The sequence below is a fragment of the Sulfitobacter sp. SK025 genome (assembly GCF_003352105.1).
Lineage (GTDB): Bacteria > Pseudomonadota > Alphaproteobacteria > Rhodobacterales > Rhodobacteraceae > Sulfitobacter > Sulfitobacter pontiacus.
Genome location: NZ_CP025808.1, coordinates 1,222,184 through 1,279,369 on the forward strand (window position 1 = coordinate 1,222,184; position 57,186 = coordinate 1,279,369).

Annotated in this window: 51 protein-coding genes and 2 pseudogenes (2 of these 53 only partly in view); 26 read left to right on the forward strand and 27 right to left on the reverse strand. The window is 60.0% G+C overall.

Annotated features, from left to right (window positions below; all coding sequences use genetic code 11):
- A protein-coding gene (locus C1J04_RS05915; protein ID WP_009826344.1) for a hypothetical protein crosses the window boundary here: on the forward strand, window positions 1-244 show its 3' portion. The gene continues 479 nt to the left of window position 1, outside the view; only the last 244 of its 723 coding nucleotides appear in the window; the start codon falls outside the window, past its left edge; its stop codon occupies window positions 242-244.
- Window positions 245-344: 100 nt separating this feature from the next.
- Here C1J04_RS05915 and C1J04_RS05920 read toward each other — a convergent pair whose 3' ends face one another.
- The 9 genes from C1J04_RS05920 to C1J04_RS05960 all read right to left on the reverse strand — a co-directional run bounded on the left by C1J04_RS05920 (window position 345) and on the right by C1J04_RS05960 (window position 16,091).
- On the reverse strand, window positions 345-2,906 hold the full coding sequence (locus tag C1J04_RS05920) for a helicase-related protein (protein WP_009826345.1): 2,562 nt from the start codon (window positions 2,904-2,906) through the stop codon (window positions 345-347).
- A 1-nt stretch (window position 2,907) separates the two neighbouring features.
- Window positions 2,908-4,707 (reverse strand): hypothetical protein, encoded by a 1,800-nt coding sequence (locus tag C1J04_RS05925; RefSeq protein WP_009826346.1) that lies wholly within the window; start codon window positions 4,705-4,707, stop codon window positions 2,908-2,910.
- Entirely contained in the window at window positions 4,704-5,915 is a 1,212-nt protein-coding gene (locus C1J04_RS05930) for a hypothetical protein (protein WP_037954231.1), read from the reverse strand. The genes C1J04_RS05925 and C1J04_RS05930 overlap by 4 nt, the downstream gene beginning before the upstream one ends.
- Window positions 5,915-9,109 carry a UvrD-helicase domain-containing protein gene (locus tag C1J04_RS05935; protein ID WP_254693853.1) on the reverse strand — a complete coding sequence of 1,065 codons (3,195 nt, stop codon included), beginning with the start codon at window positions 9,107-9,109 and terminating at the stop codon, window positions 5,915-5,917. The genes C1J04_RS05930 and C1J04_RS05935 overlap by 1 nt, the downstream gene beginning before the upstream one ends.
- A gap of 2 nt (window positions 9,110-9,111) precedes the next feature.
- Window positions 9,112-11,658: a PD-(D/E)XK nuclease family protein gene (locus tag C1J04_RS05940; RefSeq protein WP_009826349.1), complete on the reverse strand. Its 2,547-nt coding sequence runs from the start codon at window positions 11,656-11,658 to the stop codon at window positions 9,112-9,114.
- 151 nt (window positions 11,659-11,809) lie between these two features.
- Window positions 11,810-12,936 (reverse strand): IS3 family transposase gene (locus tag C1J04_RS05945; protein WP_114865314.1). Its coding sequence is split into 2 segments (ribosomal slippage): window positions 11,810-12,672 and window positions 12,672-12,936, totalling 1,128 coding nucleotides; the frame shifts between segments, so codons are not numbered across the junction.
- A gap of 284 nt (window positions 12,937-13,220) precedes the next feature.
- Window positions 13,221-14,357, reverse strand: a complete 1,137-nt coding sequence (locus C1J04_RS05950) for an SAVED domain-containing protein (RefSeq protein ID WP_009826352.1) — start codon at window positions 14,355-14,357, stop codon at window positions 13,221-13,223.
- Complete coding sequence (locus C1J04_RS19530) at window positions 14,341-14,625, reverse strand: hypothetical protein (protein WP_254655152.1); 285 nt, start codon at window positions 14,623-14,625, stop codon at window positions 14,341-14,343. The genes C1J04_RS05950 and C1J04_RS19530 overlap by 17 nt, the downstream gene beginning before the upstream one ends.
- A gap of 221 nt (window positions 14,626-14,846) precedes the next feature.
- Complete coding sequence (locus tag C1J04_RS05960; protein WP_037954240.1) at window positions 14,847-16,091, reverse strand: nucleotidyltransferase domain-containing protein; 1,245 nt, start codon at window positions 16,089-16,091, stop codon at window positions 14,847-14,849.
- Between the two features lie 330 nt (window positions 16,092-16,421).
- Between C1J04_RS05960 and C1J04_RS05965 the strand changes: the two genes are divergently transcribed.
- The 5 genes and pseudogenes from C1J04_RS05965 (at window position 16,422) to istB (ending at window position 19,911) form a co-directional block, all read left to right on the forward strand.
- Window positions 16,422-16,808, forward strand: a complete 387-nt coding sequence (locus C1J04_RS05965; RefSeq protein ID WP_037954242.1) for a transposase — start codon at window positions 16,422-16,424, stop codon at window positions 16,806-16,808.
- A complete protein-coding gene (gene tnpB / locus C1J04_RS05970) occupies window positions 16,805-17,158 on the forward strand; it encodes an IS66 family insertion sequence element accessory protein TnpB (protein ID WP_009826356.1) in 354 nt (117 codons plus the stop codon). The genes C1J04_RS05965 and tnpB overlap by 4 nt, the downstream gene beginning before the upstream one ends.
- A gap of 55 nt (window positions 17,159-17,213) precedes the next feature.
- A pseudogene (locus tag C1J04_RS05975) lies at window positions 17,214-17,543 on the forward strand (transposase domain-containing protein); the annotation flags it as partial.
- Window positions 17,544-17,650: 107 nt separating this feature from the next.
- On the forward strand, window positions 17,651-19,150 hold the full coding sequence (gene istA / locus C1J04_RS05980; protein ID WP_114865400.1) for an IS21 family transposase: 1,500 nt from the start codon (window positions 17,651-17,653) through the stop codon (window positions 19,148-19,150).
- The gene (gene istB, locus C1J04_RS05985; protein ID WP_009824782.1) at window positions 19,147-19,911 is read left to right on the forward strand and encodes an IS21-like element helper ATPase IstB; all 765 of its coding nucleotides are present in this window, start codon (window positions 19,147-19,149) and stop codon (window positions 19,909-19,911) included. Before istA ends, istB begins: the two co-directional genes overlap by 4 nt.
- A gap of 47 nt (window positions 19,912-19,958) precedes the next feature.
- Here istB and C1J04_RS05990 read toward each other — a convergent pair whose 3' ends face one another.
- Window positions 19,959-20,483, reverse strand: a complete 525-nt coding sequence (locus C1J04_RS05990) for an ABC transporter substrate-binding protein (protein ID WP_009826360.1) — start codon at window positions 20,481-20,483, stop codon at window positions 19,959-19,961.
- Window positions 20,484-20,647: 164 nt separating this feature from the next.
- Here C1J04_RS05990 and C1J04_RS05995 point away from each other — a divergent pair, with 164 nt between their 5' ends.
- From C1J04_RS05995 to C1J04_RS06010, 3 genes are all read left to right on the forward strand, one after another.
- A complete protein-coding gene (locus tag C1J04_RS05995) occupies window positions 20,648-21,337 on the forward strand; it encodes a GntR family transcriptional regulator (RefSeq protein WP_009826361.1) in 690 nt (229 codons plus the stop codon).
- A complete protein-coding gene (locus C1J04_RS06000) occupies window positions 21,334-22,008 on the forward strand; it encodes a flavin reductase family protein (protein WP_009826362.1) in 675 nt (224 codons plus the stop codon). The genes C1J04_RS05995 and C1J04_RS06000 overlap by 4 nt, the downstream gene beginning before the upstream one ends.
- A gap of 863 nt (window positions 22,009-22,871) precedes the next feature.
- Window positions 22,872-23,504 (forward strand): tyrosine-type recombinase/integrase, encoded by a 633-nt coding sequence (locus C1J04_RS06010; RefSeq protein ID WP_037954244.1) that lies wholly within the window; start codon window positions 22,872-22,874, stop codon window positions 23,502-23,504.
- 366 nt (window positions 23,505-23,870) lie between these two features.
- On the opposite strand, the gene fba is transcribed toward C1J04_RS06010, so the two are convergent.
- From fba to C1J04_RS06050, 9 genes and pseudogenes are all read right to left on the reverse strand, one after another.
- Window positions 23,871-24,938, reverse strand: coding sequence for a class II fructose-bisphosphate aldolase (gene fba / locus C1J04_RS06015; protein ID WP_009826365.1), 1,068 nt, complete (start codon window positions 24,936-24,938; stop codon window positions 23,871-23,873).
- Window positions 24,939-24,997: 59 nt separating this feature from the next.
- Window positions 24,998-26,005, reverse strand: coding sequence for a class 1 fructose-bisphosphatase (locus tag C1J04_RS06020; RefSeq protein ID WP_009826366.1), 1,008 nt, complete (start codon window positions 26,003-26,005; stop codon window positions 24,998-25,000).
- Window positions 26,006-26,037: 32 nt separating this feature from the next.
- Entirely contained in the window at window positions 26,038-26,811 is a 774-nt protein-coding gene (locus C1J04_RS06025; RefSeq protein WP_009826367.1) for a hydroxypyruvate isomerase family protein, read from the reverse strand.
- Complete coding sequence (gene otnC / locus C1J04_RS06030; protein ID WP_009826368.1) at window positions 26,808-27,458, reverse strand: 3-oxo-tetronate 4-phosphate decarboxylase; 651 nt, start codon at window positions 27,456-27,458, stop codon at window positions 26,808-26,810. Before otnC ends, C1J04_RS06025 begins: the two co-directional genes overlap by 4 nt.
- Complete coding sequence (gene otnK / locus C1J04_RS06035; RefSeq protein WP_009826369.1) at window positions 27,455-28,723, reverse strand: 3-oxo-tetronate kinase; 1,269 nt, start codon at window positions 28,721-28,723, stop codon at window positions 27,455-27,457. The genes otnC and otnK overlap by 4 nt, the downstream gene beginning before the upstream one ends.
- Complete coding sequence (gene ltnD, locus C1J04_RS06040; protein WP_254693854.1) at window positions 28,720-29,649, reverse strand: L-threonate dehydrogenase; 930 nt, start codon at window positions 29,647-29,649, stop codon at window positions 28,720-28,722. The genes otnK and ltnD overlap by 4 nt, the downstream gene beginning before the upstream one ends.
- Window positions 29,631-30,908, reverse strand: coding sequence for a TRAP transporter large permease (locus C1J04_RS19535; protein WP_254655187.1), 1,278 nt, complete (start codon window positions 30,906-30,908; stop codon window positions 29,631-29,633). The genes ltnD and C1J04_RS19535 overlap by 19 nt, the downstream gene beginning before the upstream one ends.
- A 222-nt stretch (window positions 30,909-31,130) precedes the next feature.
- Window positions 31,131-31,646, reverse strand: a pseudogene (locus tag C1J04_RS19765) (TRAP transporter small permease subunit); the annotation flags it as partial.
- An 83-nt stretch (window positions 31,647-31,729) separates the two neighbouring features.
- Entirely contained in the window at window positions 31,730-32,761 is a 1,032-nt protein-coding gene (locus C1J04_RS06050) for a TRAP transporter substrate-binding protein (RefSeq protein ID WP_009826372.1), read from the reverse strand.
- Window positions 32,762-33,004: 243 nt separating this feature from the next.
- Here C1J04_RS06050 and C1J04_RS06055 point away from each other — a divergent pair, with 243 nt between their 5' ends.
- Entirely contained in the window at window positions 33,005-34,042 is a 1,038-nt protein-coding gene (locus C1J04_RS06055; RefSeq protein WP_009826373.1) for a LacI family DNA-binding transcriptional regulator, read from the forward strand.
- A gap of 9 nt (window positions 34,043-34,051) precedes the next feature.
- Here the strand turns inward: C1J04_RS06055 and C1J04_RS06060 are convergent, their stop codons facing one another.
- Window positions 34,052-34,999 carry an FGGY family carbohydrate kinase gene (locus C1J04_RS06060; protein ID WP_254655155.1) on the reverse strand — a complete coding sequence of 316 codons (948 nt, stop codon included), beginning with the start codon at window positions 34,997-34,999 and terminating at the stop codon, window positions 34,052-34,054.
- Between the two features lie 180 nt (window positions 35,000-35,179).
- On the opposite strand from C1J04_RS06060, the gene C1J04_RS06065 reads away from it, so the two are divergent.
- Window positions 35,180-35,731: a 3'-5' exonuclease gene (locus tag C1J04_RS06065; RefSeq protein ID WP_037954247.1), complete on the forward strand. Its 552-nt coding sequence runs from the start codon at window positions 35,180-35,182 to the stop codon at window positions 35,729-35,731.
- A gap of 3 nt (window positions 35,732-35,734) precedes the next feature.
- Here the strand turns inward: C1J04_RS06065 and C1J04_RS06070 are convergent, their stop codons facing one another.
- Entirely contained in the window at window positions 35,735-36,514 is a 780-nt protein-coding gene (locus tag C1J04_RS06070; RefSeq protein ID WP_037954249.1) for a 3-keto-5-aminohexanoate cleavage protein, read from the reverse strand.
- Window positions 36,511-37,839, reverse strand: coding sequence for an aspartate aminotransferase family protein (locus tag C1J04_RS06075; protein ID WP_009826377.1), 1,329 nt, complete (start codon window positions 37,837-37,839; stop codon window positions 36,511-36,513). The genes C1J04_RS06070 and C1J04_RS06075 overlap by 4 nt, the downstream gene beginning before the upstream one ends.
- Window positions 37,840-38,013: 174 nt before the next feature.
- On the opposite strand from C1J04_RS06075, the gene C1J04_RS06080 reads away from it, so the two are divergent.
- On the forward strand, window positions 38,014-38,868 hold the full coding sequence (locus C1J04_RS06080) for a MurR/RpiR family transcriptional regulator (protein ID WP_009826378.1): 855 nt from the start codon (window positions 38,014-38,016) through the stop codon (window positions 38,866-38,868).
- A gap of 191 nt (window positions 38,869-39,059) precedes the next feature.
- Here the strand turns inward: C1J04_RS06080 and C1J04_RS06085 are convergent, their stop codons facing one another.
- Entirely contained in the window at window positions 39,060-39,965 is a 906-nt protein-coding gene (locus tag C1J04_RS06085) for a LysR family transcriptional regulator (protein ID WP_009826379.1), read from the reverse strand.
- A 101-nt stretch (window positions 39,966-40,066) separates the two neighbouring features.
- Here C1J04_RS06085 and C1J04_RS19545 point away from each other — a divergent pair, with 101 nt between their 5' ends.
- From C1J04_RS19545 to rlmF, 8 genes are all read left to right on the forward strand, one after another.
- Window positions 40,067-40,435 carry an alcohol dehydrogenase catalytic domain-containing protein gene (locus tag C1J04_RS19545; RefSeq protein WP_009826380.1) on the forward strand — a complete coding sequence of 123 codons (369 nt, stop codon included), beginning with the start codon at window positions 40,067-40,069 and terminating at the stop codon, window positions 40,433-40,435.
- The gene (locus C1J04_RS06090) at window positions 40,378-41,061 is read left to right on the forward strand and encodes a zinc-binding alcohol dehydrogenase family protein (protein WP_254655188.1); all 684 of its coding nucleotides are present in this window, start codon (window positions 40,378-40,380) and stop codon (window positions 41,059-41,061) included. The genes C1J04_RS19545 and C1J04_RS06090 overlap by 58 nt, the downstream gene beginning before the upstream one ends.
- A gap of 161 nt (window positions 41,062-41,222) precedes the next feature.
- A complete protein-coding gene (locus C1J04_RS06095) occupies window positions 41,223-41,555 on the forward strand; it encodes an ArsR/SmtB family transcription factor (RefSeq protein WP_005852102.1) in 333 nt (110 codons plus the stop codon).
- A 103-nt stretch (window positions 41,556-41,658) separates the two neighbouring features.
- Window positions 41,659-42,726 carry an ACR3 family arsenite efflux transporter gene (gene arsB / locus C1J04_RS06100; RefSeq protein ID WP_074635383.1) on the forward strand — a complete coding sequence of 356 codons (1,068 nt, stop codon included), beginning with the start codon at window positions 41,659-41,661 and terminating at the stop codon, window positions 42,724-42,726.
- Window positions 42,723-43,145 (forward strand): arsenate reductase (glutaredoxin), encoded by a 423-nt coding sequence (gene arsC / locus C1J04_RS06105; protein WP_009826383.1) that lies wholly within the window; start codon window positions 42,723-42,725, stop codon window positions 43,143-43,145. Before arsB ends, arsC begins: the two co-directional genes overlap by 4 nt.
- A complete protein-coding gene (gene arsH / locus C1J04_RS06110) occupies window positions 43,138-43,848 on the forward strand; it encodes an arsenical resistance protein ArsH (RefSeq protein WP_009826384.1) in 711 nt (236 codons plus the stop codon). Before arsC ends, arsH begins: the two co-directional genes overlap by 8 nt.
- Window positions 43,849-44,030: 182 nt before the next feature.
- Window positions 44,031-44,573, forward strand: coding sequence for a cytochrome b (locus C1J04_RS06115; protein ID WP_083779634.1), 543 nt, complete (start codon window positions 44,031-44,033; stop codon window positions 44,571-44,573).
- Window positions 44,574-44,706: 133 nt separating this feature from the next.
- Window positions 44,707-45,633, forward strand: coding sequence for a 23S rRNA (adenine(1618)-N(6))-methyltransferase RlmF (gene rlmF, locus C1J04_RS06120; protein ID WP_009826386.1), 927 nt, complete (start codon window positions 44,707-44,709; stop codon window positions 45,631-45,633).
- Window positions 45,634-45,666: 33 nt separating this feature from the next.
- On the opposite strand, the gene C1J04_RS06125 is transcribed toward rlmF, so the two are convergent.
- The 4 genes from C1J04_RS06125 to C1J04_RS06140 form a co-directional block, all read right to left on the reverse strand.
- The gene (locus C1J04_RS06125) at window positions 45,667-46,446 is read right to left on the reverse strand and encodes an ion channel (protein WP_037954251.1); all 780 of its coding nucleotides are present in this window, start codon (window positions 46,444-46,446) and stop codon (window positions 45,667-45,669) included.
- 105 nt (window positions 46,447-46,551) lie between these two features.
- Complete coding sequence (locus C1J04_RS06130; protein ID WP_009826388.1) at window positions 46,552-47,436, reverse strand: hypothetical protein; 885 nt, start codon at window positions 47,434-47,436, stop codon at window positions 46,552-46,554.
- A gap of 148 nt (window positions 47,437-47,584) precedes the next feature.
- Complete coding sequence (locus C1J04_RS06135; protein ID WP_114865315.1) at window positions 47,585-48,643, reverse strand: ABC transporter ATP-binding protein; 1,059 nt, start codon at window positions 48,641-48,643, stop codon at window positions 47,585-47,587.
- Window positions 48,644-48,656: 13 nt separating this feature from the next.
- A complete protein-coding gene (locus C1J04_RS06140; protein WP_009826389.1) occupies window positions 48,657-49,442 on the reverse strand; it encodes an IclR family transcriptional regulator in 786 nt (261 codons plus the stop codon).
- A 177-nt stretch (window positions 49,443-49,619) separates the two neighbouring features.
- On the opposite strand from C1J04_RS06140, the gene C1J04_RS06145 reads away from it, so the two are divergent.
- The 6 genes from C1J04_RS06145 to C1J04_RS06170 all read left to right on the forward strand — a co-directional run.
- Window positions 49,620-50,879 (forward strand): ABC transporter substrate-binding protein, encoded by a 1,260-nt coding sequence (locus tag C1J04_RS06145; RefSeq protein ID WP_174226602.1) that lies wholly within the window; start codon window positions 49,620-49,622, stop codon window positions 50,877-50,879.
- 113 nt (window positions 50,880-50,992) lie between these two features.
- A complete protein-coding gene (locus tag C1J04_RS06150) occupies window positions 50,993-51,925 on the forward strand; it encodes a carbohydrate ABC transporter permease (RefSeq protein WP_005852117.1) in 933 nt (310 codons plus the stop codon).
- Complete coding sequence (locus tag C1J04_RS06155; RefSeq protein WP_005852118.1) at window positions 51,925-52,773, forward strand: carbohydrate ABC transporter permease; 849 nt, start codon at window positions 51,925-51,927, stop codon at window positions 52,771-52,773. Before C1J04_RS06150 ends, C1J04_RS06155 begins: the two co-directional genes overlap by 1 nt.
- A 6-nt stretch (window positions 52,774-52,779) precedes the next feature.
- A complete protein-coding gene (locus tag C1J04_RS06160) occupies window positions 52,780-54,861 on the forward strand; it encodes an alpha-galactosidase (RefSeq protein WP_009826391.1) in 2,082 nt (693 codons plus the stop codon).
- Entirely contained in the window at window positions 54,858-56,567 is a 1,710-nt protein-coding gene (locus tag C1J04_RS06165; protein ID WP_009826392.1) for an IlvD/Edd family dehydratase, read from the forward strand. The genes C1J04_RS06160 and C1J04_RS06165 overlap by 4 nt, the downstream gene beginning before the upstream one ends.
- On the forward strand, window positions 56,567-57,186 hold the 5' portion of the coding sequence (locus tag C1J04_RS06170) for an SDR family NAD(P)-dependent oxidoreductase (RefSeq protein ID WP_009826393.1). 151 nt of this gene lie beyond the right edge of the window; 620 of the gene's 771 nt are visible here — the first part of the coding sequence; the start codon lies at window positions 56,567-56,569; the stop codon falls past the right edge of the window. Before C1J04_RS06165 ends, C1J04_RS06170 begins: the two co-directional genes overlap by 1 nt.

The window sequence follows — 57,186 nt, forward strand, 5'->3', positions numbered from 1 at the left end:
GACAGAAAGACAGCTGTATGGTCTGTTCTATGGGGATGGGCCGGATTGGGATAATGCCGGGTGGCGAGAATTGGCGGCGTTCTCCAGCTACGTTTTGAAGCCCTTGGAATGGGCCGGGCTGATCTCGGTCCATGAGGTTGAGGGTGGCAGTCGGCGGGACTGGATGTGCTTCAAGACGGCGCTTTGGAGGGAAGCGCTTCGGCTGGAGACTGATGATGAGGTGCCCGCTGGGGTGCAGCATTGACGCTTGGTTGTCGCTCGGAAAGAAAACGTCGATCTATTTAAGTTCTGAAAAAATGGCTGAGTGCTGCGTCGATGGTGCGATGCCTTGACTGAAGAAATGGTTATGGATCGTTATCACTTTCATCAGGCGCAAAGTTTGGAGTGGCCGCGACGATACGCTTCCGCAGTGCCTCGATTTCTGGCAACATCGCTGTGTGCGGTTCTTGCTGTGGCAGCACTTCTCCGTGTAACTGTGCGCGCAATTCCATCCAGCGTGCCTTTAGAACTTGCCAGTTATGATCGTCATAGGTTCCGCTGACAACGACGGGATGGATGCGTATACGTGGGGGGTCGCCCTCGGCGCGCTCATGCCAATAATCCAAGTCTTTCAGCCAACAGCTACCCTTGCGGTCCACGCGACCGATCTGTTGTTCGACAATACCCGGGTTCCATTCTGCATGCAGTATGACCACGGTGCGGCAGGCTTCATGCAGGTTTAACCCCTCTCGCCCAACGCGGGACTGAGCGAGGAGTACCATTGGCCAGCTGGAGGCGCGGTTGAATGCGGACTGCAACAAGCGGCGTGTTTGAGGTAGGGTCGCGCCAGACATCATACGGGCAAAATTGCCCTCGCGCCCGGAAAAGTCCTGAAGATACGAGGCCAGCCTGGACTGCAAAACACTGTCGTTTTCTTGCTCTTCATCGGTTGATAATTCATCCAGCAGCCCTTTGAACAGCGCTAGCATTTCGTTGCCGGACCACGGTGCGTCAGCGCTCGCACGCCTGTCTCCAAGCGCCTCCAGTAGTGCCCCGATATCGCCTTGCAGCTCTTCACCATCGTCATCTTGGCGCAAATAGCCAACCAACAGCGCGGCGGTATCATCCTGCGGTGCTAGGGCTTCGATTTCACGATGCAGCCTTGCAAGCTCTGTTCGGCGCGCACTGGACCATTTTCGATATCGCTCGGTCAGTATCTGGTTGATCGAAGTGATACCGCCTGTCGTCACACAGAGATCAGGGTCATTCATGGCGGCAAGAACGGCGCGTTCGCTCTCGTCCCGTACTTTTGAGGCCGGCCAGTGCCGTCCATCTCTGAGCCGCCGGAGCATTTCGCGCGCGTCCAATAGGCGGGTCAGCGCATCCATCGGAGCTATGAAACGCCCGAAAACGAGAACCTTTTCGTGCCGTTCGACATAAGACTCGACCAGTCGAACAGCGGCTAGTATCGCAGGATGGGTGTAGATATCCGCGGGCTGGCCACGGAAGGCATCGAACCAGAATGACTGCTGGCCTTCTAACTCATCGTCCTGCGGCAGCTGTTCAGCAGTTTCGGATTCGGGTGCGAGACCAAAACCGTATCCTTGGGCGACCGAAAGTCTTACACGCTTCACGCGATGGTCATCCTGCGGCAGGATAGAAAGCGCTTCAGCTGCACAGAACCGACGCAGCCAGTCGCGCGTGAACCCCTCCGTTGCGGGAGATACTTTCAAGTCTTCGACGATGCGATAATCTCCATGCGCTTCTTGAAATTCGCGAATCTGTCGGTCGTGGCGCTTGTCACGCCGCAGGACAAACGGGCGCAGGGCATGCTGGAATCGCGAGGAAGTGCTCTCAAAACCTTCGGTCAACGGGTTATCCAGTTCCTCAATCTGGATGCGTTTGACCATGTCGACATAACCGCTGATCCATTCGGCGAGATCGGCGAGCGAAGTAACATCCTCGCCGTCGTCCCGACCGCTGATACGGCCCAGTGTGTCAATCCATTGAGCAGAATCCAGTTCAACAGGCGTGGCCGTCATCCCGAGGCGGAATGGATCATCGGTCTCCCAACTGACTGGCCCGAGAATGCGCGAAAGGCTGGAACCCTCCCCACGGGCCTTGTGGGCTTCATCAACGACGATCAGGTCGAACCGACCCAGCCCGTACCCTATGAGTGGAAGGATCTTGCGCTTGTATTCATCGGCCGCAAGCCATCGGTGGTCGCCGACCAAATCATCGAGCACGCTCCGACACAAACCGTGTTCAATGATAGTGTCGGCAATCGTGCGGGCGGCGCGGCGGGTGGCATGGACCTGGCTGACCTCACCACGGTGAAAGCTGTTGCGCATGAGATTGCGCCGTTTCCCGGCCAGCAATCGCGCAACATTCGGAAGCAATTCACGCCGCCATCCCCCCGCCGGACCGTTGCCTGCGTTCGGAAAGCGCATGGCTGCAAATGTGTGCGAGATCATCAGGACCTCTTCATTGGCCCAGCCATTTTTCGGCAATTCCCGCTGCTGCCTGCGATCCTTTAGCCAGTCCGCGTGTTTGATTTTTCGCTTTTGGGTTCCTTCGGCATCTTCCTCGGTGAGGAAACCTGCGATAAATCCGTCATAACTGCGCAATGGCAGCAGGGTCTGGTCATCAGGGTGAAATAGCCTCAGTTCCTTCTGCCACTGCACGCCCAACCCAGCCGGAAGCACAATCGCAGCTCTGCCGCCTGCTTTGCGGACTGCTGAAATGAGTGCAACCGCTATTCGGGTTTTGCCCATCCCGACTTCGTCGGCCAGCAAAGCGGCCCGCTGACCGGATCTGATCCGCGCAGCAAGTTGCGCAACAGATGCGCGCTGTCCAGCATCAAGCGGTTCATCCGTCTGTTGCGACGCGAGCTGCTCAAGATAATCAGCGGCCTTCATCCAATCCATGTCACATGCCCTCGTCAGCCCAAAGCGACGGAAGGTCATCGATCTTCCATTCCCGAGCTACAGCCTTCAACGATTGTTCCAGCAGGGTCAGGTCGATATCGTCAGGGCACATCCGCGGGTCCATTAGTGCCGGCAATGGATTTGCCTTCGCATCGCGAAAAAAGCCAATCATCGGCTGCTCCTGCTTGCAGATCGCGCGCAAGGTGTGACGCAGTTCTCGACACCAACGCTGCCAATCTCGCGGGTCAAGTCTTGCCTGGGTCTCGCCAAGCCGCACCAGAAGGCTCATCATCCGGCGAATAGCATAGGTTGCGGGTGGCAAATCCGGGGTATCTGAGGCTTCCACCATTGGCTCACCGCCTTCGGGTCCGTCATCGGGCTGATCTGCGTCCAAGGGTTCTGGGAACGCCTGCAGGCCGGCCAAGACGTCTTCCACTGTCAATTCGGATGGCCGTGGCACAACAAGCACTCCCTCCGCGATCACGGGAACGCGCCAGCCACCATGTGTCAGCGTGACAACGGCTGGAGCAGGTGCAGGCCAGATGCAGGGCGTGGGGCACGATGCACCGTCCGGACCTATGACATCCAGAACAATCCTGCCTGGCGCACAAAGCGTATCATCCTTCCAGTTCAACCAAGACGCTGGCGGCAGGGTTTCAGGCTCTTCGGGGGGCACAAACCCGCTGCCAGACTGTAGTTTCGAAGGCTCGACGGTCTCGTTGAACTGGATTGGCAACAGGGTCGCAAAACCTTGCTTGCTGTTCTTTCGGCTGCGCCATTTCAAGCCTTTGGGAAGATCGACGACAACGCCCGCCTCAAGATTGCCACCCGCGCTGGCGGCCTTTTCAAATCCGTTCCGGCTGAGATTCCCCGACCCTAAGTAGACGCGCCCAACGGCCTCGTCGTGACCTGCGCCGAGCAATACAAACTTAGCGTGAAGTCGCCCGTCCTCGCCATGCATAGCGGAAATCGGGCACCGGAGATTCCAACCGACCGCGGTCAGAGCCGGGCCACGCATGGCCAGACCTTGACAGGACATCGGGTTCAGAAACAGGTCCAAAGTCGCAGATTTCTTCAAGAGCTTTTCTTCGACCAGCTTCTTGCGAAACCTCTCAGGCAGCCCCGCGCCACCATCGCCTTCTGCTTCAAAATAACCGGATCCAAGGACTAGGCGATCTGCCTTTTTTCCTATTCCCAGTCGATCGACGACCTGAGGAAGCAAAGCCTTAGACCGGCTGTCGATGAAGCGTGGCTGCAAGGTAGAGTCCGGAAGGCGCTCAATCTCGTCCTCCAGCTGCGCATAGGGTAGTGCGCCGTCATATTCCCGTTCGATCAGCGTGCAATCCCCACGCTGGCGCAGCCATTCGAACATGTTCCAGGCCGCCCGAATATCTGCGATATCCTGATCTCTCGGATCATCGGTCTGAATGTCAATTGACCAGAACAGGTCAATGCTGTCCGTTAAAGGGTCTTGCGTCCAGTTTCCCGTGCTGACCGCGAGCCTGATGATATATCCATCTTCATCGCGCTTGCGAAATCCCAGCAATGCAACCTTGGCGTGCAAGAGGTTGTAACCTCGATCCTGCGGCCGCATCCACATCCAGGCTAGACCCGATATGTCCGAAATTGCGTTCATTGTCGGGTGAATGAACGCGGCTAGTACGGGGCGCGCCATTTCGCCAGTAAAGCTGCGCCGGATCTGCCCCATCACCTTGGGCGTTGCCGTAAAACCGCAGAAGAAACCGAAATCCCCGAAACAATCCTTGGGCGGCATAAAGAGGGTGATAAGCGTTGTGTTCATGATGCCGGTTCTTCACCTGCTGAGACCCGACATACCGGGTTCACATCGCCGTTCAGTTCGGTCGCAAGGCAATGAAGATTGAAAAGTCGGAATAACTGAGGCGCGAACTCGGCATCATTGACGGATTCGTCTGCATCGATGCTTGGCATCTCGCCGGCCGCTGGTCCCAGACCGATACGATCGTCTCGCCACCTGATCACCGTTCCATCGCGATCGGCCAGCTTTTGAAGAAGCTGTTGGTCCGGCAAATCCCGGACCTCTGAAAGGAATTTCCGGCTGCTTGACTCATCTGCTGCGTCAATTCTGGCGCCCAGCTGGCGGGCGCATTGGCGAAGCGCCGCGAGGGGCTCGCCCACGGTTTTATTGGCCTCGTCCAAGGGCAGCCAAGCAGCCTCATTGGCATCGCGAAGCTGAAGCAGACTTTCTTCCAAGCGATACAACACCGCCAGTGCGGCACTACGTAAATCCATGAAAGCCACCCCCGCGCGCAGGTCCGTCCAATGGTCGGAAGTTATCCCGCTGAGCGGTTCGACGGCATCGAGCTGGCCTGCACTGGGCCCGGTCTTGAGTGCCACGAGAGCACGCCGACGCGACGTTGACGGATCATCACCTCCGACAAGCCGAGCCAAGATCAGCTTACGCACATCGGGTGGGACGGCAGCATTTGGCGACAGGTCTTCAATTACCTTATTCAAACCATGAGGGGATCCCCCATGTGCCCATGCGGCCAGAACACGACGGTAGTTTGCCATCACTGGCAGGTTTAGCATCTGCGCGCCTGCGGTCTGGATGGTGAAAGCACCAAAGCGACTGCCCCGCACAAAACCAAGCGCGACCAGCGGTTGCACCATGGCCATGCGGATGGGTTGAACCACATAGGTGCCGCGTCGTTTGAGATTCTTGAAACTCCAGTCTTTCAGCCCTTGCATCTTGCGTAGACCGCGCACGCGACGGTCCGCCAGGCCCTCTTCGGTGGCCTTTCGCATCATCAAAGCCTCGACGGCGTTGCCGACTGGCAAGGCCGATACACCTAGCTCCTCGGCAATGGACACCGCCAAAACCGACCAGAGAATCGGCATCGGAAACCACATGCCACCCAAGCCTGGTACTGAACGATCATTGAAGTGCCGCACGGCGCTGGCAAGGCCCAGGTTCTGCTGCCTGCGCTGCGTAATGATGGTGTCAGGCGCGAGTATTCCCCAGGGCATCAAAAAGTACTTTCTTGATGCCCGTGGGCAGGAATAGAGGCCAGGTCCAGAAAATCCAGCCGTCCATGATCAACCCAAAGTACTGCCACGCCATTCAATTCATACGTCGGGAATACGTTTCGGACCAAGTCGGCATAGGCAGAAAGCTGCGGCCAGTAGAGGCCAAAACCCTCACCGCCGGTCTTGTGGTCGATCAAAAGACAACCCCTCGGCCCAACTGCCAGCAGGTCGATCATTCCGGGAATTTCCGCACCCTCTTTAGTACGTCCTAGAAGAGGGATTTCACAAAGCAGATCGGTGTAGCCATCGGCCGCAAGCCAGGCTTTCAGTGCAGCTGCTCGCTCCGCGACCAGCGCTAGGGTTGTATCGTCCAATCCGGTAGCCTTGGGCAGGGATTCAGTCAGATCAGGACGCGTCAGGCAAGTCCGCAAGGCAAGATGGATCGCTGTCCCACGGGCCGCGTCACTAACTGTACGGGACCATGGTGTTCCCAATTTGATACCCTGGCTTTCTGGTGCAGACAGGGCCGTGGTAGCTTGCGATGGTTGCAACCTCCAAGGGGTCAAGTCCACAGCAGGCAAGGGGGTATCGCGGCCGAGCCGTGGTGTATCCGTGATCTCGGCCTCCGAATACGCGGTGAAGCCCGCGTGTTCGGGCAACTGCCTGATGATGGCCGGACACTCAATCCCGCCGATGCGCAGTGTATCACCACCGATCTGCGGCGTGCAGGCATCCGTGAAAACATGGAACAGGCACTTGGCTTCCGGAGCTTCCTCATCACGCTCTTTTAGGAAGCCTGGCCACTCCAACACCAGCCGATCCCGTGCCCGGGTCATGGCGACGTAAAGAAGGTTCTTCGCATTTGCCTCGAAATCCGAGCGCCGATCCTCAATGAACCGCCGCTCGGCCTCCGGGGCGGCAAGTCCCGGCGTGTGGATCAGTGCGGCCGAGGCCAGCACGGCGTCCATATCGTCGATCTCGTGAAGCGCGGTGAACCGGGTCGCGGTGCTGCCCGGCCAGTCTTCGATCCCGTGGTCGAATTCCGCAACCACGGTGATCGGCCATTCACGCCCCTTGCTGGCGTGCCATGTGACGATCTCGACCGCCTCGGCGCTGTTGGCGGCGGGGTCGGGACGGCGGTCGGAATCGCGCTCACTGGCGCGGGCATCCAGCCAGCCAAGAAACACCTTGGCGCTTTCGCCGTGGAAACCGGCTGCCGCCTTGAGATCACGGTGCGCGGATTCGAAGTCGTTTGCTTCGGCTTCAAGCCGCAGAAGGTCTGCACGCGCCTGTGCTGGGTCGGGTTGACGGTCAGCCCAGATACGCAGCCCAGAAGCATTGATCACCAGGTCCACTGCATCGGAAATCGGCAAGCGAGCAAGTCGGTCCGACAGCGCCGCCAGGCGCAGGAGGACCGGATCATCCTCCAACCGCCCTTGGATCTGCGCTTGCATGGCGGCTTGTAGGCTGAGCGGATCGGGGCCGAGGGTACGCAGGACCAGCGCGGCATTCGTATCGTCTGGGTTCGCGGCATAGCTGAGCGCCGCGCGAGCCGCCTGAACAACCGGGCTTGTCGCCCAGCCGTCCTCGGCAATGCGGACAGGTACGCCGCGAGCGCGCAATTCCTCGGCATAGCGGGCTGCGGTCGCGTGCCGGCAGACCAGAAGAGCGATGTCAGAGGGGCGCACATTCCTCGGGGCCTTGCTGTGCCGGTCGGTGATCGTTTCCCCCACCTGCAAGATCTGGGCGATGCGCTCTGCAACATGCTCTTGCGGCTTCGAATACTTTCTTACCCCGCGGCCTTTGACGATGTTCAAAACCTCTAAGGCAGGACCGGACACAGGATCACGCGTCGGGGCTAACGGGTTGTAGCCTGCGCCAAACAACCCGGCGCCCATAGCATTGACGAAGTCCATCACCGCCGGTGTAGACCGCCAATTGCGGTCAAGGGGCTGCTTCGCATCGGGGTTGGCCGCCGCCAGCGCCTGAGACAGGCGCGGATCAGCGCCCTGAAAACCCATGATCGACTGTTTGACATCCCCCACCAGCAGGGTGCGCGGCGCGCGGGCACCGAGCTGCCAGAGCAGCGCGAATTGCACCGGGTTGGTGTCTTGGAATTCGTCGATGATGACGCAGTCGATTTCATCCAGCACGGCCTGTCGCACTGCCGGATCGGTCCGCAATAGCCGCTCGGCGCCTGCAATCATGTCGGCATAGTCAATCAGCCCAAGCGCCTTTTTGCGTGTCTCATAAGCTTCCATCACTTCCTGCGCACAGGCGATCAGGCACTGAAAGTGCAGCTTCGCATCGGCCAAGGGGCCGGGATGTGAAGGCAGCACCTCGGCAGCCTGCATGATCGCAAGAGCAAGGTCATCGTAGCCCTCTGGCGTTTTCGTACGGCTGTTCGAAGTGAAGAGACTGCGCAGGGACTGCCAAAGGCTCCAGTCCCGATCCAGCATCGCCGGATCACGTTCGACACGGCGAAACAGGGCCAGATTGTTTTCCAGCGTCTCGCGGGGGCCCTTGGCTGTGACGCCGTCCATTCCACCGACCGGAAAGGCCGTGAGCATGGTAGCAACCGCCTTCGCCAACGCATCACGGGCGGCTGTGGGGTCTGCGATCACCTTGCCATAGATTTCATCGAGCCGCGTTAGTGCGGGTGCGATCAGCCCGGGATCACGGCCTTTGTCGCCGAGCCCCCGTAACAGGTCGATCATCGACAGAACCCGGCCCCGGAGTGAATCTTCGACCGTTTCGCCTTTTTGCCAGTTGGGCTGATATCTGAACCGCTCGGGTTCAGCCTTGATAGGATCAAGCGATTTCGCATGGGCCAGCGCCTGCCGGATCAGCAGCTCGCGTTCAGCATCGCCAAGGTGACGGGGTTGCAGCGATGCACCTGCTGCCAACGCATGTTCCGTCAATAAACGCAGGCCTAAGCCATGGATGGTAGAGACATATGCGCGCTCCACGGCCATAGCCTCGGTGACCAGCCCGTCCGCCAGAAGACCCGCCCGGATACGTTCGCGCAATTCGCCCGCAGCGGCTTCGGTAAAGGTCACCGCAAGGATGCGTTCGGGTCGTACGATCTTGCGCTTCACCCAGTCAGAAAGCTGGGTCTTGATACGATGGGTTTTTCCCGCGCCCGCGCCGGCGGGAACGATGACCAACCCTCGGTCTGAATCTGCTCCGTCCATGGTCATACCTCCTCGATCTGGCGGATGAACGCGGTAACCAGGGTCGAGCCATCGGTCAGCGCATAGGGCGTGAATCCTGCTTCTTTCTTGAAAAAGCCCTCATCGGCTGAGGTATTCAGCACCACCCGGCCGGCCCCTAGCTGCGCCAGCCGCTCAGCAAGCATTGCAACAGCCGCATCGTTGACGGCGTCGCCCATGTCGCGGGCGGGAGATCCTTCTGCAGGCACATGCCCGGAGGTTAAGAGCCCAGCATCATTCATAAGGTGATAGGCAATACCGACCTGTCGGCCAATCAGCGGGTCCATCCCGTCGCCGTCGCGCCGGATAGGACGGGCGAGCATGTCTCGGTATAGCCCTGCTTGCAGATCCCACCCAGCCTCCATTCGCCTGCGCCGGGCCGATGTGCCGCTTTTCTTGTGATCGACGACAAGCAGCGTACCGTCTGGCAACTCAAGGATCGCATCAGCCTTACCGTGCAGGTTGATGCCATGCGCCTCACCCGCCAGCCAGATCTCGTTGCCGATGATTTTTGCGCCAAGCGCCAGCAGATGTTCGCGCCAGCGCAGCGCCGCCTGAAGGATCTCACGCTCGAGCCCGCTGCGCTCCATTTCCCATGATGCGCTACGCAGAAACCCAGCATGGCGGGTCAGCGCTAGATCATAGGCCTCGGCAACTGCAGCGGTCAGTGCCGCAGGTTCTGGCAGGGGTTGGTCCTTCAGGAACACATGTTCAAACACGTCATGGGCAATGTTGCCTTTGGCCATCACATCGAGTTCCTCAGCGGACCAAGACATGTCGCCCGCGCCAACCTCGTCCAGAAGCCATGCCAGCGGGCTGACCAGAAGTGTTTCAAGCCGTGAGGGCGACTGAGGTTTGCTTGTTCCGTCATCTTTGCGACGGAGCGCCAACAGGTCGAGGCGTGGGAACGAGAGCGCCTCGGGGAGTTCGTCCGATTCCGGCAACGGTGGCAGACGGTGGTGTGCCACAGGGCAGTCGCCAGGCGGCAGGCGCGACAGGTCGAGGATCAGATCATGAGCTTCTTCTACATCCGATATTGCGCGTGCGACCAGTGATAGCCCAGCTGAAGGTTGCTGCCGCACGCCCGACAGATCGCGCCACGGGACCAGAAATGTCACAGACTCCGCAACCGCCTGAAGCTGCTGGTCAAAAAGGAAGAGGCTTTCAGCCAAACCCTCTGCCCTCCCGCGAAGCTGCAAACCGGTGGTGGTTCGAATTGCAGTGATTTCGCTGTCCAGAAACAGCGGGTTGGCGCGAGGCCGGGTCGGATACCGACCGTCGGTGAAATCCGTGATGATCAGATGTCGGCATTGCCGCCACGGAGTTTCGTGCGCAGACCAGAGGCTTACACCTTCAAGGTTGCGCTCTGGATCGGGACTTGACGGGGATGCAATCTGGATACCGCGCAGAATAGCTTCCCAGTCTGGGCTACCCTCGCCGGGCGGGATCGACAGACGGGCTCGAACCTCGTTCCCTTGCGCAATGCGCTCACAGATACGGTCGATCAGGAAACGCAGTTGCGCAAGGCTGCCGGCTGAGGCGCGCATGTCCGTCCAGAGGTCTTTGTGCGCTTGGGCGGGCGACAGGACATCGCCGCGAAAGTCACCATTCATAATGCTTTCTGCAAGGTCGCGCCCGGTTTGGGCTGGCCATGGCATCAGCGGTGACAAAGCCAGACTCGCAAGGACAATCGTCGGTGTGGGTGTGCGCTTGGCTAGCGCCAGTTGATTTGCTGTTTCCCCAACGATGTCGCGCTCGGGCAGGTTGCCGGGAAGCCCTGAAATCGGCACGCCCTGCTCGGCAAAGGCACGCGCGATCTGGCGCGTATCACCAGCGGCCAGAACGGCAATATCGCGCGCCGGGATACCACTTTCGATCAGGGCACGCGCTTGGGCAGCCGCAAAATCAGCGCAGGCAGCCACATCGCGTAATCCATAAAAGGCGAGGCTGTCATCCTTTGGCGCGGCCTCAATTCCAGCCTCTGCTACCCCGCCCTGCAAAGCGTGCAGTCGCGCCCCCTCACGCGCAGCGCACCTCTTTGCAGGTGCGGCCACAGCCCCGAATTCATCCTTAAGTCTTCCATAAAGTGCCTTCATCGCGGCTGGTGCATGCGGGTCAAGGGACCCTTCAACAACCGGCAATGGGTCAAGAAACCGCCCATGCGGCAGGTCCAGAACATGGCGGACCGCAGCCAGCCCCTCGGGCAATGCGTCACCCAGCTTGCGCCAAAGTGCGATCAGAGCATCCAGATGTCGCCCTGCACGGCTGTCGCCCATCGCGCCCGCTGATGGAACGCGCAGATCGGCAGTGGCCAGCACCAGACCTTCCAACGCCGTACTAACGGCTGAGATGGTCTCGACCGGCGCATTGGCTAGGCTCTCCCCCCATACCGGATGGGGGTCCTCCGCAATCGCTCGCCCCGGAGTCCATTCAGGTGCTTTGGGGGCAAGTGATAGCTCCGCGAGGCTGATATCTGTCAGGCGGTAATGCAGGCCGGAGCGGGGATCGACCACAAGAAACGGGTAGAACATTAGCTTTGAACTCACTGAATAAATTCTAATTCGTTAAGCAGACTTTATTACGTAAAAATGAACTATACGATTATTTCCGTTCTTCTTTTTGCATTTCTGAACCTGAGACTACTGAGGTGGTGTGCCCCCATTGGGTGGTCCAGTTTGAATGTTAGTGCATGGTCGGCCTTTGGTCTATCGGGACGATGCTTTTGGGCGCAGGCGGTCGGTAGCCCAAGGCGCTGTGCGGCCTGACTGTATTGTAGTGGCGACGCCACCGTTCGATCAGGATTTGAGCCTCGCGCAATGTGGTGAACACCTCGCCATTGAGCAACTCATCCCGGAAGCGGGCGTTGAAGCTCTCGCAATAGCCATTTTCCCAAGGTGAACCTGGGGCGATGAATGCCGTCTTCGCGCCGACGGCCCCGATCCAGGCCCGGACCTTCTTGGCGATAAACTCCGCGCCATTATCCGACCTTATGAATGCGGGCGGGCCGCGTAGAATGAACAAATCAGTCAAAGCATCGACCACGTCCGTTGAATTAAGTCTGCGTTTCACCAGGATAATCAGCGCCTCCTTCGTGAACTCGTCTATGATGTTGAGTGTGCGGAATATCCGACCGTCGTGGGTCCGGTCCTGGACGAAGTCATAGGACCAGACGTGGTTCGGCCGTCCTGGCCGTAGCCTTACGCAAGATCCATCGTTCAGCCAGAGCCGGCCCTTCTTGGGTTGCTTTTGTGGGACCTTCAGCCCCTCCCGCCGCCAAATTCGTTCGACGCGCTTGTGATTTACATGCCAGCCGCTGTTGTTCAGCATTCCGGTGATCATGCGGTATCCATAGCGTCCGAACTCTTCAGACAGTGCGATGATGTCCTCGGTCAGCCGTGCTTCGTCCGGCAGACCACAGGGCACCTTGCGCTGCGTTGAGCGATGCTGACCTAATGTGCGGCAAACCCTGCGCTCAGATATGCTGAGGGTCTGCCGCACATAATCGATGCATTGCCTGCGGCGGGAAGGGCTTAGAAGTTTCCCCGTGCAGCCTCAGCGAGGATCATTTTGTCCAGCGTCAGATCCGACACGGCACGTCTGAGCCGAGTGTTCTCAGTCTCCAGCTCTTTCAGCCGCTTGAGCTGATCACGACTCATGCCGCCGTATTCTTTACGCCACCGATAATAGGTCTGAACCGTCACGCCGATTTGTCGCACGGCTTCCGCAGTTGACCGTCCTTGCCCTTGCAGCACTTCGACTTGTCGCAACTTCAGCACGATGTCCTCGGGCTTCTCTCGCTTGCCAGTCATCTCGTCGTCCTCCTGAAAACGGGATAATTCTATCCCAAAAGGTGGACCACTTCAGTGGGGGCATTCCAGAGGGTTGCGTCTTTATGTATAGGCTAGGTTCACATTCAATGCATAACGCCGCGTGGCATGAGCTCCCGAAATACCTAGAAGGCGCGGCTGCGGGTAAAGCGAGCGCCTCTTAACATCAGACCATGACCGAAGCGCCCCCCTTATCCTTTGCCATCATGCTGTCCAATTCGATATTTCCACCCCTCAAGATCAGCGTTTGTCTCAGACATCCAGCCCTAGGAAATTGAGTGACGCCCAATGAAGCCCTGCCCCGGCACCTGATCGAAGACTTGAAACCCCGGCTGGGCTTTCGGCTGCCATGTTCGCCCGAACTCGATGGCACAGGCGGCGGGAACAGCAGGGAAAACGGAGAGTTCAACGTCCATTCCGTGCTGATCTTTAATCGCGTCAAAGGTCTTGCCGACAATCTGGCGAAATGCAGACAGATCGGCCTGGTTTCTCAGCTCCGAAGTGCCGACTTGATCGCTCCGAATTGCCCATATGGAAACGTCGTTTTCCTCATAAGTGGCGAGCACGCGCTCGTCAGTAATTTCTGCCGAGACAGCCAGCTTTAGAGCAACCTTCTTTGGTCCGGGGTTGCCTTGGGCCATCGAGAAGCTGAGAGGAGGTTGATCGTCTGGCCAGGCCCAGCCTGACTTCGGTTCACGGTGCTTCCCATAGACGGAGACAGCCGAGAGGTCGGAAAGCAGCCTGCCCAGCTCTATCAAGACAGGCATCGGAGCAAAGCCAAAGATCGCCAGATGCTGCAGATCACCTTCCTCGAACCTTCCCTTGATTTCACGGTCATATTTCGAGCGCAGGAGCTTCAGCACCGTTGGATAGTAATCGGGATCGCTGTCCTTGGTCGCGATGTCACGCATCTGGATGTCGATCGGGCGGCGATCTGCCAGATAGAACTCATTCCCCATGGCCTTGATGCAATCCGAAAGGGGAATGCTGGTTTCATTCTCTCCGATGGAAGCCGCGACCCGCAGGACATGGGCAGGTTTAATCAACGGATTGGAGAACAGGTGTGCGACCCTGTCCTCGTGCTGCTGTTTCATCTGCCGCAAGGCGCCGACGGTGTAGCGGTCCTTCTTTTGGGGATCATCTATTTCACGGTGATGCGGGTCACACATCAGCATGATGTTGTCAGGATCGTTGGAAAGCTCATGTGACAAGGTTGGGTCGCCACGCTCTCCGCCGGGGTCGGAAGCGATGATATGGGCAAGATAGGCATTGTTCTTACGCAAGTCGCCTGCCACCAAGTCTTCGTCGAGGCGTTTGGAACAGCCAGGGTACTGGCAGTGGCCGGCAGCACGGCCCCAGACGAGCATCCGCGTCTTGTTGTCTGGCTTAGCTCCTCTGGCCATCTTGACCTCCTTCGGCAAGCCGACGCATTTCACGTATGTTGATCGGGCCGGGTGCATTGGCTCCCCGCCAGACGCCATCGACGTGCCAGAACTCGTAATGGTGGAGCCACTCCGATGCCCAGGGGATGATCGTGTCCGAGATCCACATGGTATTGTCCCATTGACCCTCGTCAGGGTCGAACAGGCAGAGCGCGGAGTTTTCGGGTGTCTCGCCGTCCAGGATCAGGTGGGGGATGTCGATATAGTCCTCGCCGTCCCGCGGCTTCAAAGCTGGGTCGAGCAAGAAGACATACGGAACTGCCGCTACTTCCAGCCAGCTCCATTGGGCAAGTATCCGATACTCACGCTGAAAGCCCCGGATCGGCCCTATCCATTGGATCGATGGCGTCGCATCGATTATCATCGGCCGGTACACGCGCATCTTCAGGGAGGGCCACCGATGTGCCATCCGCTGAACCTGAGATTCCGCTGATCTGGGCTTGGTCCGCTTCATTTCTTCCGCAGCTCACCCGCATGGAAGTTGTGTGCAGGTGCCTTGGAGGTCGCGGCTGCGCGTGCAGGGCCCGGTGTCAGGAGTGCGGGTGTTGCGACGAAGCCCTTCCCGAGCTCATACGCGCTTTTCTGCGGAAAATTGGAAAGGCTGTCCATGTATGTCCTGACGGCGTTGCCGCTGATCCGTTCGCCGAACAATCCATCGAAGATTTTCTGGATCTGCCCGACTTCGGAGGTCCGAGCTCGTTGAAGCTCGTCAAAAAGGTGCCTCAGGTCCCCGCGGAACATTTCCATCTGGCGCGTATTCTGCGGCCAGCGATCGTTGAAATTCTCTTGGGGAAATGCTGGATTGCGCTCTTCCGGACGAAGACCGGTCTCGAGAGCGTATTTCATCTGACGATCGAGTTCAGCTGCAAGATCTTCAAGCTGAGCGCAGACTCCAAAGGAGTTCGGGGGGATCTGCGCGGCAACTTTTGACAGATAGACCGAGATGGGGCGTTTCTCGTTCCTGTTGGCATACCTGAGGTTCAGATAACGTTTCATCAGCTTCAGGGCGAGAACCTGTGGCGCATCTTGGATGGGATCAACTGTCTCTGGCAGTTCATCGATGTCTGCATCGGCGACGATGTTTCCAGGCTGAAGCCGGTCCTTGATCTCAAGCTGACTACGCAGGCTCCGAACTTGGGCCTGGAACATCTGGCTGGGAAGGGAAATTTGCCCTTTGAACCATTCCGCAAATCCATAAGGGTTCACCTTGTGGCGTTCGTCGTGACCTTCGTCTGGGCTGTGGTAGATGTCGCCGACTCGTTCTGGCCGCGGCTTCAGCGCAGGATCCATGGGTGTCACATCGAGGTGCATGAAGGCGAAGCGAAGCTGAATGCATCGCGTGCAACGTTCGATCTCCTGCACGTCCGGGAAACCCTGGAAGGCCTCGAAGAGTTCATCCAATACCCGGCGCGGGGTCCAGCCAAATGGCGTGTCGAACTCGAGGATGGCATCCAGATCGAAGCGATCTTCATCCGCCCCGTGGACGATTGTGGTTCCAATCGCTCTGGAGCCCTGTGCGTAGACCAAGGCATTATCGACATGGAGGCGCAAAGGACTGCCTTCGCGTTCAAGATGTGACGGGATCAGCTTGTAGCGCTTCTCAGCGACGCTGTTGTCGCGGGGGCTGAGCTCCATTTGGAGAACGGTCGCAATTAGAAGGGCGTCTAGCCCGGGGGACGTGTGATCAAGGGGCATGGACAACTCCTCTATTACCCAGTTGCCGATTGCCTCCCTCAATCGATCTTGATCATCAATATATGGTGTGTTTGGTGATTCCGCAACGCCAATGGTTGTTTTTTGTTTCCGGTCTGTTCTTTCTTTTTGCGAGGAGGCGAGTCGCTTTATGCCGCTGATTAATGTGCCCAACGTTGTGGGGAGCGGCGTGTCAATGCTGTGTGTTGTCTCGTGACCGTATTCTTGTTACTTGAAGGCACATCAATCGTATGCGGTGCGCCGCTCCCACACTTACAGCTTAGCGCTTGATCTGCGATTCAGAGGCTTCTTTGTTTTGTGGGGAGTTTCTCGATGGGAGCTACAAGCGAGTTTCTGGCAATGGTGCCTCGTCGTGCGGACGGGAAGCGGAATTGGCCGTCTGAGTTGAAAGCTCGGATTGTTGCTGAGACATTGATTGAAGGCGAGACGGTCAAGGCGGTGGCGAAGCGATACGAACTGATCCCCAGCACCGTGTCGGATTGGCGGCGGTTGGCGCGCCAGGGCAAGCTGGTTCTGCCAAACCTGGATGGCATGGATTTTGTGCCGGTCGAGATTGAAGCGCCTGCGCCCGAGGCCCAGCCTCTGGCGGCGACATCCTCCGGCACGATTGATGTGATCAAAGGCGATGTCACCGTTCGTCTTGATGCGGCGGCGACTGCGACACGGATCGCTGAGATCGCCCGGGCTTTGGTCACGTGATCACGCCGTCCCACAAGGTGCGGATTTTTGTCGCCAGTGATCCGGTGGACTTCCGCAAGGGCCACGATGGGTTGGCTGCTCTGGTTCAGAGCCAACTGCGTCAGAAGCCTTTTGATGGGTCGGTCTATGTGTTTCGGTCTAAGCGGGCGGATCGGCTGAAGTTGCTTTATTGGGACGGCAGCAGGCTTGTGATGGCGTACAAGCGGCTGGAGGATAACAGCTTTACATGGCCTGCGATCAAGAACGGAGTGATGCGGCTGGAACCGGCCCAGTTTGAGGCGCTGTTTGCGGGTTTGGGCTGGCGGCGCGTGCGGCCTCTGGAGGTGGCAGCCCCAGCTGCGGCGGAGTGACTCACTGGCACGTTTGCACGGGTCATTCGGCCCTTGTTTTGCTATGGTATCGGTCATGACTGCACCTGACGAATTGCCTGATGACATTGCCGAATTGAAGGCGATCATCCGTGCGCAGCAGGATCAGAATGCGCGGCTGGAAGCCTTGGTCGCTTCCTTCAAAAAGGCGCTCTTCGGGGCCAAGTCCGAGAAGATCGATCCGGCCCAATATGAGCTGGAACTCGAAGATATCGAGACGGCCATCGCGCAGGTGGAAGCCGAGATCGACGCCGACGCGCGCACCGCGCCTGTGCGGCCCCCAAAGCCTCGCCAAACTAATCGCGGATCACTGCCCAAACATCTGGAACGGGTGGAGGTTGTCATTGAGCCAGAGTTGTCATGCGCTGTGAACGGCGGAGCAATACTCGGCCACGGTAGCGACGGCATAGTGTTGTCGCGGGCGGCGTAAAAGTCGTCCACTTTTGCCCTTTCGGATTTCGGGAGGGCTTGGGGATATACACCGTGGACTTGTATTTGAAGGTGCGTCACGCTCATTTCCAGGATGGATTGAGCGGGCGTCAGATTGCCCGGGATTTTGGGATCAGCCGGGACAGTGTTGCGAAGATGTTGGCCTATTCGGAACCGCCGGGATATCGGCGGACAGCGCCGATCAGGCGCCCGAAGCTGGATGCGTTCACCAGCCAGATGGACCAATGGCTTGCTGAAGACAGGAGCCGCCCTCGCAAGCAGCGTCACACCGCCAAGCGTATTTTCGAGCGGTTGCGGGACGAGTGCGGTTTTGATGGCAGCTACACCATCGTCAAGGATTACGTTCGAGACCGTAAGCGGACCGGCAAGGAGATGTTCGTGCCGCTGAGCCATCCGCCCGGTCATGCACAGGCCGATTTTGGTGAAGCGCTTGTCGTGATCGGCGGCGTCGAGCAGAAGGCACACTTCTTTGCCCTCGATCTGCCGCACAGCGACGCATGCTACATCCGGGCCTATCCTGCGGCCAATACCGAGGCGTGGCTTGACGGCCATGTCCATGCCTTTGCGTTCTTCGGCGCGGTTCCCCAGTCGGTTCTTTATGACAATGACCGCTGCCTGGTAGCCCGGATTCTGCCGGATGGCTCCCGGCAAAGAACCCAGCGGTTCAGCGCGATGTTGTCGCATTACGTGATTCGGGACCGCTATGGCCGTCCCGGCAAGGGCAATGACAAAGGGGCCGTGGAGGGGCTGGTCGGCTACGGACGTCGCAACTTCATGGTGCCGATCCCGTCCTTTCCGGACTGGCACGCGTTCAACGCTCACCTGGAAGAGCAGTGCCGCAAGCGCCAGGGTGATGTTCTGCGTGGCCACAAGGTCAGCATCAGGGAACGGCTGAAGGCCGATCTCGCGGCGATGCGGGATTTGCCCGGCACCCCCTTTGAGGCTTGTGAGTTGCAAAGTGGCCAGGTCACATCGACATCGGTGGTGCGTTATCGCGGCAATGATTACTCGGTGCCGGTTGCCTACGGCCACCGTGCGGTCTGGATCAAGGGCTTCGTGACCCGGGTTGTTATCGGCTGCGGCGCCGAGGTGATCGCTGAGCATTCGCGCTCCTATGACACCGGCGACATGGTGTTTGATCCACTGCATTACCTGGCGCTGATCGAACGCAAGATCATGTCCTTCGATCAGGCCGCGCCTCTGCAGGGCTGGGAGTTGCCCGAAGCGTTCAAAACCCTGCGCCGACTGCTGGAAGCCCGGCAGGGAAAGGCCGGCAAGCGCGAGTATGTGCAGGTCCTGCGCCTTCTGGAGCGCTTCGAGATTGACGTGCTGCATCTTGCCGTCAAAGATGCCCTGCGAATGGGAGCGGTCAGCTTCGATGCAATCAAGCACCTGATCTTGTGCAGGGTCGAGCAAAGGCCTCCGAGGCTGGATCTGGATGTCTATCCCTTCCTGCCCAGAACCAACATCACCACCACCTCCGCCGCATCCTACATGAGCCTGCTGGCAGGAGGTGGGGCATGACGGATGCACCCGAACTGCTGCTGGCCCACCATCTCAAAACGCTTCGGCTGCCCACGTTCTTGCGTGAACATGACAAGCAGGCCCGTATCTGCGCCGCTGAAGGCGTAGATCACGTGCGTTACCTGGCCCGGCTGACCGAGCTGGAACTGATCGACCGGGAACGGCGCATGGTGGAACGCCGGATCAAGGCCGCAAAGTTCCCGACCATCAAAAGCCTGGACAGCTTCGACTTCAAGGCGATCCCGTCGCTCAACAAGATGATGGTGCTGGAGCTGGCGCGCTGCGAATGGATCGAACGCAAGGAGAATGTGATCGCGCTCGGTCCCTCCGGCACCGGCAAGACCCATGTCGCCCTCGGGCTGGGACTGGCTGCCTGCCAGAAAGGATTGCCTGTCGCCTTCGTGACCGCCGCAGCCCTCGTGCACGAGATGATGGAGGCCCGCGACGAAAAACGCCTCCTGCAACTCCAGCGCAAACTCGCCAAGGTCAAACTGCTGATCATCGACGAGCTGGGATTCGTCCCCTTGAGCAAAACCGGCGCCGAGCTTCTGTTCGAGCTGATCTCACAGCGCTACGAGCGAGGGTCGACCCTGATCACAAGCAACCTGCCCTTCGAGGAGTGGACCGAAACCTTCAGCACCGAACGCCTGACCGGCGCGCTGCTGGACCGGCTGACACACCACGTCAACATCCTCGAGATGAACGGCGAAAGCTACCGCCTCAATCAAAGCCGCGCCCGCCTCGCCGCCGCTAACAAATGAACCTCACAGAATTGGCCTGACGGCCAATGCGCCTTGGACCGGGCTTGCTATATGAGGGCCGCACGCTCCAAGGCGCTCGCCCCAAACTGGCCGACTTTTGCTCCGCCACAATGGCCGAATTTTACTCCGCCGTTGACATATGTGCCGTTCAGGGTAATGTCGAGGGTAAGGTCATCCACCACCTTGGAGCTAACATAGGCGGGCAAATTACCCTTAAGCGGTGATGTCTCGTGGCTCACGCGTGTAAGAGACGCCACAACGTCTTCGGCGGTGAAAGGGTTGCCATTGTGAAATGTCACTCCCTCGCGGAGCTTGAAGCGCCAAGTGATTTGATCGTCGAGAATTTCCCAGCTCTCCGCCAGAGCTGGCTCAATCTTGAGGTCCTTGTTGTAACGGACCAGGCCTTCGTAAACGTGATTAAGCACGTTGATCGTAAAACTGTCGCCAAAGGAGTAGGGGTCAAGCGAGCCGATATCGCGGTTGGCGCCCCATTTGAGCACGTTTTCGGCCTGCGCAGTGCCAGACAAAGTGGCAACTGCCACAGTAGCAAGCATGAGATGTCGAAGCTTCATGTTTCTGTACCTTTTTCCGTCGATTGTCTTTTGAAGAGAGTAAGATTGGATACGATGTGATTGAGATGGCACATCGAATGCTTCGAATCAACTGTATTGTATCCAATTGACTGTCTTAATTGTATTCGATAGTAATTGTGCGAATTTTACAGGCAGAGCAGACCATGACTGAAAACAAAACGACGCTGACTGACGCGGTGCATGACCTGCTGCGGAAGGCGATTATCGAACAGGCGTTAAAGCCGGGCATGCGACTGCCCGAGGATACGGTAGGCGATCAATTTGGCGTTTCGCGCACCATAGTGCGCCACGCACTGGTGCGGCTGGAGCACGAAGGGCTGGTGGTCACCCGTCGCAACCGAGGTGCTTTTGTGGCGGAACCCACCCGGGACGAGGCAAAGCATGTCTTTGAGGTTCGTCGCTGCTTGGAGAACGACGTGATCCGCATACTTTGCCAGCGTATTCCTGACAGTGGCTATGAACGACTGGAAGCCCATGTGCGCCAGGAACAAGCCGTGAAAGGCAAGGATGGTCCGGTATCGATTCGCCTTGCTGGTGAGTTCCACATGCTGTTGGCCGAGCTGACGGGCAACCCGGTGCTCAAGCGCTACGTGTCGGAAGTTGTGCTGCTATGTTCGCTGATCATGTCGCTTTATGCTCGCAGCCATTCTTCGGAATGCGCTGTAGATGAACATTCCCAGATTATCGAGGCGATTCGAACCGGCGACGCGCCACGCGCCATTAAGATCATGGAGCACCATCTTGGTGCTGTTGCTACCCGAGCCGAGCTTTCAGACAAGACAGACAGTATCCAATCTATTCTTTCACATTACGGCAAGGAATTGGCCCAATGACCCTTAGCTACGGCTACCATGCCTTCGATTTCGCTGATCTTTCAGCCCGCGAGGCATACAAGGTGATGATCGGTACCATCGTTCCCCGCCCGATTGCTTGGGTCACCACGGTCTCGCCCGAAGGGGTGGTAAATGCGGCACCCTATTCCTTCTTCAACTGTCTGTCTGCTGATCCGCCGATCCTCGCTTTAGGCGTCGAAAACAAGCCCGACCGCAGCTTCAAAGACACGGCCTACAACATTCGGATGACAGAATGCTTCACCGTGAATATTGTGGATCGCGTCAATGTAGAAGCGATGGCAGCAACGGCAGCTGGGTTCGCTTCAGAGGTGGACGAGTTGGAAATGTCCGGACTAACGGCCGTCGCTGGCGAGAAGGTCATATGTCCCCGCATTGCTGAGGCACCGGTCGCTTTTGAGTGCGAACGCTACCTTGGTATTGCGGTCAGTTCCGCTCGTGAAATTATCCTCGGGCGGATTGTTCGGGCGCACATCCGCGAAGACATTATCGATCCGGTCACCTTTCATTCGGACCACAAGAAGCTCGACGCCTTGGGGCGAATGGGTGGGGACGGCTATTCAGGCACATTTGATTACTTTGACCTACCGACGCCTTCCGCCGAGGCAGTACGTCGTGCGCGAGAGAAAAAGGTCTTATCTGGCCATAGCTAAAGCAAACAATAGGCGAAGACGTCAAATGGTGTCGCAGCAATTTGGCGAGTTCTTCAAGGCAGTCAATGCGACGTAAGCGCTTTGGCAAGCTGCCGGTGCTATTGATGCAAGCGATGAATTGAATTGTCGATTAGAAATCGACAATTCAAGCATTCTTGGCTTGACCATTCTAACGTGTACTCATGCATTCCTTTGCCATTAACAAAATATGCGAATGAGCAAGTGTTTCCGACCGGATCTTTGCCTTTGAAGAAGCTGAACCCGTCAACGAAGCTCTCTTCAAATTCGCCGCCTTTGAAATCGAACCATTCTCGATCGAATGCGAACATGGCAAGTCCAACTTGGATATACGATTCCAATTTGCTGTGAAGCCAAAACGGTTTCATTCCGATCACCTGAATGTGGGGAACCCAAGCTCGAGCGGATTTAATTCGATGTTCAGATGCAATTGCCCATCCGACCCTACATCAGCCTCTATCTCTGAACAGGTAGATAAAGCTGGGTCGGCGGGCTTCATGAACCCTTTTGAGGCTGCACTGATGTCAACCAATTCTGTCATAGGCGTATCTTGGCATCAAACGGTATGACAGCCATAGAGGATCAGGCTTCCAAGCGTATGCCCTGATGTTGAATGGTCGACAAATGAAATCTGAACAACAGCGATGCTCCTGCGCCGGGGGGTGGCTTTGGGCCGTCTCCCCTCCGTAAAAGGGCGATGCTGCGACAGCAAATAGCGTCAATCTCGGTGCGGTCGGTTTGGGCTCGTAGCGGACCTTGGCTGCGTTGCAGCATCCTGTGATATGTAGGTTCGGTCAACGTGGGGTTGTCGATGTGGGAGGGCATGGTGGATCGGAGGATCAGTCATGGAAACACCAAACTTACCTGCCATTCGCGCGCTACGCCCCGCTTGGAACAAGGGCCGCATAGTCGGTCAAAAACGCCCATTGAAGCCAAAGCACGTGTGGGCAATCAGGGTTAGGCTTGAGCTTGCCGAGAAACACCGCGATCTCGCGCTGTTCAATCTGGCCATCGACAGCAAATTGCGCGGCTGCGACTTGGTCAAAATGAAAGTGGTCGATGTCATGGCATCCCGTCAGATCAAAGAGAGGGCGTCAGTGTTACAAAGCAAAACCCAGAAACCGGTGCGCTTCGAGATCTCCGAAGGGACCAGAGCTTCGCTCACGAAGTGGATGGAAGATCCGCTGATGGTCGGGTCCGAGTATCTCTGGCCTGGCCGCTTCCACGAGCGTTTGCACATCTCAACCCGCCAGTATGCTCGGATCGTTCGGGACTGGGTTTCCTCGATTGGCTTGGAAGTGACGGCATATGGGACCCATTCAATGCGACGCACGAAAGTTACCCAAATATACAAGAAGACTGGAAACTTGCGGGCGGTTCAGCTGCTGTTGGGTCATACCAAGATGGACAGCACGGTGCGCTATCTCGGCGTAGAGTTGGAAGATGCCCTCGCTATCGCTGAAGCCATTGAAATCTAAACAATTGGGCCGTCTTCACGGACGGCCCTGAGCGGACCTTGAGCAATGTGTCCAAATGCTGCGGTCGTAGCCCACATTGCTGCCATTCGCTGCGAAAGCATAATCGGCGTCCAAGCCAACTCACAGTTCGCGGACCTTTTTGCCGTTCTCTGCACCTGATTGTTAAATGCTGTAACCACGGATGATCCGAGAGTTGGGCGGACAACCCAAATTCACCGAGAAAGCGACTTGCGAAACCCAATTCAATGTAAGCCGATGGAGTTGATGTACTGATACAAAAATGGAGGCACTAAATGGTCTCAGCGCGGGCTGCATTAGCCGCGCGCCTGAAGCATGCGATGGCTACCAAGACGGACGCGTCAGGCCTTAGCAACCTAAAAACGGCCTCAAGCTTCCGGATTGGTATCGTTTGGCCATGTCCGAGAGCGGAATGGCCGAGATCTTTGACGCCATTCCAGCGCAGCCGAACCGTTCAAACCGGTCGAAACAGACCGCCGACATCGCTTCCACGCCCGGTGCCAGGTATTCGCGCGGATCGAACTGACCCTTGTCCTCTGCCAGCACCTTGCGGATCGCGCCAGTCAAAGCCATTCGCAGGTCTGTGTCGATGTTGACCTTGCGCACCCCGTGCTTGATGCCCAGTTCGATCTCTTCCAGGGGCACGCCCCAGGTGGGGGCCATTTCCCCGCCGTACCGGTTGATGATTTCCTGCAGTTCCTGCGGAACAGAGGAGGAGCCGTGCATTACCAGGTGGGTGTCCGGCAACTTGCCGTGGATCTTCTTGAGCGCGTCCATGGCGAGGATATCGCCATCAGGCTTACGGGTGAACTTGTAGGCTCCGTGGCTGGTTCCGATGGCGACGGCCAGGGCGTCGACCTCGGTGCGACGCACGAACTCCGCGGCTTCGTCGGCATTCGTCACCAGCTGTTCCCGGCTCAGTTCGCCCTCGAATCCGTGACCATCTTCCGCCTCGCCCTTGCCGGTTTCCAGTGAGCCCAGATGCCCGATCTCTCCCTCGATCGATGCGCCGACCAGGTGGGCCATTTCGCTGACCTTGGCGGTAACGGTGGCGTTGTATTCGAAGTCCGTGGGCGTCGTGCCGTCCTCGCTCAGGGATCCGTCCATCATCACCGAGGAGAAGCCGTTCATCAGGGCCGACAGGCAGGTTTGCGGCGAATTGCCGTGATCTTGGTGCATGCAGATCGGCAGGTGCGGGTACATCTCGATCGCCGCGCGGATCAGGTGGCCAAGAACGATGTCGTTGGCGAATGCCCTCGCACCACGGCTGGCCTGCATAATGACCGGGCTGTCGGCCTTGTCCGCCGCCTGCATGATGGCCAGCATCTGTTCCATGTTGTTGACGTTGAAAGCCGGCAGGCCGTAGCCGTTCTCGGCGGCGTGATCGAGCAGTTGGCGTAGGGATATCAGGGGCATGGGGGCTCCTTTCTGGCGCAGTGCGCCAGTTGCGGTAGTTGGTTGAAAGGACGCGTGGGTCAGGCGTCGCGGTGGTATCGGTCCAGTACGGCGACTTCTTCCCGTGACCCGAGGATCACGGGCACACGTTGATGGTGCGACGTGGGCTGCAGGTCCAGAATGCGGTCCGAACCGGTCGTGGCCGCGCCGCCGGCCTGTTCGACGATCAGCGCCATCGGATTGGCCTCGTACATCAGCCGCAGCTTGCCGCCGGCATCGGCGTTTCCGGCGTCTCTTGGATAGAGGAAAACGCCGCCGCGGGTCAGGATCCGGTGCACCTCGGCCACCATCGAGGCCGTCCAGCGCATGTTGAAGGTCTTGCCGCGCGGGCCTTCCTTTCCCCGGATGCATTCGTCGAAATAGCGTTTCACCGGTGTCTCCCAGAGCGTGTAGCGAGACGCGTTGATGGCGAATTCACTGGTGGATTCGGGGATCACCATTTCGGGAAAAGTTAGGCGGAATTCGCCGGTGCCCTGCTGGTGGGTGAAGCCGTTGACGCCGTTGCCGGTGGTCACGACCAGCGCGGTCGAGGGACCGTAGACGGAATATCCGGCGCTGATCTGTTCGGATCCGGCGCGCAGCACCGATCGGTCGTCGGTGGCATCGATCGCGGTCGGTAGCTGCGATATCGAGAAGATCGATCCGACGGAGAGATTGACGTCGAGGTTCGAAGAGCCGTCCAGCGGGTCGAAATAGACGAGGTAGTCGCCGGCCTGCGGCTGGTCCTTCAGCCAGTAGACCTCGTCGACCTCTTCGGACACCAGCGCCGCGACCCGTTTGCAGTTCGAACAATGCCGAACGAATACCTCGTTGGCGATCACGTCGAGCTGTTTCTGGGTCTCGCCCTGCACGTTTGTCGCGTCAGTAGCGCCAAGCCGGCCGGCAAAGGCGCCGCCGCGGATCTGGTGAGAGATGATGCGGCAGGAGGTCGCGATTTCCTCCAACAGGAAGATCAGGTCCTTGTCCAGCTGGTGCTGGCTGTGTTCCGACATCAGGAATTCGCGGAAGGTGATCTGTTGGGCGCTCATGGCAGGTATCCTGTTTCGGAGGTGTGTGCGGGCTACCGATTACCGGATGCCCGATTGTTCAGCCAGCCAAGGGTGTCGTCGGTGTTTCCTGCGGGTTTGTATTCGGCACCGAGCGGGGCGGTGTAGCCGAGGTCGGATATGACCCGGAACAGGTGGTCGTAGTTGATCTCACCATGATCCGGGGCGCCGCGATCCGGGACCGAGGCGAACTGGATATGCCCGATCGACGGCAGCAGCGCCGCGATCCTGTGGGTCAGGTCGCCCTCCATCAGTTGCACGTGGTAGCAGTCGAACATCAGCTTCAGGTTGGGCGCGCCAACCGCCTCGATGATCGCCAGCGCCTGATCGGTCGTCGCCAGGAAATAGCCCGGCGCGTCGTATTTGTTCAGCGGTTCGACCAGGATCGTGATGCCGTGGGGGGCGGCCTGGTCGCAGGCGTATTGCAGATTCGCGACAAAGGTGCGCCGGGCCGCGTCCCCCGCGGCAAACCCCGCCATGACATGGATGTTCGGCGTGTCGATGGCGGTGGCATAGGCGATGGCCTCGTCGATGGCCTCCCGCGCCTCGGCTTCGCGTCCGGGGATGGCCGACAGCCCATTGTCACCGGCGTCGACATCGCCGCGCCGGGTGTTGAGGCCCAGCATCCGCAGGCCGGTCTCATCCAGGGCGGCCTTCACCTCGTCGGCGGGGATGACATAAGGCCAGTGGCATTCCACGGCGTCGAAGCCGGCCGCCCTGGCGGCGCGGATGGCCTCGGGCAGCGGTCGGTCGTTCCACAGGAATCCCAGGTTGGCAGAGAACTTCATGTGTCCCACTCCACGTCGAATTTGGTGATCAGCGCCCGGACCTGCGCCTCGGTCAGGGCGCGCGGGTTCATCCCGCGCGTCAGCATCGCCAGCCGCGCGGTGTCTTCGAGCTCCTCGATGGCATTGCAGGCGGCCTCGATGTCCTTGCCGGCCACCACGGGACCATGATTGGCGAGCATTACCGCTGTGCGTTTGCCGGCAAGCCCGCGCACGGCCTCGCCCATCGCCGGGTCGCCCGGCAGGAAGAAAGGCAGGAGCTTTACCCGGCCCAGTTTCATGATCCCGTAAGGTGTCAGCGGCGGGAGGAAGTTATCCTCGTCCACGTCCGGCATCATCGACAGCGCGACCGAGTGGCAGGAATGCAGATGCACCACCGCGCCCGCCGTGCTGCGGGTGTCGTAGAAGGCCGAATGCAGCGGCATTTCCTTGGTGGGCCTGTCGCCATCCACGTGGTTGCCCGCCGCATCGAAGCGGCTGAGCCGGGCGGGATCGAGCCGCCCGAAGCTGGTGCCGGTGGGACTGACCAGCAGGCCGCCGTCCTCGGTCCGGGCCGAGATGTTGCCGGTGCTGCCGCCGGTCAGACCGCGGTCGAACATGGATTTCGCCAGCAGGCAGATCTGTTCGCGCAAGCGCGCCTCTGCGCTCATGACCCCAGCCTTTCCTGCGCATCGGAAAAGAAGGTCTCGGCGCCAAAATTGCCGGACTTCAGGGTGAGCGCGACCTGGTGCCCGCCCGAGCAGCAATAGGTCCAGGGAACGCCCGGTGCGATCTCGGCGCCGATATCCAATTGCGTGACACCTAGCGCCCTTGTAACGGCACCCGAGGTCTCGCCGCCCGCGACGATCACCCGCCGTGCGCCCCTGTCGCGGGCCGCGACCGCGCAGGCCGAGAGCGTGGCCTCGACGATCTCACCGGCGCCGGCAACGCCCAGCTTTTCCTGCGCGGCGCGCACGCTGTCGGGGTTGGCCGTGGCGTAGATCAGCGGGGCCTTGTCCAGGTCTTGCTGCGCCAGCCAGTCGAGCGCCTCTTGCGGGCCGTGTTCGGCCAGGGCGAGAGGGTCCAGCTGGAAGGCGGGCACGCCGCGGCTGGTGTAGTCCGCCACCTGCTTGTTGGTCATCGCCGAGCAACTGCCCGAGAGCACGATGGTGCCGGTGTCCAGCCTCGGCGCCTCGGCCCTGGGCGCATCCGCCGACAGCGTGCCATCGGCCAGGTAAAGCGCCGGCAGCGGCATGGCCACGGCGCTGCCGCCGGTCATCAGGGGCATGTCGCGGCAGGCCTCGGCGATCACCGCGAGGTCTTCGTTGGCCACGGCATCGACCACAACATGCGCCACGCCCTGCGCCTTCAGCGCCTCCAGTTCCGCCCGCAGCGCCTGCGGCCCGCGCGCCACCGTCAGCCGGTCCGCCAGACCCACGGGGCGCGTCACCTGCGGTTCCAGCAGCCGCACCAGGTTGCTGTCGCGCATGGGCGTCAGCGGGTGATCCTTCATCGGGCTTTCCGCCAGCGGCTGACGGCCGACAAAGAGATTGCCCATGAAGATCGACCGCCCGTTTTCCGGGAAGGCCGGGCAATAGATCGTCTGGTCGGTGCCCAGGTCCGCCATCAGCGCCTCGGCCACGGGGCCGATATTGCCCTCGGCCGTCGAGTCGAAGGTCGAGCAATATTTCCAGAAGAACCGCCGCGCCCCCGCTGCCTGAAGCCATTTCAGCGCAGCGCGGGTCTCGGCCACGGCCTCCCCCACCGGGGCGGTGCGCGATTTCAGCGCGATCACCTCGAAGGCGGCCGGATCGGCGGGGGGCTCGGACGGCACCCCGATGCGCAGCGACACGCGCACGCCACTGCGGGCCAAGAGGCCCGCCAGGTCGGTCGCCCCGGTAAAATCATCGGCGATACAGCCAAGAGCGGTGGTCATGTGTCGTCTCCCGGCAATGTCAGCCCGGCGTTGCGGGCATAGACCTTGGCCACGGCGGCATCGTCTTCCGAACCCAGCCCCATGCCCGCGGCAGCAAGGAACTGCTGCATCGCGGCGGCGGTGATCGGGGCGCTGAACTGCGCCGACTTGGCGATGTCCAGAACGATGCCCAGGTCCTTGGGCCAGATATTGACCGAGCTGAGCGGCCTGTAGTCGCCAGCCACGATATGCGGCGCGCGGTTTTCCAGCATCCAGCTGGTGCCGGCGCACTTGCTGATCACCTCGACGAATTTCTCCGGGGTGACGCCCTGGGTCATGCCGAAGGTCAGCCCCTCGGCCATGGCGGCGATATGCACCCCGGCCAAGAGCTGGTTGACCGCCTTCATGGCGCTACCCGCCCCGGCTTCGTCGCCAAGCTCGAACACCGTCTGGGCGATGCTGTCCAAAAGCGGCCGGGCGGCGGCAAAGGCATCGGGCGTGCCCGAGGCCATGATCGACAGCTGCCCGCTGGCAGCCTTGGCCGCTCCGCCCGAGATCGGCGCATCGAGATAGTGGACACCGCTTGCGCTGCAGCGCGCCGCCATGTCCCGGGCAAAGGCCGGGGGCACAGTGGCACAGGCCAGAACCACCGATCCGGGCTTCAGCCGGGCCACGATGCCGTCCTCCCCGAACAGCACGCTTTCGGTCTGGGCGGCGTTCAGCACGACGACGGCGACTGCGTCCAACTCTTCCGCGGCCTCGGTCAGGGCGCTGCCTTGCCCCCCCTCTGCCTGGAACCGTGCCACCTGGTCGGGGTTGATGTCTCCGCCCCAGACCTTGTGCCCGCCACGCAGCGCCGATGCGGCCATTCCGTATCCCATCGAGCCCAGGCCGATGACGGCGACGTTCTTGCTTTCAATAGTCATGTTCAGTCTCCTTTGACCCATTCGGGCAGCCACAGGGCAACGTCGGGGAAAAACAGGACGATGGCCAGTGCCACGACCTGGATACAGATGAAGGGGATCAGCGCGCGGAAGATCTCCGACAGGCTCATGTCCTTGGGCGCCACCGACTTCAGATAGAAGGCAGCCGGGCCGAAGGGCGGCGAGAGATAGCTGACCTGCATGTTCATGGCGAAGAGGATGCCGAACCAGACCGGATCCATGCCCAGCTTGATGATGATCGGCACGAAGATCGGCATTGTCAGAAGCGCGATCCCGATCCAGTCCATGAAGAGGCCCAGCACCACGAGGATACCCATCATGATCAGCACAATGACCATCGGCGAGGCACCGCTGTCGAGGATAGTGCTTTCGATGAAACGGTTGCCGCCCATCAGGTTATAGACCCCCACCAGAGCCGCCGCACCGAGACCGATCCAGATGATCATGCCGCAAGTCTCGAGTGTCTGCTTCAGGCTGTCGCGGATCAGCTCCCAAGTTACTTCGCGCCGGATCGCTGCCGACAGGAACACGCCGACCACGCCCATCGCCGCGGCCTCGGTCACCGAGGCGATGCCGCCGTAAATCGAACCGAGAACTGTTACCGCCACGCCGACCGGCAGGATCACGCCACGCATCTTGCGCAGTTTTTCCGACATCGGAATGTCCAGTTCTTCGTTCGAGATCGGCGGGCCCATCTCGGGGTTGGCGTAGCAGCGTATGAGGATGTAGATGATGTAGAAAGACGCCAGCATGAGCCCGGGTGTCACGGTGGCGAGGAACAAATCTCCAATCGAGACACTGGCGGTCAGCCCGTAGACGATCAGCACGATCGACGGCGGGATCATCGTGCCCAGCGAGCCGCCGGCGCAGACGGTGCCGATGGCCAGCGCCCGGTTGTATCCAAGCCGGAGCATCTGGGGCAGTGCGATCAGGCCCAACAGCACGATCTCGCCGCCGATGATGCCGGAAATCGCCGCAAGGAAGACCGCCGCGACAAGCGTCTGAACAGCGACACCGCCCTTGATCCGGCCTGCGATCAGGCGCATCGCATCATAGAGGTCACGCGCCATGCCCGACCGGTCCAGCAGCGAGGCCATCAGCACGAACATCGGAATGGCGACAAGGACGTATTCGTTGACGAAGGAATAGATCCGCGACGACACCAGCGGCACGCCCATCGGCCCGAACCAGGCGATGGTGAACAGGATTGCAATCAACCCGGTCACGAAGGCAAGCGGGATGCCGGTCAGGATCAGGATCATGATCGAACCCACAAGCAGGAACGATCCTGACTGAATTCCCAGGTCCCGTCCTTGGGAGAACAGCAGGTAGCCACCGATGACCAAGATGCCAAAGACGATCCCGATGGCAGCAAGGGCAAACTTGCTCGGCGCCTCTCCGGAGCTTTGACGGAAGCCTGTGCCTTTCCAGGCGGTCCAGATATGGCCGACCGACTGCACCGCCAGCACGATCGAAGTGATCAGGAGCATCATCTTGATGATGGCGGGCGTTATCGGGTTCCAAGCCGAACCGGACCGCTCAAGTCGGATATCACCCTGTGGAGTCCACCAGGATTTCTCGACCATGGTGTAGGCCGCATAGGCAATCGCCACGGCAAAGAAGAGCGCAAGCAGACCGTTTACGATATCCAGCAGCCGCCGCGTTCCGCCACTGGTGTTGAAATAGATCAGCCCAATGCGAATATGCTTGTCGGCTGCAAGACACTGCATGCCACCGTAGAGGTAACAGGCCGCGATCAGCGCGATCACGGTTTCATGCGCCCAGATCGTCGGAGCGTTAAAGAAATATCGCATGATGATCTCGTAGATCGAGATCACCGTTGCAATGGCGAACAGGAAACTGAAGGCGGTGCCAACCGTGACAATGCCACGGTCCAGCGCGTTCTGGGGGCCGGCGCTGTCTTCGTCATGGGCCTTTTTGAGCGCCTCGAGCTGCGCTTCGATTTCGGCTTCGGTCATCGCCGCGTCATGTTGTGCCATTGTTTCCTCCCGAAACGTGAGCTGGACAGTGGAAAACGAAGGGGCCGAAACCGGCCCCCTCGGGTCTTGCCGTCAGACGGCGATCACTCGGCCAGAAGGCCCTTTTCGGTCAGGTAGGCGGTGACGCTCTCATAGGCTTTGCCCGCCATTTCCGAGCGTGCTGCCCAGTTGGCCCATTGCGACTTGGCAATGCCGCGGAACTTGGCGCGCTCTTCGTCCGACCAGTTGATCACGGTGATATCCGGATCGGCTTGGGCTTCGGCCACAGCGACCTCGTTCTGGGCATCGAGCTGCGCGATCATGTCCCTTGCAAAAACCGAGACCGACTCGTTCAGAATAGTCTGAAGGTCTTCCGGCAGCCCATCGTAGATCGCCTTGTTCAGGGACACCTCGATCACGGGCATGGAGTGGAACCCGGGATAGAGCGGGTATTTGGCGAATTCATGCATGCCCTGGGCGTGGTTGGTCGAGAACACTGTATAGTCGGCCGCGTCGATCACGCCCTTTTCCAGCGCGGTATAGACCTCGGAACCGGGCAGGTTCACTGGCGCTGCACCGGCGGCGGCAAACACCTCCTGAACCATGCCTTCGGGCGCGCGCATCTTGATGCCCTTGAGGTCATCGACACCGTGGATCGGTTTGGTCGACAGGAAGGCCTCGACCCCGGTCGCCGATGCACCGAGGAACTGCAGCCCGTAGGGGTTCACCAGCTCGTTGAAAAGCTCTTTGCCGCCGCCGTTCTCCATGTAGTCGAACATCTGCTCGGGTGCCGACCATGCGCCGACGAGGTTGCCAAGCATGGCAAAGGCCGGGTCCTTGCCGGAGAAATACGACGGGTCGGTGATGTGGCCCTGCAGGATGCCTGCGCCCACCGCGTCGAGGGTTTCGTTGTGCGCCACGACGGTGCCGACCGGCACGACGGTGATCTCGATCCGACCGTCGGACAGCTCGTTGACGCGGTCGGCCCAGGCCTCCTCGATCGGGAAGAAGTTGTCGCCGGCCTGCGCCGAGGTCTGGAACGTCCACTGGTACTCTTGCGCCATGGCGCCGGTGGCAAACAGCGAGGCGGCAATCGCAACGCCTGCAACGGTAGTTTTCAGAAATTGGGTCTTCATGGTTTCCCCCCTTTGGACACCCGGATCAGGTGCTGGTGATGGCCGGTGCGCATTCTTTCCAATTCGCGGTTTCGACCGGTTTCGGTAAAGTTAATATCGATCCCGGTATCGGTACCGGTATTGATACCACTGGCACATCCTGCAATGATGTGTCAACACCGTGTTTTCGCGTCTCGAGATCGAACGATCGGGAGTTGAGACCCGGATAGTGGTTAGAACGACCTGCGAAGGGGCAGCAAGCGCATGAAAAAAAGAAAAACCTTGGTGGATGTCGCGGCTGCTGCAGGTGTCAGCAAAATGACGGCCTCACGCGCGCTTCGGGGCGACAAGGACGTGTCAGATGCCAATGTCGAGAAGGTGAAACGTGCCGCACGCGAGATCGGCTACTACGGGAATCACCTCGCCGCGTCGCTGTCCAGCAAGCGCACCGATCTGATCGGGGTAGTCGTCCCCAGCCTGTCCAACATCGTCTTTCCGCAGGTCATGTCCGGGGTGACTGACGCCCTGAAGGGGTCCACGCTGCAACCGGTGTTCGGCGTGACCGACTACGATCCCGAGGCAGAATACGACATCATCCGCAACATGCTGTCATGGCGTCCTGCTGGGCTGATCGTCGCCGGGCTGGACCAGCCGGACGATACGCGGAGCTTGCTGGCCGACGCCGGTATTCCCATCGTCCAGATAATGGATTGCGATGGCGACCCGGTGGATGCCTGTGTCGGGTTCTCGCAGACCGGGGCCGGGCGTGACATGGCGACCGCACTTCTTGCGACGGGCCGATGGCGTTTCGGATATGTCGGGCGCAACCTCGACAAGGATCTCAGGGCCGCCAAGCGAAAGAAAGGCTTCCAAGACGCGTTGCGCGACCAGGGCCTCGATTTCATCGACACAATCGACGGGTCCCACCTGGAGAGCGATGAGGCCACGCTATCGGCCATCGCCTGCGGGCGCTTTATGACGGCCGACCTGTTGGCCCGTCAACCGGACCTCGATTGCATCCATTTCTCCAACGACGACCTCGCCTTTGGCGGGTTGTGCCATTGTATCGCCGCGAACATCGACGTTCCGGGCACGGTCGCTCTTTCAGGGTTCAACGGGCTGGGCCTCCTTGATGGGTTCCCCGGAAAGATCGCCACGTCCCGCACCGCCCGCCGCGAGATCGGCGAGACGGCCGCCAGGGTCATTCTGGAGACAATCGAGGGCACTAAAACTGAGAGTGACAAAATCCACATTCTCACCCCAACCATCTCGCTCGGAGATTTGGCCGTGACTGCGGAATGAACGGATTTGTCAGCAACAAATCTCGGCCCATTGGCTTGCATACTCCGCCCACCGATCGGTTTCCGGCTTCTGGGAGACCAATGAAGATCCAGCCGCGTTCTGAGAGATCACCGAGCCGCTGACCAGCAGCGCTGCGCCCTGGCTCGTGCCGGTTGCGCTGACCATCGGGGCTACGTAGCAGCCTGTCGCGGCCGAAAGCATCTGCAGATAGACGCTGTTCTTTGCAAACGGCCCTTCAACGATGATCGAGCCGCGATGTCCGACAAGTTCGAGGCAACGTCTGGTCACCAATGCAAGATAGAAGGCGACCGCAACCCCGCGTTCAGCGCTTCCAATCCGGGGTTCCGGGCCGACCCAGCGGGAGGTGCAGCCACGATTGGGGCCGGTTTCAGGCACCACTGCTGGGGTCAGCATGATGCCTTTGGCAAGCACCTCGGCCATGGCGGTCTCCGTCGCCTCGCGGTAAGGTCCGCCCTTGGCGAGATCGTGTTCGCGACCACCCATGAAGCGCGCGGACGGCACTGCCGCGCCTTGTGCGTTCACGTTGATCAAGACGTCCTTGTCCGGATCGAGAGGCACGGATTGCTCGCCGATGGACATCACAATGGTCCATGCGCCGCTGGACACCACCGAGAAAGGTTCTGTTTGTGACAGGTTGTGCGGCAGCAGTGAGGCATTGCTGTCATGGATTCCGCAGTGGACCGGCGTGTTGGGGGACAGGCCCGTAAGTGTCGCGATTTCGGGCAGGATCGGTCCAAGGATATCGGCCGAGCGGCGCGCTGGGGCGATCTTGTCGGCGATCCCCAGCCGGTCGACCAGCGAGGAAAACCTCCCCTCATGCGGGTTCCAGAGGTCGGTGTGACAGCCCAGCGAGGTGACGTCCGTTGCGGCGACGCCGGTCAGGCGGTGACCCCAGTATTGCGGGCGCAGCGAAGGTCCGGAATCCGCCCATTTCAACACTCTCGCGGATGTTGCATCCACCGGAAGTTGCAGCTCAAGTCCAACAGATTAGGATATCTGTTGAGTTAAACTGCGGCAATTTCACGTCGGGGATGCTGAAATTTAGATTTCTTCTTCTTTTCAGACAAAGACGGCCAATGTCGTTGCCGATGCAGCTTGCATGAGGTGAGACACGATATGAAAAAAGCTACTGACATCGAAGCATACGCAGCCTTGGACTTTGAAGCATCAAGTTTTACGCCGCAGAGTTGGCCAATAGAAATTGGCCTGTCTTGGCTGAAGAATGGGGGCGTTCAAACCTGGACCTCGTTGATCCGGCCCGCGGCGCGTTGGAGCTTTTCCGATTGGTCAACGCAGAGTGGTGCCGTTCATGGCATTGTGTTCGAAGGTTTACTCGACGCACCTACTGTATCGGCGGTCGTCGAAGATTTGCTCCCTCTCCTGGAAGGGAAAATACCTGTGTCCGATGCGCCGGAGTTCGACCGGCGCTGGCTCTCACGGTTACTACGCGCGAGCGGGCACGCGGCCATGCCGAAGATTGAAGACTATCACGACGTATCCTTTGCACAGTTTTCCGGTTTCGCGCTCGATTGTAAGCGGTGCGTCCAATTTTCGGATCCCCACGATCTGCAGTTGAATGCACAATCAAGGCTGCGGGTCTGTGTGGTGTTGCTTCGAGTCAGCGTTCAAGACCCTCACCGAACCCGCTTCACTTGCGTCTCGCGATAACGGTCACGCAAATCCAGCGCGCTTTGCCTGTGTCATCAGTTCGGTGACCCTCTCGGCATTGTTTGCCGCGACTTGTCCGTCTGCGTTCAAGCGGTTGTTCTCGAATCCGATCCGGGTCTTGCCGCCGTGGCGCATGGCCTCGATCAGGCAGGCGGTTTCTTGGGGGCCGAAGGCGCAGGCGGCCCAGTCTGCGTCCGGCAAGGCCGATTTTAGCCTTTGTGCCAGTGCTGCGACTTCCCCGGGTGTGCTGGTCTGGCCGGTGGTGTAACGCCCCAGAACGATCAGGGTCTTCAGCCCGTCGCGGGGGACATCCCCTTGCGCGACAAGCCGGGCAAGATGGGCAATATCCGCGGTGTCATAGAGAATGTGTTGAACGTCGATCTTCGCTTCGGCGCACACGGCAAAGAACTGTCGGGTGACGGCATTCTCTTGATCGGCCGTGATCTCGCGCAGCGCGACCGACACGGCGCGAGGTTTCAGGGTTTCGACCAGATGGCGTTGTTGAGCGGGGGTAAAGCTGCCCGCGGCCTCGCTGGTGATCTGAACATATAGATCAGGGACGCGCTGGCCGAGCTCGCTCAGAAGCTCGGCATAAAGCCCGAGGTCCAGAACATGCCGTTGCTCGGTATCGCGCACGTGGGCATGCAGGCCATCGGCACCCGCAGCATGGCAGGCTAGCGCGCAGGCGACCATCTCTTCTATGGTGACGGGGAGGGCAGGGTGGTCCGCCTTGGTCAGCCGCGCCCCATTCGGCGCGACCATAAATCTGGGCAATGCGGTCATGCGGCAAGCGCCTTGTCGATGGCCGTTGATAGCTTGCCCACCAGCTCATCAATCTGCGCGTCCTCAATGATAAACGGCGGCGCGAGCAGCACGTGGTCGCCATATTGGCCATCGATTGTGCCAGACATCGGATAGCAGATCAGACCGGCGGCAAAGGCCTCTTTCTTGATCCGCGCGGCAAGGCCACGGCACGGATCGAAGGGTGCTTTGGTGCTGCGGTCGGCAGCCAGTTCGATCCCGCGGAACAACCCGCGCCCGCGTATATCGCCAATGTTGTCATGATCGCCGAACTGCGCCTTTAGTGCTGCGTCAAGCTTGTCGCCTTGGCTGGTAACATGGGCCAGCAGATCGCGGTCAAGGATTTCGCTGAGCACGGCATTGGCCGCCGTGGCCGCCAAGGCGTGGCCCATATAGGTGTGGCCGTGCTGGAAGAAACCGGTGCCCGCTGCAATCGCATCATAGATGGCGGCCGAGGTCAGCAGCGCGCCGATCGGTTGATAGCCCGCCCCAAGTCCTTTGGCGATGGTGATCATGTCCGGGGCGACGCCGTCCTCGGTGCAGGCGAACAGTTTGCCGGTACGGCCCATGCCACACATCACCTCGTCCAGGATCAGCAGCACGCCATATTGGTCGCAAATCTCGCGGATGCGCTTGAGATATCCCGGCACGGCAGGAACCGCGCCAGAGGTCGCACCCACGACAGGCTCCGCGAGGAAGGCCATCACCGTATCAGGGCCAAGCCGCAGGATTTCGGTTTCCAGCTCGTTCGCCACGCGCAGGCCGTAGGCCTCTTGCGTTTCGCCGTCCTGCCGGTCGCGGTACTCATAGCAGGGGCTGATATGGGTGGTGTCTGCAAGCAGGGGCGCGAACTGGGTGCGACGCCACGCATTCCCCCCTGCTGCCAAAGCGCCCAATGTATTCCCGTGATAGCTTTGGCGGCGGGCAATGACGCGGTGGCGCTTGGGCTGCCCGATTTCCAGAAAATACTGCCGCGCGAGCTTGATCGACGCCTCGACCGCTTCGGAGCCGCCAGAGACGAGATATACCCGATCAATGCCCGCCGGCGCGTTCTCGACCAGGCGATCGGCCAAACGCTCTGCCGGATCCGACGTGAAAAAGCCGGTGTGCGCGAAGGCAACCTGGTCAATCTGGGCGTGCAGGGCAGCGCGGACGGCCTGATTTGAATGCCCCAGACAGGAAACAGCAGCGCCGCCCGAACCATCAAGATATCTACGTCCGTCCGCATCGATCAGATAGCAGCCGTCCCCCTTGGTGGCGACCGGCAGCGCGCCTTTGGTGGATCTGCCGAAGATATGACTTTTCATGACTGTAGTCCTTGCTTGAAGACGCGCTTTGGGTGACGTGACATCAGCACTTGCCTGCGCGATGATGCGTTTGTATTATTTTATTGCTATATATTAAGCAAATGTATTTTTGCTGTGCATCGGGCGTGACAGCGGCGTGAAAGCTGGCACGCATAAACAAAAGGTAAGGGTTTGATGAGCAACGATGAAACGCTGAAAGACCGCTTGTCACAGGTAAGTGCGCAAGGTACGCCCGCGCTTCGGTCCTTTGCGCGGTGGCTTCTGGATAACCTTTCGCTCGTGGCCTTTAGCTCGATTCGCGGGCTGGCCAAGCAGGCAGGGGTCAATCCGAATACCGTGACCCGTATAGCGAAGGAGCTTGGCTATACCAGCTTTGACGCCTTCCGCACGGATGTGCAGGCAACGATCCAGACACCTGCGCCAAACTACGGCGCGCGTGCCCAGACATTAAGGCATGAACATCGCGACAGCGCGTTTGCCGCGCTCATGGAAGCGCATGGTAAAAACACGGCGATGCTTTTCTCGGCAGATATTCTGGACACGCTTGATGCGTGCATCGACCCGTTGCTCGGGGCGCGCAAAGTCTATGTGGTCGGCGTGCGCAGCTGCTATGCGATCGCGCATTATTTCTCGTATGTGGGCGGCATGGCGTTTTCGAACTTCGTAGACGTGCCAACCCTGCCGGGGGGCATTGTCGATGTTCTGTCTCAGGCCACGTCCGAGGATATTATCGTCGGGATCACCTATGAACATTACGCGGCAGAGGTGGTTCAGGCCTGCCAGATCGCCCAGTCCCGCGGCGCGCGGGTTCTGGCGCTGACGGACAGTCATGCCTCCCCAATCGCGGTTGGCGCTTGGAAAGTGGTACCGCTGCCCATGGCCGGGCCCCATTTCCTGCCGTCGCTCAATTCGGCGTTTCTAGCGGTGGAGATGCTGCTGGTCGGCATGGCCGCGCGTTCAGATGACGCGGCAGAGCGGGTATCGAATTTTGAGGACCGTATCCGGCAGTATGGCGGCTACAACGTGTGAGGTGTCTTGCGCGGATGAAAATCATCCGGCAGGCCCAATGCCACGGCAGAGCCACCGGTGATCAACCCCGTGGGCCGCAGGTCGCTTTCGTCCAGCGCGACGATGACCGCATAGGATAGGCGTTGTGCCAGTCCGCGGCGTGAGTGACGGTTATACCGATAACGGGCGTGTTGTGGGCGCGGGGCTGGCTGCTACGCGCCCCATTCTGCATGTGACCCAAGATGCGCGATGAGAAAGTCGATCAGGATGCGCGTCTTGGGGGTAAGCACGTTTGAGCGCGGGTACATCAACCACAAGACCGAACTGTCGTTCAGCTTCCATTCCGGCAGGACACGGATCAACCGGCCCGAGCGCAGCTCGTCCGAGACGCTCCAGAGAGAATTGATCGACAGACCGGCCCCGGCAAGCGTGGCCTCACGCTGAGCGTCACCATCGTCAACGATGGTCCGGCAGATCATCTGGGCGGGGTCAAGCGGCGCGGTTTCGCCCTCTGGGCCGATCAAATCGCGCGGCTCAAGGTCGACCCATGCTAGAAAGCGATGCCCTCGAAGCTCTGCCGGCGACTGCGGTACGCCATGTTCCTCAAGATATGCAGGAGAGGCGCAAAGAACGCGGGTATCATCCGCCAGCTTGCGCCCCTTGAGGCTGCTGTCGGTCAGGGGGGCCGCGCGTAACGCAAGGTCAAAACTGCCCTCGATCGCGTCAAACCGTGCGTCAGACAGGCGAAGTTCGAGCGTAAGGTCGGGGAACGCCGCGTGAAACTGCGGCAGAAGCGGCATGATGTGGCGCTGCGCGAAACTGCTTGGCGCGGCAAACCGGATGGTGCCTTTGGGGCTGGTTTCATGGCTGCCAAGAACGGCCTTCGCGGCCTCTGCCTGCGCCAGAATCTCCCGCGCGTAAGGAAGGAAGTCGGACCCTTCGAGCGACAGCGACACTTTGCGGGTGGTCCGTCGCAGCAGCTCTACGCCAAGCTCCTGTTCCAGTTTGGCAAGGCGGGCGCTGGCGACCGCAGGGGCAAGACCCAGATTCCGTCCGGCAGCAGAGATATTCAGCCGGTCGGCGGCCATCACAAAAAGGCGCAGGTTGTCAGTATCCACCGCTATTATCTCCGCTATCCGAATAATCAAATCGGAAAAATGCCGGTTTTCTACCGTTTCACAAGACCTATTTTTCAGCGATACAATGAAGGAACAAAGAAATGAAAGCTATTGGCTATAGCGCGGCGGGCCCTGCGGACACGCTCGATCTGATTGAAATCGACCGGCCCGAGGTGGGACCGCGTGATCTGTTGGTCGCGGTGAAAGGCATCTCGGTCAATCCGGTCGACGTAAAGCTGCGCGCAGCCGCCCAACCCGAGGGCGCCGCGCGCGTTCTGGGCTTTGACGCGGCAGGTGTCGTGGCCGAGGTGGGCGCGTCGGTCACCGGTTATAAGATCGGCGATGAGGTCTTTTATGCGGGCGACGTCACGCGCGCGGCACCAATGCGGAATTCCATGCCGTCGATGAACGGATCGTCGGGCGCAAGCCGGCCAGCCTCGACTTTACCGAAGCGGCGGGGCTGCCGCTGACCTCGATCACCGCGTGGGAGATGTTGTTCGACGCATTCCGCCTGACCGAAGGGGGCGGCGCGGGGCAAAGCTTGCTGGTGATCGGTGGCGCTGGCGGCGTCGGCTCTATCCTCATCCAGTTGGCCAAAGCGCTGACCGGGCTTACCGTCATTGCGACGGCCTCTCGACCCGAGACCGAGGATTGGGTGCGCAAGATGGGGGCGGATCACGTGGTTGACCATCGCGGTGACCTAGCCGCGCAGCTGGCAGAGCTGGGCCAGACCCCAAGCTATGTCGCCGCGTTAACGGCCACGGATCAGCATTGGCCCGCAATCATCGACTTGATCGCGCCCCGCGGCCAGATCGCGCTGATCGACGACCCCGAGGCGTTGGATATCAAGGCGGCCAAACCCAAGGCGTTGAGCATCCATTGGGAGTTCATGTTCACCCGTTCGATGTTCGAAACCGACGATATGGATGCCCAGCAAGACCTGCTGAACCGCGTCGCAGCGATGATCGACGCAGGCACATTGCAGTCGACAGTCACCGAGCGCGGCGCGGCGCTGACCGTCGAGGCGCTGCGCGCGGCGCATCTGCGGCAGGAAAGCGGTCGCGTGATTGGCAAGCAGGTGCTTGGCGGACTTTAAGTAATAGAAATCACGCGGGGGCGTGGTGCCATGTTCGCGCCACGCCCCCGCGTCCCTTGTGCCTTTGAAGGGGCGCGTGGATTGCCCATAGTTTCGCGCAAGCGCAACGGGTTGCTCATCAGGGCTTGACCTGCGTCCAATGAATCAATAATTCCTGATATATGGATAAGAATCACGCTCTCGACGCTTTTGCGGCGCTCAGTCAGGTCACCCGCCTTGATGTCTTCCGTCTTCTCATCACAGCCGGAGAAGGGGGGATGTCGGCAGGCGATATCGGCGACACCTTGGGGGTGCGACAGAACACGATGTCGACCAACCTCGCGATTTTGGCACGTTCGGGCCTTATTCGCAGCAAGCGCGAAGGGCGAAGCATTCGTTACTTTGCCGATATGGAGGGGCTGCGCGGTTTGCTCGCCTTTCTGATGGAGGATTGCTGCGGCGGGCGCCCGGAACTCTGCCAGCCCATCATAAACGAGCTCGCCTGCCCCTGTTAGGCGCGTATGGGGGAGGTGCCGCATTGGTCCTGTGACATTCCTGTGCTGACATTGGGCAACCACATATTCACGGCCACGGGGCTGCAATTTTTGAAGGTTCGACATGACTGATACGACACTTCCCGCGGCGGCGGGACTGGGCACGTTTGAAAAATGGCTGTCCGTCTGGGTGGCGCTGGCGATTGGCGCGGGGCTGCTGCTTGGCAATCTGTTTCCGACTGCGTTTGGTATGCTTGCCGGGCTTGAGGTGGCGTCGGTGAACCTGCCCGTTGCGGTGCTGATCTGGGCGATGGTGTTCCCGATGATGGTCGGGGTGGACTTCGGAGCCTTGCGTCAGGTGGGGGACAAGCCGAAAGGGTTGGTTGTCACGGTGGTGGTGAACTGGCTGGTCAAACCCTTCACCATGGCCGCCCTTGGCGTATTGTTTTTCAACTATTTTTTCGCAGGCCTGATCCCGCCGGATGACGCGCAGGCCTATCTTGCGGGCGTTATCCTGCTGGGGGCCGCACCCTGTACCGCGATGGTGTTCGTCTGGTCGAACCTGACGCGGGGGGATGCGACCTATACGCTGGTGCAGGTGAGCGTGAACGACGTCATCATGGTGTTCGCCTTCGCGCCCATCGTTGCCTTCTTGCTGGGGGCCACGGATATCGTCGTGCCTTGGGATACGCTGCTGCTGTCCGTGGGCCTTTACGTGATGCTGCCGCTTTTTGTGGGGTATCTGACGCGCCAGCGGCTGATTGCGCAAGGCGGCGAAGCGGCGGTGGATCGGTTCAAGGCGGGTGTGCAGCCGTTTTCGATCATCGGTCTGCTTGTGACGGTGGTCTTGCTTTTCGCGTTCCAGGGCGAGGTGATCCTGGACCGGCCGCTGGTGATTGCCCTGATCGCTGTGCCGCTTCTGATCCAGTCCTACGGGATATTCTTTCTGGCCTATGGGGTCGCGAGGGCCTGGGGTATTCCGTTCAACGTCGCGGCCCCCTGCGCCTTGATCGGCACCTCCAACTTTTTCGAGCTGGCCGTCGCGGTTGCGATCAGCCTCTTCGGGCTCGGATCCGGTGCAGCATTGGCGACGGTGGTCGGTGTCTTGGTCGAAGTGCCTGTCATGCTGTCGCTTGTCGCTTTTGCGAATAGAACCCGCCACTGGTTCCCTGCCTCGGAGGGGTCAGCATGAGTGTTGTCATTCACCACAACCCCGATTGCGGCACCTCCCGCAATGTGCTGGCCATCATAAAAGCATCGGGCGTGGAGCCGGTGGTGATCCCTTACCTTGATACCGGCTGGACGCGCGGACAGCTTTTGGGGCTTTTCGCGGCGGCGGGTTTGACACCGCGCAGCGCTTTGCGGGTAAAGCGATCTCCGGCAGAGGCATTGGGGCTGCTGGATCCCGACGTGGGCGACGAAGCCCTTCTGGCCGCCATGCTGGAACACCCCATTCTGGTCAATCGCCCCATTGTCTGCACGCCCAAAGGCGTCCGGCTGTGCCGCCCAAGCGAGGCCGTGCTGGACTTGCTGGACCACCTGCCACAGGGGCCGCTGACCAAGGAAGACGGCTCTTTACTGATTGACGCGGAAGGAAACCGAGTTGCCTGATACCCCGAACCTTGATGACACCCATTTCAAAGCGATTGATGCGGCGCGTCTGCTTGAGCCCGCAGCAGACGCGGACCGCCCGCGTATCCTGCTGCTTTACGGATCACTGCGGGACCGGTCGTTCAGCCGGCTCATGACCGAAGAAGCCGCACGCATTCTGACACGGCTGGGGGCCGAGACGCGTACCTATTCGCCGTCTGGCCTGCCGCTGCCGGATGATGCCGACGCCAGTCACCCCAAAGTGCAGGAGCTGCGCGATCTGGTCACGTGGTCCGATGGGATGGTCTGGTGTTCACCCGAACGCCACGGGGCCATGACCGGCATCATGAAAACCCAGATCGACTGGATTCCGCTGTCCTTGGGCGGTGTGCGTCCGACGCAGGGCAAAACGCTGGCCGTCATGCAGGTCAGCGGGGGGTCACAAAGCTTTAACGCCGTGAACCAGCTGCGCATTCTTGGGCGTTGGATGCGGTTGCTCACGATCCCGAACCAGTCCTCCACCCCCAAAGCCTTTCTGGAGTTTGACGACGCGGATCGGATGAAGCCATCGCCGTTCTATGATCGGGTCGTTGATGTCATGGAAGAGCTGGTGAAGTTCACGATGCTGACCAAAGACAGGAAAGACTACCTGCTGGATCGCTATAGCGAGCGCAAGGAAAGCGCCGCCGAGCTGTCGAAGCGCGTGAACCAGAAGTCGATCTGACCGATTTGTCGACCGCAGGGGCAGGAATATCCGTATGTTGAACGGGACGCGGTTGGAATGATTTGCGCGACAGCTGCGCTGGATGGTCTGTTAAAGCTTCATCCAGCGCAGTTGTCTGCCTAAGGTGACCGCGCGGACGCTGTAATTAACGATCGTGATATCGCCAGAGACAGGGGCATTTTGTGACACAACTATCTGATACACCAACCCGTTACGGCACCGTAAGCCGGCTGCTTCACTGGGGCATGGCCGCATTGTTTGTGGCACAGTTTATCTCCGCCGCGGCGCATTGGGCGCTTCCGCGAGAGAACACCCTGCGCGAACTTCTTTGGGGCTACCATACGACGCTGGGGGTGACACTGTTTGCGCTGGTCCTTGTGCGTGGTCTGTGGGGGCTGGCGAACATCCAACGGCGGCCTGCGCATGCCGGTTTGATGGGGCAGACGGCTGTCGCGGGTCATGTGGTTCTATATGCCTTGATGGTTATCGTCCCGGGCGTACGGCTCTTGGCCGCAGCGGGCGGCACCCGTGGGCTAAGCTATTTCGGGGTGCAGATATTCCCGCCCCAAACCGCCGAGGTCGCCTGGATGCAAGCGCCCGCGGAATGGCATGGAGAGCTGGGCTGGATCCTTGCCCTTGTGGTGCTTGGGCATATCTTCATGGCAGTCGTTTGGCATCGCCTGATTCAGCGGGATGATGTCCTGTCCACGATGGCGGGGCGGTAAGATGCTGAAAATAGGGAACTTGGGTCTTTCCCGAGACCAACGGCCGCGTCTTCGGTTTTACTATGGGGCCTTCAGGGGGTAAGACAGGCCAACGGCCTGGCTGCTTTTCACCACTTTCAACAAAGGCTTTCCCATGGCCACCAAAACCAACCTGCACCCCCGCAACCTCCACAACGAGGGGTATGATTTCGCGCGCCTGATTGCGGCCCTCCCCGAGCTAGGGCCGTTTACGACCCCCAATCCGGCGGGTCAGACCACCATCGATTTTCGGGATGTGGCGGCTGTGCGTATGCTCAATCGGGCGCTGCTCAAGGCGGATTACGGCATTGATTTCTGGGACATCCCGCCGAACTACCTTTGCCCGCCCATTCCGGGGCGCGTCGATTATATCCACCATCTGGCCGATCTGCTTGCGCGCAGCAACAACAACGAGATCCCGCGTGGACCGCAGATCAAGGCGTTGGACATTGGCACCGGCGCAAGCCTGGTCTACCCGCTGACGGGACAAAGCGCCTATGGCTGGCAGTTTACCGGTGTCGATATCGACCCTGTGGCCATCAAGTCTGCGCAACAGATTGCAAAGGCCAACGCGCTGGACGTGGACCTGCGGCTGCAAGAGAACCGCGAGGATATTTTCGACGGGGTGATCCATCCTGACGACCGTTTCCACGTCACCCTGTGCAACCCGCCCTTTCATGCCTCGATGGAAAGGGCGACGAAGGGCACGCAACGGAAATGGGCGAACCTTGGCAAAGGGCGTTCAGGCAAGCTCAATTTCGGCGGGCAAAACGCCGAGCTCTGGTGCCCCGGCGGCGAGATCAGGTTCATCGCCAACATGGTCGACCAAAGCCGCGCGATTGCGGGGCAATGTCTGTGGTTTACGTCGCTTGTGTCGAAAAAGGACAACGTGCAGACGCTTTATAAAATCCTGAAAAAGGCCAAGGTCGCCAACTGCGATGTGGTCGAGATGGCGCAGGGACAAAAAACCAGCCGGTTCATCGCCTGGACATTCATCAAGAAAGATCAGCGTGCGTCCTTTATGAAGGGATCCGCGCGCTAGAACAGCCATGCACGTGTCTGATACCCCGCGACATTAACCGCCCGTATCGCCCTTCGTCTCGATCTTGAGCGTGGTGCCGCAGTGTTTGCAGTGAACGGCGTCTGTCTCGTGGCGGTTCAGGCCACATTCGGGGCAGGTGTGCTTGATCTTGGAGGGTTGGAAAATCGTTCGCGCCAATTGCACGAACAACGCGACCCCGACCACCATGATGAACACCGACAGCAGTTTGCCACCCGTTGTCGTCATCGTGATGTCGCCAAAACCCGTTGTCGTCAGCGTCGCCACTGTAAAGTACAGTGCATCGACATAGCCCGCGACGCCCGCGTCCTCTTCAAAGGTCAGCACAAACACCAGCGATGTGATGACAAAGATGAACACCAGCAGGTTGACCGCCGCAAGGATCGCGTCCTCGTGTTTGCGGAAAAACGCGCTTTCGCGCCGCAGGTCGTGCAGCAGGTGATAGGCATGGATTAGCCGCAAACCGCGCAAGACCCGTAGGAACGCAAAGCTTTCGGCCATAAGGGGTGCCAGCACCAGCGATATCACCACCACCAGATCTGCAAGGGTGTAGATGCGCGTCAGCTCTTTGCGCAGGTTCGTAGAGATCCAAAGACGCGCGGCAAGGTCGAACATGATGAACAGGCCAAAGAACGCATTGACCGCCGTAATCACCGGCGTGGACGGCAGCGCGGCGGTGGCGATGAAATAGATGATCGTCAGGGAATCAAACAGGATCAACCCGTAGCGAAACCGGCGCGAGCGCGTGTTTTGCCCATCGTATAAAGCTTTAATCCTACTGCGTAGACTGTTCATTGATTGGACATACCGCTTCCCTCAGGGTCGTCATCGTCAACAACCGCTGAGGGTCAAGATGGCGCAAGGCGCGCCAATATCAATGGTTTGCGTGAGGCGGCGGGATTACTCGGGCGTGGGCTCGTCTGTCCGGGCCAAGCGGCGCACAAAGCTGACGCCCGTTTGACGGCGCAGCATGCGTCGGGATTTATGCTTTAGGCCGACTTCTTCCAGCACCTTGGGGTTGCGGTAATGCACCGTGAAGATATCGCGATCTTCGGGCAGGGGCTCCCCCCGTATCTTGCCGCCCAGGATATAATGTTGCTCTTCCGCCAGCGGGTTCCATGTCAGGCCCGCACGGCGGATGGCGACAGGAAGGCTCATCTGATCCAGATAAGGGCGTCGTTTTTCCAGCGTGTCAATCTCGTCAATCCGTCGGGCCGTCTCGTACCAGACATCGGCAAACCGGCCCTGTGGTCCTTCGGCTTCGGGGAAAAGGACGAAACCGGACGAGAAATAGGGCACTTTGGGGCGGCGCGACTGGCGCATCAGGTACACGCGCTCTTCGGGGATCTCCATATCGAAGGCCCCGTAGATCAGATCCCAGATGTCTTTCTGCGCCCAATACATACTTGCCGCGACAGAGCAGGAAACATGGCCGGATTTCACGATATTGTCGATTGTATTGGGGCGGATAAACAAGACGTCGGAATCCACGAAGGCGGAAAATTCGCTCTCGCGGGGCTGCATCGCGGCGATGATCTTGTTGCCGTGGGGATAGGGCTCGCGCCACATGCCTTCCGTTTTCATCGGGCGCAGCTCCGCCCCCATTTTCTCGTGTGCGATGAACACCGAGGGGTGGACATCGTTCATGCGATGTTCGGGCACGTAGCCGATGCAGGCCACGTCTTCGGAAAACTGCTCGCGTACAGAGGCAAGCAGGCTACAGGCCATGATGTCGTAAGAGGGCGGTTCCACGATATAGGTGAGCGTAAGTCTTGGTTTCGCCATTAGTCTGCTTCCCTATCTACGGTGCCCGTCCCGCCCGGGCGGTCGGCTCCGGCGGGGCTGTCGCGCAAGGCTCGCTTGCACGCCCCAACTGTTTTTCAGGAATGTCCGGTTCTGTCTAGGTTTACGTGACCGATGACCCGCCTGCGCCTTAGCGCAAACGTTGTTCCGTGTTGGCGTCAAACAGCATCGCCCGCTCGGGTGGGATTTTCACGCCAACCTGCGCCCCCTCGCGAGACCGGTCGTCGCCGCGTTCCTCGACGATGATCTTGGCACCGGTGTCGGACAGCAGGTGAACATAGGACACGCCGCCGAGGGCCTCGGTCATTTCGACGGTGAAGCCTTTGCCTTGGGGGTCAATTTCGATGTGTTCCGGCCGGATGCCAAGGGTGATGTCCCGGCCGTCTTCGGGTGGGGTCACGGGCAGGGCATAGCTGCCGTCCAACCCGTCCAGCACGACGTTGCCGCCGCTGGTGGTGCCATCCAGAAAGTTCATCGCGGGCGAACCGATGAAGCCGGCCACAAAGCGGTTGTCAGGATCGCGGTACAGGTCAAGCGGTGCGCCGACCTGTTCGATCCGGCCCTTGCGCAGCACGACGATCTTATCGGCAAGGGTCATCGCCTCTACCTGATCGTGGGTGACATAGACCATCGTCGCCCCGATTTCCTTATGCAGGCGGGCGATCTCGACGCGCATTTCGACACGCAGCTCGGCGTCGAGGTTGGAGAGCGGTTCGTCGAACAGAAAGACTTCGGGGCCGCGTACGATGGCGCGCCCGATAGATACGCGTTGCCGCTGGCCCCCCGACAGGGCGGCGGGCTTGCGGTCAAGATACTCTTCCAGCTTCAGGATCCGCGTCGCCTCGGCCACCTTCTGGGCGATCTCGGCTTTGGGGTGGCCGTTCATTTTCAGGCCAAACCCCATGTTGTCGCGCACGGTCATATGCGGATACAGCGCGTAGGTCTGGAACACCATGGCAACCCCGCGCTCTGCCGGGTCCATGCGGGTCACATCCCGGTCGCCGATGCTCATGCTGCCTTCGGTGGTCTCTTCCAGCCCGGCAATCATGCGCAGCAAGGTCGACTTGCCGCAGCCTGACGGGCCGACAAAAACGCAAAACTCGCCATTTTCGATTTCAAGGTCGATCCCGTGTATCACCTGAACACCGCCATAGCGTTTCACGACATCTTTCATGACGACACCGGCCATATACGACTTCCTTTTATGAGGGGACAGAGGGGGACTGCCAGGACTGCGCCTCGGCCCCGATGCGGGTGGCACACTCAAGCAGGGCAGGGCGGAACGCATTCAGACCGTCCAGCGTATGACGGTGTGTTGCGGTTGCGATGGATACGGCACCCACGACGCGGCCCGCGTCGGTCAGAATGGGGGCGGCGATGCTGATGATGCCGGCCTCGTGTTCCTCGCGGTCAAAGGCGATGCCCTCGGCGCGGATCTGTTCCAGCTCGCGCACAAGGGTTTCGGTGCTGGTATGGGTCGCATCGGTATATTTCAAAAACGCCTGCTGCTGTAGCGCCTGCGCCTGTGCCTCGGGTTCAAGATGCGCGAGAATCGCCTTGCCGACTCCTGTGCAATAGGCAGGGGCGACCTGACCGGTGCGCGCCAGCGTGGCAAAGCGGCTGCTGGCCTGACGCTTGTCGACGAACACGACCTGACCGTTGTCGATCTGCGCAAGGTGGATCGCCTCGCGCAGGCGTTCGCCGAGGGCGCTGATATAGGGGGCGGCAATCGGTGCAAGCGAGGCTTGCGACCATGCGGAATGGGCAAGGCTGACCAGACGGATGCCCGGCGCATAGGTCTGCTGATCCTTGTCATAGCTTAGCATACGTTGACTGGTGAGCGTCTGAAGTAGCCGGTACAGCGTCGGTTTTGGAAACTCCGATGTCTCCAGCAATTCGCGCATGCGGACAGGGCGGCCCATTGCTGTCACCTGATCCAGCACGCTCAGCGCCTTTGCAACAGTCCCGTCACTGTTCACCACATTCATATCGTTCTCCGTCCCTCAGGGCGCTGCATCCTGTGGGGTCTTTTGACTGACCCATCCCCCATGCGGCGCACCAAACTGTTGACAAGGCTAGCGAGCTTGATCTTATATATCAATATACAAAACTAAGTTTCAAATAATGAGACAGTTTTGGATTGCGGAAGCATCAGGGAGGATACCATGCATTCCATTCTCAAGAGGTCACTCGCGGCTGTTGTCGCTGCGGGATTTTCAACATCGTTTGCTGTCGCGGACGAAAGTCAGCTTTCAGGGGAGCTCAAGATCACCTCTGACATGTCGAACCCCGCGCCGCGCGCGGTGATGGAGAGTTTGGCAGCCGGTTTCGGAGAGCTGCATCCGGACGTCGATATCGAACTGACGATCGTCGACCGCGAAGCGTGGAAGACGCAGATCCGGAACGCCTTGGGGGCGAACCCGCCCGATGTGGTCAACTGGTATGCCGCGAACCGCATGGGCCCTTATGTCTCTGCCGGGTTGTTCGAAGACATCTCTGATATGTACGCCAACGGCGATCTGCCCGGGCTTGAGTCTGTCAAAGGCGCGCTGACCATCGACGGCAAGCAATATGGTGTGCCCTATACCTACTATCAGTGGGGCATGTACTACCGCGAAGATATCTTCAATGAACTGGGGCTGACCGAGCCTGAAACCTTTGAACAAGAGCTTGCGAACTGCGAAAAGATCGTTGCCTCGGGTCGTGCGTGCTATGCCATCGGGACCAAGTTCCTGTGGACCGCTGGCGGCTGGTTCGACTATCTGAACATGCGCACCAACGGGTTTGATTTCCACATGGAACTGGCCCGTGGCGAGGTGCCCTGGACCGATCCGCGCGTCCGCGAAACCTTTGCCAACTGGCGCAAGATCATCGACATGGGCGGCTATGTCGCCGATCACCAATCCTATTCCTGGCAGGAAGCGTTGAACTTCATGATCGAAGGCGAGGCGGTGGCCTATCTTATGGGGAACTTCGCCGTCGCCGCGATGCGCGAAGGCGGTCTGGACGACAGCCAGATCGACTTCTACCAGTTCCCGAAGATCGCGGATGTGCCACAGGGCGAGGATGCCCCGACCGACACGTTCCACATCCCGTCAGGTGCCAAGAACAAGGAAAACGCCCGCGCGTTCCTTCAGTATGTGACATCGGCTGATGTGCAGACCAAGATCAACGCAGGCGACGCCTTGGGGCAGCTGCCCATCAACTCTGAATCCTCGGTCGATAAGGACGAGTTCCTCGAGCAGGGTTTCGAGATGCTGAACACCAGCGCCAAGGGCGGTGTGGCCCAGTTCTTTGACCGCGACTTCAGCGCCGAGATGGCCAGCGTCGGCATGGAGGGGTTGCAGGAATTCATGGTGGTTCCCGACAACCTTGACGACATCCTAGAGCGTCTCGAAGAAACGCGTCAGCGCATCTACGAATAACGCTAAAGCGTCGCGCCCTCCCGCATCGGGGGGACGCAACCCACCGCCTCAATCCATTCGCAAGCCCGCCGACGGCCGGTTTTCGCATGTGTTGATTTACCGGAGACCACGGCATGGCAGCAACAACACCGCCCCCCGCGCGCAGTTGGTACAAACGCAACGAGATCGCGCTGACGCCGTGGCTTTTCCTGCTGCCGGCGATGCTGTTCTTTGCGGTCTATGTGATCATTCCCATCGGCCAAAGCGTCGCGATCAGTTTCTATCAGTGGGACGGACTGGGGGAGAAGACCTTTGTCGGCACCGCGAACTATGAAAGGTTGCTGGGGATCGGCGACCAGAAGATGGACCGCAAGTTCGAGATCTCGTTCTGGAACAACCTCAAATGGCTGGTGCTGTATTTGCTGGCCGTGCCCGCGGGGCTGTTCATCGCCTTGTTCCTGAACCAGACCGTGCGCGGTATCCGTATCTACAAGTCGTTGTTCTTCTTTCCTTTTGTCATTTCTCAGGTGGTCGTCGGGCTGGTGTTCTCGTGGTTCTACCTGCCACGCGAAGGGCTGCTGAACGCGATGCTGGCGATTTTCGGGGCAGGGCCGGTGAATATCCTGGGCGACCCGTCTACGGCAACCTACGGGATCATCGCGGCGGGGCTGTGGCCGCAGACGGCCTATTGCATGATCCTTTATCTAACGGGTCTGAATGCGGTGGACCCCGAACAGATCGAGGCCGCGCGACTGGACGGGGCCAAGGGGCGCAAGATGCTGTGGTACATTATCCTGCCCCAGCTCAAGCCCGCGACGTTCATCGCCTTTGTCGTCACCATCATCGGCGCGCTGCGGTCGTTTGACCTGATCAGCGTCATGACCAACGGCGGCCCCTTCGGATCGACCCGCGTGCTGTCGTTCTACATGTTCGAAGAAGCCCTGTCGGAGTTCGGCTTCCGCATGGGCTATGGCTCTGCCATCGCGGTGATCCTGTTCCTCATCATGCTCGGGTTCATCGCCTATTTCCTCTATGCCATGTGGCGCGAAGAGCGGGAGGCTCGCTGATGTTCCCTACACCGATCGCCAAACAATCGCGCAGCCGCCAGCTGACCTATCAGACGTTGCTGCCCGTCGCGCTGATCCTGTGGCTCTTGCCGCTGATCGCGGTGGCGCTGTTCTCTATCAAACCGGGGTCCGATTTCGCCGCCGGGAATTACTGGGGATGGCCGTCCAGCTTCGAGGGGCTGACGAACTATGGCAAGGTCTTCTTTGAAAGCAATATGCCGCGCTATCTGATGAACTCGGTCTTTATCACGCTGCCCACGGTGCTGGGGGCGATTGCGCTGTCCAGCATGGCGGGGTTCGCCTTGGGTATCTATAAGTTCAAGGGCAACCTGCTGATCTTCTTCATGTTTATCGCGGGCAACTTTGTCCCGTTCCAGATCCTGATGGTGCCCGTGCGCGACCTGACCATATCGCTGGGGATGTATGACAGCATTCAGGGGTTGGTCCTGTTTCACGTGGCGTTCCAGACGGGCTTTTGCACGCTCTTCATGCGCAACTTCATCCGCGCATTGCCCTTCCCCTTGATCGAGGCCGCCCGCGTCGAGGGCGTGGCCGAATGGCGCATCTTCTTCTTTGTCGTGCTGCCACTGATGAAGCCCGCGCTGGCCGCGCTGGCGGTATTGGTCTTTACCTTCATCTGGAACGATTATTTCTGGGCCGTCGTGCTGACCCAAGGGCCAAGCGCGCAACCTGTCACCGCGGGCATCACCGAATTCAACTCGCAGTTCCGCGCAGCCTATCACCTGATGAGCGCGGGATCGATTGTCGCCGCCTTTCCGCCGGTCGCGATGTTCTTTCTGATGCAAAAGCACTTCATCGCCGGTCTCACACTTGGCGCAGTAAAGTAGAGAGTTATGACACAGAACTACCGCCTTGATGACGGGCACCAGACGCTTGTTCTGGCCTCTGCGCACGACCGCTTGCCGCAGGTGGTCTATTGGGGCAGCCCGCTGCCCGACGGCGAAAATCTCGAAGAGATCTGCGCCGCCCGTGCCATCGACGTGACCGGCGGCATGCTGGACGAGACCCCTGATCTGTCGCTGTGCCCCGAAGCCGGGCGTAGCTTTCCGGGGCAGGCGGGGATCGCGGTTGCGCGCGCCGATGGCACGCCGCTGCGCCCGGTGTTTCACCTGCGCAACGTGGTGCAGGATGCAGGGCTGCGGTTTGTCTGCGCGGCACCGGACGAGGGGCTTACGCTGACCTTTGACTTTGCGGTTGATGCAGCAACCGGCGTGATCACCTGCCAGACGACACTGGAGGCCGCGCAGCCCGTGCGCCTGCACTGGCTTGCCGCGCCGGTCATGCCCGCGCCGCAGCTGAGCACAGAGATGATCGACTTCTCGGGCCGGTGGTGCGGTGAATTCCAGTTGAACCGCACCCCGTGGCACGCAGGTATTCACGCGCGCGACAACCGCACAGGCCGCACGGGCCACGAACACTTCCCCGGACTGCTGATCCCGACCACGGGGACCACAAACACCCAAGGGACATGCTACGGGTTCCATTATGGCTGGTCGGGCGGTCATACGATGATCGCCGAAGAGCTTCCGGACGGGCGGCGGCAGGTGCAATGGGGCCATGCGGCTGGCACCCATGACGCCCCCGCGACACAGTTCCAGACGGCGCCGCTTTACCTGACCTACTCAGACACCGGCCTGAACGGCTGTGCCGTCAGCTTTCAGCGTCATCTGCGCGACCGCATCGTGACATGGCCCAAGCCCGACACCCCGCGCCCCGTCCACTATAACTGTTGGGAAGCAGTGTATTTCGACCACGACTGGTCTGTCCTGACCGATATCGCCGACCGTGCTGCCGCTTTGGGGGCAGAGCGTTTCGTGCTGGATGACGGCTGGTTCGGACAGCGCGACGACGACACCAGCAGTCTGGGCGACTGGATCATTGATCCGCGCAAATACCCCAAGGGGCTGACCCCGCTGATCAACCATGTTCAGGGCTTGGGGATGCATTTTGGCCTCTGGTTCGAGCCCGAGATGATCTCGCGCGATAGCGACCTCTACCGCGCCCACCCCGATTGGATCCTGGGCCCGCAGGATCAGATAGAGGGGCGTCAGCAACTGGTGCTGAACATGGCGCTGCCGCAGGTCCAAGAGCTGCTGTACGACCGTATCGCCACGGTGCTGCGCGACAATGCCATCGACTATATCAAATGGGATCATAATCGCGTGTTGCCCGCACCCGACGCGGCGCAGACACGGGGCGTCTATGCGCTGCTGGACCGGTTACGCGCCGATTTCCCGCTGGTCGAGATTGAAAGCTGCGCGTCAGGCGGAGGGCGGATCGATTTCGGGATCATGGCGCGGACCCAGCGGGTCTGGCTGTCGGATAGCAACGACGCGCTGGAACGGCTGCGCATCCAGCATGACGCTGCCTTGTTCCTGCCTGCTGCCGTGACCGGCAGCCATGTCGGGCCCCGCCACTGCCACACCTCTGGCCGCACGCTGGACATCAGCTTTCGCGCCTGGGTCGCCGCGCAGCGCCACATGGGGTTCGAGATGGACCCGCGCGAGCTCGACACCCGCGAAACCGATATGCTGAAACAGGTCACGCAGTGGTGGAAGGACAATCGCGCATGGATGCGCACCGCGGATATCCTGCGGCTCGACAGCGCTGATCCGGCGGTGATCGCAGAGCAGCAACAGGCCACCGATGGTGCGCGTTTCGTGGTGTTCGCGGGCAAGGCCGCGACTTCGGCCCAGTTCTCACCGCGCCCGCTGCGGCTGACCGCACTTGACCCGCAGGCGCGCTACCGGATCACGCTGGCAAACCGCGACGAGGCGGTCGCGCTGTCACGGGGCGATGCCGCGCTCAAGACCCGCGATCTGGTGCTGTCGGGCCAGTACCTCATGAACCATGGCGTGACCCTGCCATGGTCGTTCCCTGAACGCATGTGGGTCATTGAAGGAACACGGCTATGACAAAAGAGAAACGCAACCGCGCTTGGTACGGCAAGAATGATCGGGACGGGTTCATTCACCGCAGCTGGATGAAAAATCAGGGCTTTCCCGATCACGCCTTTGATGGCCGCCCCATTATCGGTATCTGCAATACATGGTCCGAACTGACCCCGTGCAATTCCGGTCTGCGCGATCTGGCCGAAGGGGTGAAGCGCGGCGTGTGGGAGGCAGGGGGCTTTCCGGTCGAATTTCCGGTGATGAGCCTTGGCGAGACCCAGATGAAGCCGACCGCCATGCTGTTTCGCAACCTGCTGGCGATGGACGTCGAAGAAAGCATTCGCGCCTATGGTATCGACGGTGTGGTTCTGCTGGGCGGCTGTGACAAGACCACGCCGGGTCAGCTGATGGGCGCGGCAAGCGTCGATCTGCCGACGATCGTTGTCAGCTCCGGCCCGATGCTGAACGGCAAGTGGAAGGGCAAGGACATCGGCTCTGGCACGGATGTGTGGAAGTTCTCGGAAGATGTGCGCGCGGGCGAGATGACCTTGCAGGATTTCATGGCCGCTGAATCCGGCATGAGCCGGTCCAAGGGCGTGTGTATGACGATGGGCACGGCCTCTACGATGGCAAGCGTGGTAGAGGCGATGGGGATGTCGCTGCCCACCAACGCCGCGCTGCCTGCCGTTGATGCGCGCCGCATGGCGCTGGCGCATCTGACCGGCAAGCGCATCGTCGAGATGGTCGAGGAAGATATCAAGCTGTCGCAGGTCGTTACCCGTGCCTCTATCGAGAACGCCATTCTGGCCAATGCCGCTGTCGGCGGGTCGACCAATGCCGTGATTCATCTGCTGGCCATCGCGGGCCGCGTCGGCATCGACCTGACGCTCGATGATTTCGAGCTTGGGGCGGATATCCCGCTGCTGGTCAACTGCATGCCCTCGGGTAAATATCTGATGGAGGATTTCTGCTATGCGGGCGGGATGCCCGTGGTGCTGTCCCATCTGCGCGACAAGCTGCGGCCCGCGCAGACCGTCATGGGTGGGGATATCCTTGCCTATGCCGAAGGGGCCGAATGCTACAACGAGGATGTGATCCGCCCGCTGGATAATCCGCTGCGCCCTGCGGCCGGGTTAAAGGTGCTGCGCGGCAATATCGCGCCCAACGGGGCGATCGTGAAACCCTCGGCGGCGACGGACGCATTGCTGGAACACGAGGGCGAGGCATATGTCTTCGAGAATATCGAGGATATGAAAGCCAATATCGACCGCGAGGATCTGCCGGTGACCGCGGATACGGTTCTTGTGCTCAAGGGCTGCGGCCCAAAGGGCTACCCCGGTATGCCCGAAGTCGGCAATATGCCGATCCCCGCGCGTCTGGTCAAAGAAGGTGTGCGCGACATGGTCCGCGTGTCCGACGCGCGTATGTCCGGCACCGCCTATGGCACTGTGATCCTGCACGTCAGCCCTGAATCCAACGCAGGCGGCAATCTGGGGCTGGTACAGACCGGCGACCGTATCCGGCTGTCGGTGGCACAGGGCACATTGGACGTGCTTGTCTCTGACGAGGTGCTGGCAGAGCGCCGCGCGGTGTGGGTACCCGAACCACCCCGATACGACCGCGGCTATGCCAAGCTCTATACCGAGACGGTATTGCAGGCAGATAAAGGCGCGGACCTTGATTTTCTGGTGGGTAAAGACACCCGCCCCGTCACACGGGAGAGCCACTGATGACCCTGAACGCAACATTCCCCGATCTGCGCGACCGGTCGGTGTTCATCACCGGCGGCGGCGCGGGGATCGGTGCCTTTCTGACCGACGGCTTTCTGGCGCAGGGGGCCAAGGTCAGCTTTGTCCAGCGCAGCGACGCCACCGCGTTTTGCAACGAGATGGAAGAAAAACACGGCCAGCGCCCCTTTGCGCAGGTCTGCGATATCTCGGATATCGCGGCACTTCGGTCCAGTCTGGCCGCAGCCGCCGATGAGCATGGACCGGTCACGGTTCTGGTGAACAACGCCGCCAATGATGCCCGCCACACCGCCGAAGAGGTCACCGAAGACTTCTGGGACCAGTCGCAGGCGATCAACCTCAAGTCCTATTTCTTCGCCTGTCAGGCCGTGGTGGCAGGGATGCGCGCCGCGGGCGGCGGGGCCGTGGTGAACATGAGCTCGATCTCGTATATGATGGGAAATGCGGGCTATCCTGCCTATACGACCGCCAACGCCGGCATCAACGGGATGACCCGTTCGCTGGCGCGGGAATTCGGGCCGGACAAGATCCGCTTTAACGCGCTGGCACCGGGGTGGGTGTTGACGGAAAAGCAGATCGAACAATGGGTCACGCCCGAAGC

What these genes read in the sequence shown, in the direction of transcription:
- C1J04_RS05920 (WP_009826345.1), bottom strand. Translation starts at nt 2,906, where the DNA reads ATGGATTGGATGAAGGCCGCTGATTATCTTGAGCAGCTCGCGTCGCAA.
- C1J04_RS05925 (WP_009826346.1), bottom strand. Translation starts at nt 4,707, where the DNA reads ATGAACACAACGCTTATCACCCTCTTTATGCCGCCCAAGGATTGTTTC.
- C1J04_RS05930 (WP_037954231.1), bottom strand. Translation starts at nt 5,915, where the DNA reads ATGCCCTGGGGAATACTCGCGCCTGACACCATCATTACGCAGCGCAGG.
- C1J04_RS05935 (WP_254693853.1), bottom strand. Translation starts at nt 9,109, where the DNA reads ATGGACGGAGCAGATTCAGACCGAGGGTTGGTCATCGTTCCCGCCGGC.
- C1J04_RS05940 (WP_009826349.1), bottom strand. Translation starts at nt 11,658, where the DNA reads ATGTTCTACCCGTTTCTTGTGGTCGATCCCCGCTCCGGCCTGCATTAC.
- C1J04_RS05950 (WP_009826352.1), bottom strand. Translation starts at nt 14,357, where the DNA reads ATGGCCAGAGGAGCTAAGCCAGACAACAAGACGCGGATGCTCGTCTGG.
- C1J04_RS05960 (WP_037954240.1), bottom strand. Translation starts at nt 16,091, where the DNA reads ATGCCCCTTGATCACACGTCCCCCGGGCTAGACGCCCTTCTAATTGCG.
- C1J04_RS05965 (WP_037954242.1), top strand. Translation starts at nt 16,422, where the DNA reads ATGGGAGCTACAAGCGAGTTTCTGGCAATGGTGCCTCGTCGTGCGGAC.
- istB (WP_009824782.1), top strand. Translation starts at nt 19,147, where the DNA reads ATGACGGATGCACCCGAACTGCTGCTGGCCCACCATCTCAAAACGCTT.
- C1J04_RS05990 (WP_009826360.1), bottom strand. Translation starts at nt 20,483, where the DNA reads ATGAAGCTTCGACATCTCATGCTTGCTACTGTGGCAGTTGCCACTTTG.
- C1J04_RS05995 (WP_009826361.1), top strand. Translation starts at nt 20,648, where the DNA reads ATGACTGAAAACAAAACGACGCTGACTGACGCGGTGCATGACCTGCTG.
- C1J04_RS06000 (WP_009826362.1), top strand. Translation starts at nt 21,334, where the DNA reads ATGACCCTTAGCTACGGCTACCATGCCTTCGATTTCGCTGATCTTTCA.
- C1J04_RS06010 (WP_037954244.1), top strand. Translation starts at nt 22,872, where the DNA reads ATGGAAACACCAAACTTACCTGCCATTCGCGCGCTACGCCCCGCTTGG.
- fba (WP_009826365.1), bottom strand. Translation starts at nt 24,938, where the DNA reads ATGCCCCTGATATCCCTACGCCAACTGCTCGATCACGCCGCCGAGAAC.
- C1J04_RS06020 (WP_009826366.1), bottom strand. Translation starts at nt 26,005, where the DNA reads ATGAGCGCCCAACAGATCACCTTCCGCGAATTCCTGATGTCGGAACAC.
- C1J04_RS06025 (WP_009826367.1), bottom strand. Translation starts at nt 26,811, where the DNA reads ATGAAGTTCTCTGCCAACCTGGGATTCCTGTGGAACGACCGACCGCTG.
- otnC (WP_009826368.1), bottom strand. Translation starts at nt 27,458, where the DNA reads ATGAGCGCAGAGGCGCGCTTGCGCGAACAGATCTGCCTGCTGGCGAAA.
- otnK (WP_009826369.1), bottom strand. Translation starts at nt 28,723, where the DNA reads ATGACCACCGCTCTTGGCTGTATCGCCGATGATTTTACCGGGGCGACC.
- ltnD (WP_254693854.1), bottom strand. Translation starts at nt 29,649, where the DNA reads ATGGGTCAAAGGAGACTGAACATGACTATTGAAAGCAAGAACGTCGCC.
- C1J04_RS19535 (WP_254655187.1), bottom strand. Translation starts at nt 30,908, where the DNA reads ATGATCCTGATCCTGACCGGCATCCCGCTTGCCTTCGTGACCGGGTTG.
- C1J04_RS06050 (WP_009826372.1), bottom strand. Translation starts at nt 32,761, where the DNA reads ATGAAGACCCAATTTCTGAAAACTACCGTTGCAGGCGTTGCGATTGCC.
- C1J04_RS06055 (WP_009826373.1), top strand. Translation starts at nt 33,005, where the DNA reads ATGAAAAAAAGAAAAACCTTGGTGGATGTCGCGGCTGCTGCAGGTGTC.
- C1J04_RS06065 (WP_037954247.1), top strand. Translation starts at nt 35,180, where the DNA reads ATGAAAAAAGCTACTGACATCGAAGCATACGCAGCCTTGGACTTTGAA.
- C1J04_RS06070 (WP_037954249.1), bottom strand. Translation starts at nt 36,514, where the DNA reads ATGACCGCATTGCCCAGATTTATGGTCGCGCCGAATGGGGCGCGGCTG.
- C1J04_RS06075 (WP_009826377.1), bottom strand. Translation starts at nt 37,839, where the DNA reads ATGAAAAGTCATATCTTCGGCAGATCCACCAAAGGCGCGCTGCCGGTC.
- C1J04_RS06080 (WP_009826378.1), top strand. Translation starts at nt 38,014, where the DNA reads ATGAGCAACGATGAAACGCTGAAAGACCGCTTGTCACAGGTAAGTGCG.
- C1J04_RS19545 (WP_009826380.1), top strand. Translation starts at nt 40,067, where the DNA reads ATGAAAGCTATTGGCTATAGCGCGGCGGGCCCTGCGGACACGCTCGAT.
- C1J04_RS06095 (WP_005852102.1), top strand. Translation starts at nt 41,223, where the DNA reads ATGGATAAGAATCACGCTCTCGACGCTTTTGCGGCGCTCAGTCAGGTC.
- arsB (WP_074635383.1), top strand. Translation starts at nt 41,659, where the DNA reads ATGACTGATACGACACTTCCCGCGGCGGCGGGACTGGGCACGTTTGAA.
- arsC (WP_009826383.1), top strand. Translation starts at nt 42,723, where the DNA reads ATGAGTGTTGTCATTCACCACAACCCCGATTGCGGCACCTCCCGCAAT.
- rlmF (WP_009826386.1), top strand. Translation starts at nt 44,707, where the DNA reads ATGGCCACCAAAACCAACCTGCACCCCCGCAACCTCCACAACGAGGGG.
- C1J04_RS06125 (WP_037954251.1), bottom strand. Translation starts at nt 46,446, where the DNA reads ATGAACAGTCTACGCAGTAGGATTAAAGCTTTATACGATGGGCAAAAC.
- C1J04_RS06130 (WP_009826388.1), bottom strand. Translation starts at nt 47,436, where the DNA reads ATGGCGAAACCAAGACTTACGCTCACCTATATCGTGGAACCGCCCTCT.
- C1J04_RS06135 (WP_114865315.1), bottom strand. Translation starts at nt 48,643, where the DNA reads ATGGCCGGTGTCGTCATGAAAGATGTCGTGAAACGCTATGGCGGTGTT.
- C1J04_RS06140 (WP_009826389.1), bottom strand. Translation starts at nt 49,442, where the DNA reads ATGAATGTGGTGAACAGTGACGGGACTGTTGCAAAGGCGCTGAGCGTG.
- C1J04_RS06145 (WP_174226602.1), top strand. Translation starts at nt 49,620, where the DNA reads ATGCATTCCATTCTCAAGAGGTCACTCGCGGCTGTTGTCGCTGCGGGA.
- C1J04_RS06150 (WP_005852117.1), top strand. Translation starts at nt 50,993, where the DNA reads ATGGCAGCAACAACACCGCCCCCCGCGCGCAGTTGGTACAAACGCAAC.
- C1J04_RS06155 (WP_005852118.1), top strand. Translation starts at nt 51,925, where the DNA reads ATGTTCCCTACACCGATCGCCAAACAATCGCGCAGCCGCCAGCTGACC.
- C1J04_RS06160 (WP_009826391.1), top strand. Translation starts at nt 52,780, where the DNA reads ATGACACAGAACTACCGCCTTGATGACGGGCACCAGACGCTTGTTCTG.
- C1J04_RS06165 (WP_009826392.1), top strand. Translation starts at nt 54,858, where the DNA reads ATGACAAAAGAGAAACGCAACCGCGCTTGGTACGGCAAGAATGATCGG.